Origin of the sequence: Amycolatopsis sp. VC5-11 (genome assembly GCF_037034185.1) — a bacterium.
Classification (GTDB): Bacteria; Actinomycetota; Actinomycetes; order Mycobacteriales; family Pseudonocardiaceae; genus Amycolatopsis; species Amycolatopsis nivea.
On sequence record NZ_JBAGKF010000012.1, the window covers coordinates 169,454 to 225,459 of the forward strand.

Consider the following 56,006-nt stretch of genomic DNA (forward strand, 5'->3'; position numbering starts at 1 on the left):
GAACTGGACCTCGCGGTCAAGCTGATCGACGCGATGACCGAGCCGTGGAAGCCCGACGAGTTCCGCGACACCTACCGCGAGCGGGTGGAGGAGCTGATCGAGGCCAAACGGGCGGGGAACACCGTCACGCCCGCCGCCGAGCCGGAGCAGCCGACGAAGGTGGTCGACCTCATGGAGGCGCTGGCGAAGAGCGTGCGCGGCAGCCGCAAGCAGCGCACGCCGGATCTGTCCGAGCTGTCCAAAACGGAACTGCAGAAGCTCGCGAAGGAACGCGACGTCAAGGGGCGTTCGAAGATGTCGCGGGCCGACCTGGAGGCTGCACTGAAGGCCTCCTGACCAGCGAGAGGACCGTGAGGGCGTCCCTGGTCGCGGAGTCCCCAAGCCGGAGGCTTAAGCCGCGTCGATCGAGCCCGGCTCACTGTCCACAAGAGACCCGCGACTCGCCGAAATGCCCCATGCCAGGGACTTAAGGCGACCCTGCGGGTGCATGGGGAGCGCGTCCGCCCGAGCCGAGAAGACCGGGCCGGCTGCCAGCAGACGGGCCCGTCGGGCGGAAGCGCGGTGTGCGGTCTGCGAGGGACCTCACAGACCCATAGAACCGGTCAGACGGACATTAATCGGGCATTTCGGCGGGGATGGTGTCCTGTGTGGACAGTCCGCGGGCCGAGACCGCCCGGCTTAAGTCCCTGGCATGGGAATCTGATTCCCTCGGGGTTCCCCTCACGACACTCAAACCGCGCGCCCCAGGGCCGACGTCTCAGTGCAGCGCCCGAGCCAGCTGCGGAATCCGCCCGCCGGCCAGCAGCACGTCCACCTGCCGCGGCGACAGCTGGTGGCGTGCCCGGTACTCCTCGTCCCGGGTCTGATTCCGCACCGTGAACTCCCCCGTCTCGGCCAGCCGGTGCAGGCCGGACACCGACAGCACGTCGTCGCGCTCGATCTTCTCGCTGTCCTCCGGGTCGGCGAACTCCAGCGGCAGCACCCCGAAGTTGACGAGGTTCTGCCAGTGGATCCGGGCGAACGACCGGGCCAGCACCACGCGCAAACCCAGATACCGGGCGGTGATCGCGGCGTGCTCGCGCGACGAGCCCTGGCCGTAGTTCTCCCCCGCGACCACGAAGTGCTCCGGGCTGTCGGCCGCGCGCTTCGGGTAGTCCTCGTCGATCCGGGTGAAGGTGAACTCGGCCAGCTTCGGGATGTTCGAGCGGTAGGGCAGCGCGCGGGCCCCGGCGGGCGAGATTTCGTCGGTCGACACGTCGTCCCCGGCCTTCAGCAGGACGGGGCCTTCGAGCTCGTCCGGCAGCGGGTCGAAGTCCGGCAAGCCGGCGACGTTCGGGCCCTTCACCAGTTCCTCCCGCAGCGCCTCCTCCTCCGGCAGCGGAGCGGCGAAGACGCGCGGGTCGGCTGCCGAACGGGCTGGTCCGGCGACGCGCGGGTACGCGAGGTGGTGGGCGGTGGCGTAGTCGCGCGGATCGGTCAGCACGCCGGTCAGCGCCGACACCGCCGCGGTCTCCGGCGAGCACAGCCAGACCGAGTCGTCGGCGGTGCCGGACCGGCCGGGGAAGTTCCGCGGGAAGGTGCGCAGCGAGTTCGTGCCCGGCGCGGGCGCCTGGCCCATTCCGATGCAGCCGAGGCAGCCCGCCTGGTGCACGCGGGCCCCGGCCGCGACGAGGTCGGTGAGGTGTCCGCTGCGGGCCAGTTCGACAAGGATCTGCCGCGAGGTCGGGTTGACGTCGAAGCTCACCGAATCGGCCGTCTGCCTGCCCCGGACGGTGGCCGCGGCGACCGCGAAGTCCCGGAATCCGGGGTTGGCGGAGGAACCGATCACGACCTGGCCCACCGGCGTCCCCGACACCTCGCGCACCGGCACCACGTTGCCCGGCGACGACGGCTTCGCCACCAATGGCTCCACTGTGGACAGATCGATCACGTCTTCGATGTCGTAGCAGGCGTCGCGTCCGGCGCGCAGGTCGCGGAAGTCGTGTTCGCGCCCCTCCGCCCGCAGGAACGCGCGGATCGCTTCGTCGGCCGGGAACACCGACGCGGTCGCGCCCAGCTCGGCGCCCATGTTGGCGATCACGTGCCGGTCCATCGCGCTCAGGCAGGCCAGCCCCGGGCCGTGGTACTCGATGATCCGGTGCCGTCCGCCGCTCACGCCGTGCCGCCGCAGCATCTCCAGCACGACGTCCTTCGCCGACACCCACGGCGGCAGCTCGTTCTCCAGCCGGACGCCCCAGATCTCCGGCATCCGCAGGTAGAGCGGCTCCCCGGCGATGGCCAGCGCCACTTCGAGGCCGCCGACGCCGACGGCGAGCATGCCCAGCGCGCCTGCCGCACAGGTGTGCGAATCGGACCCGGCGAGGCTCTTGCCGGGCACGCCGAACCGCTCCATGTGCGTCGGGTGCGAAACGCCGTTGCCCGGTTTGGAGAACCACAGCCCGAACCGGCGGCAGGCCGAACGCAGGTAAGCGTGGTCCTCGGCGTTCTTCTCGTCGGCCTGCAACAGGTTGTGGTCGACGTACTGGACGCTCAGCTCGGTTCGCGCGCGGTCGAGCCCGAGCGCCTCGAGCTCCTGCATCACGAGCGTGCCCGTGGCGTCCTGGGTCAGTGTCTGATCGACCCGCAGGCCGATTTCGGTCCCTGGTTCGAGCCGGCCGGCGACCAGGTGCTCGGCCAGCAGCCGCCCGGCGAGAGTCTGTTCGCGTCCCACTCGGGAGCGGGTACCCGTTTCCGGCGCGGCGAACCGCGATGTTTCCGTCCCGGCCGCGCGGGCAATCCGGGGATCAAGAACGGCGGAAGGAGACTGGGATGCCGCAGCAGGCTTGGAGTTCGAAACGGGAACGGCAGTACCAGCACATCGAGGAGTCGCAGGAAGACCGCGGCGCCAGCAAGAAGCGCGCGAAGGAGATCGCTGCCCGCACGGTGAACAAGAACCGGGCGCAGTCGGGCGAATCGGACCGCGCGAGCAGGTCCTCGGTGCGCGACAAATCGCCGCAGCAGCGCGGCGGGCACCGTTCCGGCAAACGGCTCGGCCCCGGCGGTCCGACGCGCGACCAGCTGTACAACGAGGCCAAGAAGCGCAATATCCACGGCCGGTCGACGATGACCAAGAGGGAACTGGCGAAGGCGCTCGGCCGGGACTGAATCCGCCGCGATGAACCAGTGCCCGATCGAAGATTACGCCCTGCTCGGCGACCTGCACACCGCGGCGTTGGTGTCGCGGGAAGGCGCGGTCGAGTGGCTGTGCCTGCCGCGCTTCGACTCCCCCGCGTGCTTCGCCGCGCTGCTGCACGACGAAAGCGCGGGGGTGTGGCAGCTCGGACCCGCGGACGGCGGGCCGGCCACCCGCCGAGGCTACGTCGGCGACTCCCTTGTCCTCGCCAGCGAATGGGAAACCGCCGACGGCACCGTGCGCGTGGTCGACTTCATGCCGCCGCGCGACGGAGCGGCCGACCTCGTCCGCATTGTCGAAGGCGTGCGCGGCCGGGTCCCGATGCGGACCTGCCTGCGGCCGCGGTTCGACTACGGGTCGGTGCGGCCGTGGGTCCGGCACGTCGACGGACGATTCGACGCGGTCGCGGGCCCCGACGCGATACGGCTGACCACTCCGGTCGAAGTGTCCGCCGAGGGGTTCGCCGAATTCACCGTCGCCGAGGGCGACCGCGTGCCGTTCGTGCTGACCTACCACGCCTCCTACCAGGAACGCCCCGATCCGGCTGACGCCGAGAAAGCGCTGGCGCACACCGAACGCTTCTGGGCGGACTGGATCGGCCGCTGCCGGTACGACGGCCGATGGCCCTCAGCGGTGCGCCGAGCGCTGATCACCTTGAAGGCGCTCACCTACGAACCGACCGGCGGCATTCTCGCCGCGCCGACGACCTCGCTGCCGGAACAACTCGGCGGCGAACGCAACTGGGACTACCGCTACTGCTGGCTGCGCGACGCCACCTTCACCCTGCAAGCGCTCGTCGGCACCGGCTATCCGGACGAAGCGAAAGCCTGGCGCGAATGGCTCGTCCGCGCCGCGGCCGGCGATCCGGCCGACCTCCAAGTCCTTTACGGACTCGACGGTTCCCGCCGCGTTCCGGAGTCCACATTGGACTGGCTCGACGGATACGCCGGTTCCACCCCGGTGCGGATCGGCAACGCCGCGGCGGGCCAAGTGCAGCTCGACGTGTGGGGCGAAGCGCTCGACGGCCTGCACCTCGTCCGCGAAGCCGGACTTCCGGTGATACATCCGGCATGGGATCTGCAACGCGGATTGCTCGATTTCCTCGAAGGCCATTGGGACCAGCCCGACCGGAGCCTGTGGGAGGTCCGCGGCGAACCGCAGCATTTCGTGCATTCCAAGGTGATGGCGTGGGCGGGCGTCGACCGGGCCGTCCGGACGGTGGAATGCCACGACCTCGACGGGCCGGTCGACCGCTGGCGTGCGCTGCGCGACCGCATTCACGAGGAGGTCTGCCGGAAGGGTTTCGACACCGACCGCAACACTTTCACCCAGTTCTACGGCTCGCACGGCCTGGACGCCGCGTTGCTGCTCATCCCCCGCGTCGGCTTCCTCCCCGGAAGCGACCCGAGGGTGCGCGGAACCGTCGACGCGGTGCGGAAAGAACTGTCGCGGGACGGTTTCGTCCACCGTTTCGACCCGAATGCCGATTCCAGCCCCGGCGATTTGAGCGGCGGCGAAGGCGCTTTCCTGCCGTGCAGTTTCTGGCTCGCCGACGCATTGCACGGAACCGGCCGGACCGAGGAAGCCATCGAGGTTTTCGAGCAGATGCTGGCGGTCCGCAACGACGTCGGGCTGTTGAGCGAGGAATACGACATGAGCGCCGGACGGCAGCTCGGGAACATGCCGCAGGCGTTCAGCATGGTCGGGCTCGTCAACACCGCGCGCCACCTCGACGGAGCGGAAACCACGACAAACGCGACAGGCCACGAACAGGGGCTGCGACACGACGTGTAACGCCCCCGACCTCCGGGTAGCCGGGGAGGACTCAACGCACGGGAGGACTTGTCATGACCGAGACCGTCGGCGACTACCTGCTTTCGCGGCTGCGTGACTGGGGCGTGGAACAGGTGTTCGCATACCCCGGCGACGGGATCAACGGTCTCGTCGCGTCCTTCGGCAAGGCAGACAACCAGCCGCGCTTCGTCCAGGCCCGGCACGAGGAGATGGCCGCCTTCTCCGCGGTCGGCTACGCGAAGTTCAGCGGGGCCGTCGGCGTGTGCATGGCGACGTCCGGGCCCGGCGCGATCCACCTGCTGAACGGGCTCTACGACGCGAAACTCGACCACGTCCCGGTCGTCGCGATCGTCGGGCAGACCGCGCGCACCGCGATGGGCGGCAGCTACCAGCAGGAGGTCGAACTCCAGGCGCTGTACCGGGATGTCGCGAACGAATACTGCATCGAGGTGAACGTCGCCGAGCAGCTGCCCAACGCGCTCGACCGCGCGTTCCGGGTCGCGCAGGCGTCGCGCACGCCGACCGCGCTGATCATCCCGGCGGATCTGCAGGAAGAGCCGTACGAGCCGCCGCAGCACGCGTTCAAGCAGATGCCGTCGAGCCCGCCCGGGACCGCGTGGCCGAATCCGGTGCCGCCCGAACCCGCGATCAGCGAAGCGGCCGACGTGCTCAACGCCGGAGAAAAGGTCGCGATCCTCGTCGGGCAAGGCGCGCGCAGTGCGGCCGACGAGGTGCGCCAGGTCGCCGACCTGACCGGGGCCGGCGTGGCGAAAGCGTTGCTGGGCAAGGACGTTCTCCCCGACGACCTGCCGTACGTGACCGGCGCGATCGGCCTGCTCGGCACCCGGCCGAGCTACGAGATGATGCGCGACTGCGACACGCTGCTGATCGTCGGGTCCAATTTCCCGTACAGCCAGTTCCTGCCGGAGTACGGCCAGGCCCGCGCGGTGCAGATCGACATCGACGGCCGGTTCATCGGCATGCGCTACCCCACCGAGGTCAACCTCGTGGGCGACGCCGCGGCGACCCTGCGCGCGCTGCTGCCGAAGCTGAACCGGACCGAAAACCGTTCGTGGCGCGAGAAAATCGAGAAGAACGTCGGCGACTGGTGGACCACCATGGACCAGCAGGCCGAGGTCGACGCGAAACCGGTCAACCCGATGCGGATCGTGCACGAGCTGTCGAAGCAGATCCCGGGCGACGCGATGGTCACCGCCGATTCCGGCTCGTCGACCAACTGGTACGCGCGCAATCTCCGGATCCGCGAAGGCATCCGCAGCACGCTGTCCGGCACGCTCGCGACGATGGGCCCCGGCGTGCCGTACGCGATCGGCGCGAAGTTCGCGCATCCCGACCGGCCGGCGATCGCGCTCGTCGGCGACGGCGCGATGCAGATGAACGGGATGGCCGAGCTGATCACCATCGCCCGCTACCACGGGTTGTGGACCGATCCTCGGTGCATCATCTGCGTGTTCCACAACAACGACCTCAACCAGGTCACGTGGGAGCTGCGCGCGATGGGCGGCGCGCCGAAGTTCGAGGAATCGCAGTCGCTGCCGGACGTCGACTACGCCGGGTTCGCCCGCAGTGTCGGCCTCGAAGGCGTGAACGTCGACGACCCGGGCGATCTCGCGTCGGCCTGGCGGACCGCGTTCGCCGCGGACCGGCCGACGGTGCTGGACGTGCGCTGCGACGCCGAGGTTCCGCCGATTCCGCCGCACGCGACGTTCGAGCAGATGAAATCGGTGACCGAGTCCGTGCTCAAGGGCGATCCCGAAGCGTTCCACCTGATGTTCCAGGGTGCGAAGACGAAGCTGCAGGAGTTCTTGCCCGGACGGTCGCGGTGACCGTCGCCGCCCCGCACATCGAACGCATCGACGCGCGCGCCTACCAGGTGCCCACTCCTTCGCCGGAAGCCGACGGCACGCTCTCCTGGGATTCCACCACGCTCGTCGTGGCCAGGGTGCGGGCCGGCGGCACCGACGGTCTCGGCTGGACGTACGCCGATTTCTCGTGCGTCCCGCTGATCGAAGGCAAACTAGCCTCCGCCGTCGTGGGAAAACCGGTCTTGGACCCGCCCGCGTGCTGGACCGCGATGCAGCACGCGATCCGGAACCTCGGCCGCCCCGGATTGGTCTCTTGTGCACTGTCCGCTGTGGACATCGCGATCTGGGACGCGGCCGCGCGGCTGCTCGACGTTCCGCTGAGCCGCCTGCTCGGCCGGGTGCACGACGAGGTCGACGTGTACGGCAGCGGCGGCTTCACCTCGCAGGACGACGACGAGCTGGTCGCGCAGCTGGACCACTGGGTGCGCGAGCAGCGCATTCCGCGTGTGAAGATCAAGATCGGCGAGTCCTGGGGATCCGCGGTCGCCCGCGACATCGGCCGGGTCCGGCTGGCCCGGGAGACGATCGGGGACGACGCCGCGCTGTACGTCGACGCGAACGGCGGCTATTCGGTCGGCCGGGCCCGCCGGATCGCGGATACCTTGCGGGAGTTCGGCGTGACCTGGTTCGAGGAGCCGGTGTCCAGCGACGATCTGCCCGGGCTCGCGCAGCTGCGCACGCCCGACGGACCGGACATCGCCGCCGGTGAATACGGCTACGACCTGCCGTACTTCGCCCGGATGCTGCCGTCGGTCGACTGTCTCCAGGTCGATGTGACGCGCTGCGGCGGCTACACGGAATGGCGGCGCGTCGCCGCCCTCGCCGCCGCCGCGAACCGCGAGGTTTCCGCGCACTGCGCGCCGAATCTGTCCGCGCACGCGGCCGCCGCGACCCCGAACTTCCGGCACATCGAATGGTTCGCCGACCACGACCGGATCGAACGGGAACTGTTCTACGGCGGCCTCGATCCGAGCGGCGGCCGGGTCGCCCCGTCGATGTCCACCGCCGGGCACGGGCTGCGCCTGCACGCCGACGCCGCGGCCGAGTATGCGGTCAAGGAGGGCCGATGAGCACCGCCGAACTCCCCAATCCCGTGGTCCGCGTGCCGGAACCGGCCGAAATCGACATCGAAGCCCTCGCTGCCGCGTTGCGCGAGCGGGTCGAGGGCGAGGTCCGCTTCGACGACGGCAGCCGCGCCGCCTACTCCACCGACGCGTCCAATTTCCGCCAGGTCCCCCTCGGCGTTGTCGTGCCGCGCTCCCCCGACGACGGCGTCGAAGCGCTGGCCGTCGCGAGGGAGTTCGGCGCGCCGGTGCTTTCGCGGGGCGGCGGCACGAGCCTCGCAGGCCAGTGCACGAACACCGCCGTCGTGCTCGACTGGTCGAAGTACTGCTCCGAGCTGGAATCCGTCGACGCGGAGAACCGCACCTGCGTGGTGCAGCCGGGAATCGTGCTGGACGACCTCAACCGGCAGCTCGCCGACACCGGACTCCGGTACGGTCCCGAGCCGGCCACGCACATGAATTGCACCCTCGGCGGCATGATCGGCAACAACTCCTGCGGCGCGACCGCCCAGCGCACCGGCAAGGTCGTGGACAACATCGTGCGCCTGGAAGTGCTGCTGGCGGACGGAACCCGGTTCTGGTGCGGCAAAACCAGCGACGCCGAGTACGCCGAGATCGAGCACCACGGCGACCGGCGCGCCGCGATCTACCGGCAGCTGCGCCGGCTGCGCGACGAATACGCCGACGAGATCCGCCGCCGCTTCCCGGACATCCCGCGCCGGGTGTCGGGCTACAACCTCGACTCGCTGCTGCCCGAACACGGCTTCGACATCGCCGGACTGCTTGTCGGCAGCGAATCGACGCTGGTCACGGTCCTGCGCGCGGAACTGAAACTGGTGCCGGTGCTGCCGGAGCGCGCGATGGTCGTGCTGGGCTACCCGGACATCGCGACGGCCGCCGACGCGGTGCCGGACATCCTGCCGCACGAACCGATCGCGCTCGAAGGCGTCGACCACCGGCTCCTCTACGACGAACGGTTGAAGAACCTCAACGAAAAAGCCCGCGAGGAGCTGCCCCGCGGACGGGCGTTCCTGATGGTCCAGTTCGGCGGGCAGACGCTCGAAGAGGCCGACAAACAAGCGCGCGGGCTGCTCGACTCCATCGAGGGCGCCGAGGTCGCTTTCCTCGACGACCCGGCGAAGGAAGCCGAACTCTGGCAGGTCCGCGAAGCCGGGCTAGGCGCGACCGCGCACGTCCCCGGCGAGCGGGACACCTTCGAGGGCTGGGAAGATTCCGCGGTAGCGCCGGAGAAACTCGGCGACTACCTCCGTCGGTTGGACGCGCTGTACGCGGAATTCGGCTACGCCGACGAAACCGGGCCGAGCCTGTACGGCCACTTCGGACAGGGCTGCGTGCACACGCGGATCCCGTTCGACCTCTACACCGCGTCCGGCGTCGCGACCTACCGGAAGTTCATGGAACGCGCCGCCGACCTGGTCGCGGAGTTCGGCGGCTCGTTCTCCGGCGAGCACGGCGACGGGCAGAGCCGCGGCGAACTGCTGCCGCGCATGTTCGGCAACGACCTGGTCACCGCTTTCGGCCAGCTCAAGGCGATCTTCGACCCGACCGACCGGATGAACCCGGGCAAGGTCGTCGCGCCGTACTCGCTGGACGAAAACCTGCGGCTCGGCGGCTCGTGGTCCCCCGCCGAGCCGCAGGACCTCTACTTCCGCTTCCCGCACGACGGCGGCTCGTTCTCCCAGGCCGCCAACCGGTGCGTCGGCGTCGGCCGCTGCCGTCAGTCCACTTCGGAAAGCGGCGACGTGATGTGCCCGTCCTACCAGGTCACCGGCGAGGAGGAACACTCCACGCGCGGCCGGGCGCGGCTGCTGTTCGAGATGCTCAACGGCCACCACGACGGCCCGATCTCCGACGGCTGGCGCTCCACCGAGGTCCGCGACGCGCTCGACCTGTGCCTTTCCTGCAAGGGCTGCAAATCGGACTGCCCGGCCGATGTGGACATGGCCACCTACAAGGCGGAATTCCTCGCCCACCATTACGAAGGCCGTCCGTGGAAACGGCCGCGGTCGGACTTCAGCATGGGCTGGCTGCCGCTGGTCGCCCGGCTGGTGGGGAAAACCCGCACGACGCGGCTGGTGAACCTGCTGAGCAAAACCCGCCTCGCGACGCGGGCCGCCGGGGTCGAGGACCGCGAAATCCCCCGCTTCGCCCCGAAAACGCTGCCGCGGTGGTTCGCCCGGCATCAACCCGCCGGGACCGGCGCGCGCGGCACCGTGCTGTTGTGGCCGGACACCTTCACGTCCTACTTCCACCCGCACGTCGCCGAGGCCGCCGTGCGAGTGCTGGAGGACGCGGGGTGGAGGGTGGAACTGCCGGAGCCGTCCGTGTGCTGCGGCCTGACCTGGATTTCCACCGGCCAGCTCGGCGTCGCGAAACGAGTTCTCACGCGCACCGTGCGCACGCTGGCCCCGCATCTCCGGAACGGCGGATTGGTGCTCGGCCTGGAACCCAGCTGCACCGCGGTGTTCCGCTCCGACGTGGCCGAACTGTTCCCCGGCGACCAGGACGTCCGGCGGCTGCGGGACCAGACCGTGACCCTCGCGGAATTGCTGACCCAGCACTCCCCCGGGTATCGGCCGCCGCAGATCCCGGGGCACGCACTCGCCCAAGTGCACTGTCACCAGCACGCGGTGCTGGGCTGGGACGCGGACAAGAAACTGCTGCAGGCGGCCGGAGTAGACGTCGAACGGCTGGATTCGGGCTGCTGCGGCCTCGCCGGGAACTTCGGCTTCGAGCGGGGGCATCTGGAAGTCAGCAAGGCTTGTGCGGAACGGGTGCTGCTGCCGCGAGTACGCCAGGCGGACCGCCGGACGGCGGTGCTGGCGGACGGGTTCAGCTGCCGGACTCAACTGCACGAACTGGACAGCGGCGGACGCGAAGGCATCCATCTCGCCGAACTGCTGGCCGCCGGTCTCGACTCGAAAGACCGCTGAACGTCCGTGAAGGGCTCCTTGAGGGAACTAGATTCCGGCAAGGAGCCCTTCACGGACGTTCAGCGGTCAGCCGCCGGGCACGGTTTCCCCACCCAATGCAGCCAGCACCTCGCCGCTGTAATACGAAGACAGCCGATTCGACGCGAGGAACACATACGACGGCGCGAGATCATCCGGATGCGCCGCCCGCTGCATCGGCGCTTGCAAGCCGAACTTCTCCACCTTGTCCGGCGGGAACGTCGACGGGATCAACGGCGTCCACACCGGACCCGGCGCGACGCAGTTCACCCGGATCCCCCGGTCGGCCAACGCCTGCGCCATCGCGTACGTCCACGCGTGAATCGCGCCCTTGGTCGCCGAGTAATCGATCAGGCTCTTATTGCCGCGCAAGCCGTTCACCGAACCGGTGTTGATGATGACGTCGCCATCGCCCAGATGCGGCAAGGCGGCGGCAGTCACCCGGAAATAGCTGTGCAGATTCACGTCGAACGTGTGCATCCACTGTTCTTCGGTCAGGTCCTCGGGACGGTCCACCGGCCATTGCGTCGCCGCGTTGTTGACCAGGATGTCCAGTCCGTCCAGTTCGGACAGTGTGCGCTCGACGATGTCCCGGCACTGCTTCGCCTCGGCGAGATCGCCGGGCAGCAGCAGGCATTCCCGGCCCTCCGCGCGCACCCGGTCCGCGGTGTACTCGGCGTCCTCGTGCTCGTTGAGATACGAGATCGCGATGTCCGCGCCTTCTTTCGCGAAGGCGATCGCCACCGCGCGGCCGATTCCGGAATCGCCGCCGGTGATCAGCGCGCGTTGTCCGGTCAGCAGGCCGCGGCCCTCGTAGTCGGTCATCGAATCGCGCGGCTGCGGGTCCATTTCCGCGGTGGTGCCCGGCGGGTCCTGCTGCTGCGGAGGTCGGATGCGGTCGGCCACGGGAGTCCTCCCCGGAAAGTCGGTTCTGTTCCTTTCCGGCTACCCGCTGTGCCGCCGTTCAATCGCGGGCCCGCTCCGACGCGGGAAAGGCCGCGCAACCGTCCCCCTGCGACGGTTGCGCGGCCCTTCGCCCCCTGAACCCGCTCTGCGGATGCGCGGCGGTTACCCCGGCCCGCGACAGGCAAAACGCGGGGGCGATCAGTAATCGTGCGACAGCGCCTCGACCAGCACGCCGGTGTCCGGATTGGGCATGGCGCGGGCGACGTCCGCCTGGGCGACGACGCCGATCAGGTCGTGGCCGTCGATCACCGGCAGCCGGCGCACCCGGTGCTGCGACATGGTCTGCAGGATTTCGGTGACGTCGTCGTCCGCGCCGATCGTCACCGCTTCTCCCTGCGCCAGCTCGCCCGCGTGCACCGCGCGCGGGTCCTTGCCCTCGGCGATCACCTTCACCACGATGTCGCGGTCGGTCAGCATTCCCTTCAGCCGGTTGTCCTCGCCGCACACCGGCAGCGCGCCCAGCTGTTCGCGCGCCATCGTCTGCGCGGCGTCGTTCACGGTGTCCGACTCGCGCACGCACACGGCGTTCGGTGTCATCAAATCGCGGGCGGTGGTCATGGGTTCTTCTCCTTCCTCCCGGTCACTCCCCGGCTACCCGCGTTCCCGGCGGTTACGCCTCCCGGGCAGTTTCTCCTCCGCCCGCCCGGGTAACCGGAGCGCGTGGAAGGAGCCGACATGCCAGAACCGTTCCCGTCCGACCCGGTCCGCGCGGAAGGCCCGCCGCTGGTCGCGGCAGGCCGGCCCGGCGCGCCCCGGCTGATCGTGCTCGACCCGGCGGGCGCGGCCAAACACGACGGCCTGCCCGCCACCTGGCGTCCGCTCGCCGAGGACCACGAGATCCTCTGGTACCGGATTCCGGTCGAGAGCGCGTGGCGCGAAACCGCGGAAACCCTTGCCGCTCCCGGGCACAGCGACCTCGTCACGAGCGGTCCCCTCGCTGCCGAGGCGCTGCAGCTGGCGGCCGAACATTCGGGCTCGCTGCGGTCCGTCCTGCTCGTCGACCCGGCGGCGGAAGGCGTGGTGAGCCCCGGTGACGCCGCCGTCGCCGACGAAGCCTGGCTGGTCCAGCACGACGCCGAGATCGCCGCGTTGCGCGAGTCCGGCGTCGAAGTCGAGGTGCTGGCGCACAGCCGCGACGACCCGGGCGACCAGGTGCCGAGCCCGCTGCCGCTGGGCCACGACTGGGTCGTCGACGCGCTCCGCGAAACCCTCGCACAGCTGGAATCCCGCTGATCGGTTTCGCCGTCCCCCTGCCGGGTACGCCTCGAAAAAGGAAGGGAGGAAGCCGTGCTGGAGGAAATGAACCGGACGCCCGCGCACGAGAAGTCCACCGCGGACCTCGCGGCCGATCTGACCACTTCCATCAAGCGCCTGCTCCAAGACGAATTCCGCTTGGCGATGGCCGAGCTCCAGGCGAAGGGGAAGCGCTTCGGCATCGGAGCCGGGCTGGTCGGGTTCGCCGGTGTGCTCGCGCTGCTCGGCGGCGCGACGCTGATCGCCGCGGCCGTGCTCGCCTTGGCGCTCGTGGTGCCCGGCTGGCTGTCCGCGCTGATCGTCGGAGGCGCGTTGCTGCTGGTCGCGGGGCTCGCCGCGCTGGTCGGCGGCAAGGAAGCACGCAGCGCCGGGCCGGTGGTGCCGGAGGAATCCGTCGAACGGGTCCGCGAAGACGTCGAGACGATGAAGGGGGGCGGTCATGACCGAACGCAAAGTTGAGCAGGCCCGGGCGGACCGGGACGTCACCCGCGAGGAATTGGCCGAGACGCTGGACGCGCTGAGCCACAAGCTGGACGTCCGGACGCGGGCCGCCGAGAAGGTCGACGCGACCATAGACCGGGCCGCCGAACAGGTCGAGAAGACCGTATCGGCACCGGCCGCGGAGAAGGTCCGCGCCGGCGCGCAAGCGGTCCGGAACAACCCGCTCCCGCTGTTCGCGGCGGTTTTCGGCAGCGTGTTCGTGCTTCGTTTCCTGATCCGCCGCCGGCACGCACACCGGAAGCAAGGCGACGCATGCTGACCGATCGGGAACAGCGTGCACTGAACGAAATCGAACGCGGTTTGTCCGCCACGGATCCGCGGCTCAGCGCCGAGCTGGCCCGCGGATCCGGGCGTCGGCGCCGTTCCGCGCTCGAGATCCTGGCGATCGTCACCAGCGTGGTGATGATCGCGACCGGGGCGTTCGACTCGCGGCCGGGCATGATCGTGGCCGGGGTGGTCGCGCTCGCCGCGCTCCTGGGCGGGCCGTTCGCGGTGCGGCACTGGAAAGCCGGATCCTCCCGTTGAGCCGCGTTCGCTGAGCACGACGAACGGCACCGGCTCCCCGTTGTTGGCGGACTGCCAAATGCTTTCGCCCTGCGCGCCCGCCGCCAGTCGTACCGCTACAGCGTCGGTTTCCCCGGCTTCGCTGCTTTTCCTCGCACGGCATTCTGGTTCCCTTGCGCAGCGAAGCCCATTTTGTCCCGTTTTCCCGGATGCCCGGTTCGCCGGAACCGCGGCCGCCGTTGCCCGATAGTACTTTCGGCCGATGTCCGCAGGGCGAAAACCCGCCGAAAGGCGTGGGCCATCCCGGGGTTCTTTCCCTCGTCCCGGTTTCCGCGTCCAAGATCGTCTTAGGGTTGGGCGTACTTGGTGATCTTGAAACCGGAATGAGGGGCCCATGCGAAAACGGACCAGGATTCTCGGCAGAACGCTCGCCGCGGCGGGCACCCTCGCGGCGCTGACGATGGCCACGGCCGTCCCGGCGACCGCGGCGCCGCGGGCGGCCGAGCCGACGTCGGTCGACCAGGACATCGCGCAGCTGTACCAGGACGTCGAAGACCTCTACAACGGGCTGCCCGCGAACGCGCTGCGCGGCGTCGACCCGCTGTTCGACTCGCCGGTCAAGCGGCCGGGCCAGCAGGCGCACGCCGCGCAGGGCCCGATCCCGGGCTGCACTGAGGGATCGCTGCTGACGTACGCGAACAAGCTCGCGTCTTCGCTGTCCCCGACCGAGAACAAGGCGCTCAGCGCGCTGAGCGCGATCGGCCAGCTCTACACCCAGGCCGTCGCCAGCGACAAGACCCCGCAGGTCTTCGGCACCGACGGGCAGTACACGCCGCGCGCCGGCGCGACGATCGACAAGCTGCGCGGGTTCTGGGACATCGAGAGCTGGAACATCCAGCTGGTCGCCTGGAAGGGCACCGACCTGGGCAGCCAGGACCGCACCACGCAGACGTTCAAGCTCGGCCTCGACCCGAAGCGGGCCGCGGAAGCGGGCGCGCTCGCGACCAAGGTGCTCTACGAGGTCCCGGCGCTGCAGGGCGGCCGCCACCCGCTGCTGACCCTGAACGCGTTCTCCGCCCCGGCCGACAGCCTCGGCGGCAAGCGCATCATGCTCGGCGACGGCCTGCTCGACGTGGTCAACCACCTCGGCTTCGACGACGTGTCGGTGGAAGCGGTCGTCGGCCACGAGTACGGCCACCAGGTCGACTTCGCGCACGAGAACTACCCGCGCGACGAATCCGGCGAGATGGGCCCGGACGCCTACGGCGGCTACTTCGGAGCGCACGCCAAGGGCGAGGCCTGGAACGCCCGCACGCAGCAGGAGGTCACGTACCTCGACGCCTCCATCGGCGACTGCTACCACAGCCACGGCACCCCCGACCAGCGCAAGGCCGCCGGCGCGTGGGGCGAGAAGCAGGCCGTGAGCCAGAACAACCCGAACCGGATCATCCCGTCCGCGAAGATGATCGAGAAGTTCCAGAAGGAATACCCGAAGCTGATGCCGCCCGCCACGGCGGCACTGGCCGCGGCGCACTGAGCCACGCCGGAGCGGGCCCCGTTTCTCACGGAACGGGGCCCGTTCGCGTGTTCAGGTGGCGATGGTGGCCAGCGGGTCGAAGCCGTACGTGCGGGCGTAGCCGTTCTCGGTGCCGACGAGCAGGTCGACGATCTCGAAATACCGGTCCCAGAACGGAGTTTCGCGCAGGGCGTCGATCAGGAGCTGGTAGGCGTGGTGGTCGTCGGCCTCCCAGACCCAGACGTCGGTGACGCGCGCGGAGTAGAACTCGGTGTCGTAGAACCGGGACCGGACGCCGGTGGTTTTCGCTTCGATCGCCGGGACGACCTGGGTGGCGAACGCGGCCGCCCGTTCCTTCGGGGTCAGGGCGAGCCATTCCGGCGTGGTTTTGACCAGCAGGAACGCGGTCACTGGCGGATTTTCGAGGGACATTGCGGATCCTTAGGCGTCGAAAGCGGGTTTGAGGGTCTCCGCGCACCACTGTTCGAACGTGGTCGGAGACGCGGTTTCGGCAGTGCGCGTGACACCGGCGTCGAGGCCGTTGTCCTTGGCGTACTTCATGTCCGCGATGCCGTGGACGAAAGTTTCGTTGAGCCCGTAGCCGATGAGTGTGGACCGCAGGTCGTCCAGCGACTCGCGCTCGTAGCGGACCGGACGGCCGAGCTGCTCGGTCATGATGCGGGCCAAGTCGTTGGGAGACAAGTCTTCCGGCCCCAGAACCGGGACGTCGGCGAAGCCGGTCCAAGACCGGTCTCGCAACAGCCGGACGGCGACCGCGGCGATGTCCGCGACGGCGACGAGCGGAGCCTTGCGGTCCGGGTCCAGGACGTCGCTGTAAACGCCCCTCTCCCGGATCGAATCGACTTCCTCCAGCAGATTCTCGAAGAAGGACGGGTTGGCCAGCGCCCGATACGCGACGCCGGTGCCCGCGATGAGCTCGTCCATCGCGAGCGACGCGGTCACGAGCCCCGCCCGGTCGGCGACCGCGGTGCCGCGGCCAAGCGCCGAGACCCCGACGACATGCCCGACGCCGTGTGCGACAAGCGCTTTCGCCGCCGGGCCGGCGAAGCCGCTCCAGCCTTCTGCCGGAGTCCGGGTGGAATCTGGTGGCACGACCCAGAAAACGGCGTCCGCGCCCGCGAAAGCCCGGTCGACCACCTCGGGGTCGCCGTGCGAACCGACGACGACCTCGACGCGCTCGCGCACCGCGTCCGGCAGTCGCGCGGGGTCGCGGACGATCACCCGCGAATCCTCGCCCGCGTCGAGCAGTTCGCTCAGCACGCGGCTGCCGATGTTTCCGGTAGGGGCAGTGATGACGATCATGAAAACCTCCGTGGGGTACGCCCTCGATCCTGCTGAGCGCCGCCGCGATGCCACAATGGGAACTTCGGCACGCAATCCTTGCCTGAAATGGAATTACCCTGGTGAACAGCCTGAATCCGGCGATCGACGCCAACCTGGCCGTCGCTTTGGACGCCCTGCTGACCGAGCAGAGCGTCACCCGCGCCGCCGCGCGCCTGCACACCTCGCCGGCCGCGATGAGCCGCACGCTCGCCCGGTTGCGGCGCATCCTGCAAGACCCGTTGCTGGTCCGGGCCGGGCAAGCCATGGTCCCCACGCCGCGCGCCCAATCCCTGCGCGACGAAGCCGCCGCCGTGGTGCAAAGCCTGAACGCGCTGCTCAGCCCCGGTGCCGTCGTGGATCCCGCGACACTGCGGTCAACTTTCACGATCCAAACCGCGGACCTGGTCGGCGCCGCCCTCGCTGTCGGGCTTCTGCAACTCACCCGCGAGGAAGCCCCCGGCATCTCGCTCCGCGTCCGGGCCGAAGAACTGGAAGCCGGTTCAGCCCTCCGCGACGGCCGCCTGGACCTTGAGGTCGGCTCCATCGACCACGTCGATCCCGAGACGCAGGTCGAAAAGCTGCTCACTTTGCGCATGGTCGCCGCCGTCCGCCCCGATCACCCCCTGGCTTCGGAACCGTTGACCCCGGCCCGGCTCGCCGCGGCGGACCACGTCGCCGTCAGCCGCCGCGGCCGGTTCGCCGGCCCCCTCGACGCGGCGCTGGCCGAACACAACCTCCGCCGCCGGGTCGCGATCGTCCTGCCGAGCCACCTGGCCGCGATGGCGGTCGCCGCCCGCAGCGATGTGGTGTGCCTGATCCCCGCGTCGCTCCCCGGCGAACCGCCCTCGCCGCTCACCGCCGACGCGACCGCGCTCGGCCTGCGACTTCTCGACATCCCGGTCCCGTTGCCGCCGTTGGAGATCGGCATGGCTTGGCATCCGCGGCAGTCCGCCGACGGAGCACACCGCTGGCTCCGGGCCGCGGTGCGGCGGACGCTTTGCGCGATCCCGTGAGGGTCGTGTTGTTTTGGCGGTAAGTTGCCCCGCGTGGAGTTCGCAGTCGCCGACGACGAGGTATGGCTCTCCGTTTTCGACACCCTCCCGCAATGGGAAGACGCGTCGGGCGACAGCTACGTGCGGGAACTCAAGATCCCCGTATCCGAGACCGGGGAACTCCACCTCAGCTGGGACCCAGTCGAGCGGAGCGTCCGCCTCCGGTACCGCCAGGGGCCGGACGTCGTCGTCGACGTCTTCCGCGAACAAGCGACCGTGCTGACGATCCACCAACCCGGCCCCGTCATCGCCGTCGAGTACCGCGCCGAAGACTGCCTCGGCCGGATGCGCGTGCAGCTGCAGCCAACCTTCGCCCTGGAGGACGTCTTCCTCCGCACCTGACGCCGAACGACCCCCCACGCCGCAGTTAAACCCCTTCACCTTTCCTATTGACCTTCACCAACGCTGCGCTATAGGCTTTCACTCTCGTTAAGTCTATTAACTCCCCGGAGCAGCCCCATGCGCAGCATCAACCCGAAAACCTCACGCCCCCTTCGCCGCACAGCCTTGCTCGCCGTCCCGCTGGCCGCCGTTCTCACCCCAGCCCCCGCCCAAGCCGCCGTTCCCGGCCCGGCCTCGCCGACCTGCCAGGGCCACGGTGTCGACCCGGCCGCGAAAGCCCGCCACCGCGCCGAAATCCTCATCCACGCCCCGCTGCACCGGATCTGGGACCTCCACACCGACGTGGAAGCCTGGACGTCCTGGCAGAAACCCGCCGCCCCGATGACCGTGCGCCGCCTGGATCCCGGCCCGCTGCGCAAACATTCACGATTCCAAGCGACCGTCCAGGTGCCCTCGGTTCCGCCGAGCACAGTGGTCATCAACTCCACCGTCCGCCAACTCCAGCGCGGCAACTGCCTCCGCTGGACCGGCCCGGCAGACGCCACCGGCTACCACATCGACGGCGTCCACGTCTGGACCTTCCGCCCCACCCGCGACGGCGTCCTCGTCCGCACCGAAGAAAGCCACTCGGGCCCCCAAGCCGACCCGACGTCCGACATGGGCCTCGAGACCTGGCTGAGCGACCTGAAAACCACCGCCGAAACCGGTTGCCGCGGCTGACCCGCGCCCCGGCCGCCGCTGCAGCTCGTCAGCCACCGGGTCACCCGGGGCCCGGGCACCGGCCGCGAAAGCAGCCCGCCGAACCGACGCCCGCGCCGACCACCGTCAGCGCCTCCGGGCCACCAACAGTTCCCCGCCGCCAAGAACTCCGCCGAACCAACCCGCGCCGCGTCCGAACCGACCAGCCGCCACGAGGGCCGTCCGGCGAAACCGGCACCTCGGCGCAACGGATCCCGCGGCGACGAACCCGGCTCCAAGACCTCCGCCGCACCACTCCGCCTCCGCGCGGATCCGCCCAGAGACCTCCGCCCCACCGCCAATCCACCCCGCAGCCACGCAGGTCCGCTCAAAGGTCCCCGCCGCACCAGCCCGCCTCCGCACAGGTCCACCCCAGGACCTCCGCCGCACCACCAATCCGCCCGCGGCCGCGCAGGTCCGCCCAAAGACCTCCGCCGCACCACCCCGCCTCCGCGCAAGTCCGCTGAGAGACCTCCGCCGCACCACCAATCCACCCCGCGTCCGCACAAACCCGCCCCCACGACCGCCCGCAGCTCAGACCACACCCGGACCGAAGCGACCCCGGCTCCCGCGATCACTCCGAGTCGAGCACCGACCGCAGCGTCCGCAGCAACGGCCCGGCGTCCGTCCCGAACATCTCCGTGTCCACCTGCTCCACCGCGGTCACCGCGCGACCGGCCAGATCCCGGCCCTTCTCGGTCAGCCGCACCAGTTTCGCGCGGGTGTCACCGGAGTCGACCGTCCGGGTCACCAGTCCGGCCGCCTCCAGCCGGGCGATCACCTGGGACGTCATCTTGACATCGGTCCCCGCCTGCGCGGCCAGTTCCTGTTGCCGCGGCGGTGTTCCGTGCGTTTCCAGCCACCAGCAGCACGCGAGCAGCACGAACTGCACGTGCGTGAGCCCCAGCGGTTCGAGCGTCTGCCGGATCCGCCGCTGCCACGCCAAAGTCACGTGCCACAGCAGAAAACCCGGACTGTCCCCCGGCCCCGCGAACCGCGTCATCGTGCGGACCGCTCCGCGTAGCCGAGGAGATCGCTCATGGCGACCGGAAAGTCCTCGCTGATCTGCGGTCCCAGCTCCGGCCCCGCCGAGCCTTCGATCTCCAGCCGATGCGTCACGCGCGTCCCGCCGCCGGAGAGCGGGGCGAGCGTGTGCCGGAACCGCAGCACCACGTCGCCGAAGCGGGTTTCGTCTTCGTAGACCTCGTTTTCGGCCAATTCCGTGATGCGCGAACGGAACGTGTCCTGCCCCTGCGGCGTGACCGACAGCTCGGTCCCCTTCTCGAACGGCCCGTGCAACTCGAACCGGTCACTGCGCTCGCTCAACGACGTCCCGCTGTGCAACGCCCGCAGCGCGGCCCACACCGCCTCCGGGCTCGCCGACGTCTCCGCGCTGTAGTCAGTGGTCCACATAAGCCCTCCCAGTTAGTATGCGCAGAGACTATCTGCGCGCAGACTATCTGGCAAGACCACCCGACCAGGATGGTCAGGCGAAGTATGGCCGCGTCGCACTGGGCGCGGGCGAGCAGGCGGTGATCCCGGTACGGCTACTCGAACGCATCCCAGGCGATCTCGTCACCGGCCACAGTCATGCGGCCAGCAGCCCGAGTCCCCGCACGCACAGGCGAGCATCGGGGTTGGCCGCGCCGCGGTCGAAACCAGGGCCATGGTCAGTCAACGAGCGCGGCCGCACCTCACGCAGGGCTTTCGTCCGCCTCCCGGCGTTCGGCCAGAATCTCCGTCACCCGCTCCCCGGGCAGCGCGCTCCGCAGCGCCAACGCCATCACCACCGCGGTCAGCACCAGCGACGCCACCGCACCCAGCGAAAAGTCCAGGACTCCCAGGTTCCCGGCATGCTTCGAAGCCTCCGGATACGTGCCGAGGTAGCTGATCACCGCGAGCCCGGCGAACCACACCAGCACCCACCAGCCGTGGCGGAAGTCCAGTTTCGGCGACTTCTTCGCGAACGCCTGGTTCAGCGCGAGCAGAAGATAGCCGAACGCGATCACCACGAACAGTTTCCAGTTCGTGTCCCACCCGGTCCAGTAGATGATCAGGTTGGTGGAGAACAGCGCCAGGAACGCGACCGCCCACGTAAAGCCGCGGCCGAGGCGGAACGGGCGCTCGCGGCTCGGCAGCTGGCTGCGCATCGCCAGCAGCACCAGCGGACCCGACCCGAACGACAGCACAGTGCTGTTCGTGACGAACGAAACCAGTTTGTTCCACCCGGGGAAGGGCAGGAAGAAGAAGCAGCCGATGACGAACGCCAGGATCAGGCTGACCCACGGCACGCCGGTGGAGTTCACCTTCGCGAGTCCGGACGGCGCGTTTCCGTTGCGCCCCATGGCATACGAGATGCGCGCGGTGACGCCGGTGTAGATCAGGCCGGTGTCGCCGGGCGAGATGATCGCGTCGGCGTACAGCAGGGTGGCCAGCCAGCCGATGCCGAGCACGCTCGAGATCGCGGCGAGCGGGCCGAACGTGGCCAGGACGTCGCTGCCCGCGGTGAAGTTCGAGCCGACGTGTTCCCAGCCCTGTTTGCCGATCGCGTCGGACGGGGCCGCGCCGATGAACGCGATCTGCAGCAGCACGTACAGGATTCCGGTGAGCACGACCGAACCGATGAGCGTGAGCGGCACGTTGCGTTTCGGGTTCGCCGTCTCCCCCGCCAGTTCGACGCCTTGCCGGAAGCCGAAAAACGAGAACGCGATGCCCGCGCTCGCGACCGCGGAGAAGATTCCGTGCGTCCCGTACGGGGCGAATCCGCCGTAGTCCGTGAAATGCCCGGGATGGAACGCGGTCACCAGGAAAACGACGATCACCAGCGCGATGACCGCGAGTTTCCACCACACGAGCACATTGTTGATCCGGGCGAACCAGCGCACGCCGAAGAAATTCACCAGCACGAAGAAAGCCAGCAGCAGGATCGAGATCCCGGTGCCCGCCGGGGTGAGCACAGCGTTGCGGTCGGCGTCGAGCGTTTCCAGCCAGGGCAGGTAATTCGTGGCGTACTGGACGACCGCGAGCACCTCGATCGGCGACACCGCGGCCGCCGCGATCCATGTCACCCAGCCCATGGAAAAACTCGCGAAGGAACCGAACGAATAGTGCGGGAACCGCGCGACGCCGCCCGAATGCGGGAACATGGTGCCCAATTCGGCGTACGTCATCCCGATCAGCACGAACATGACCGCGCCGATCCCCCACGACACGATCGCCGCGGGCCCGGCGAGCTGCGCGGCGTTGAGCGCGCCGAAGAGCCATCCGGACCCGATGATCGACCCCACCGCGGTGAACAGCAGCCCGATCGGGCCGAAGTGCTTCTTCAGCCGCTTGTCGTCGCCCGCGACGACCGCTGGGGACGGCTGTTCGGTCGTTCCGGCTGTGTCCATGGCGCGGCCTCCTGCCGGGTCGGCGGTCCGCTTCCACTCTCCTCCCGCGGCGGTGCGCGCAGAATAAGCGGACATAAAATTGTTACCTTGTGCACCATTCGGTGCCAGGCCGGGATCTTGCTCGGTTCGCCGTTGCCGCACAACGGTATTCGCGAGTTATGTCCGACATCACCGGTTTCCCGCGCCGGCCTACCAGGTCGCTCGCAGAATCCCGGTCACGTCCGCCGCCGAGGCCTCCCGCGGGGTGTTCGCCAGCACCCCGTCCGCCAGGGTGTCGGCCACCAGGTCCGGCAGATCCCCTTCGCCGATGCCGAATTCGCGCAGCCGGCCGGCCAGGTCGACCTCGGCGACCAGGCGTTCGACCGCCGCGATCGCCGCGTCCGCGTTGTGCGCGACCGATTTCCGGGCATCGGCGACGCCCAGCGGTTCCGCCAAGCGCGCCAGCCGCTCTTCCCGCACCGCGCGGTTGAACCGCAGGCATTCGGCGAGCACCAAGGCGAGCGCCTGGCCGTGCGGCAGGTCGAACCGGCCGCCGAGCGAGTGCCCGATGCCGTGCACCACGCCGAGTCCGGTCGTCCGCATCGCCTGGCCCGCCGTGTGCGCCGCGAGCATCAGGTTCGCCCGCGCCGCCAGATCTCCGCCGACGGAGACCGCGCGGCGCAGGTTCTCCGCGACCAAACGGACGGCTTGCAGGTCCAGACCATCCGCCCACGGGTTGGGCCGGGCGGAGAGAAAGGACTCCACGGCATGGGTCAGGCAGTCGATCCCAGCAGCCGCGGTCGCGCGCGGCGGCAGGCTCAGGGTGAGCGCCGGGTCGAGAAGTGCGTACCGGGCAAGGCAAGCCGGGCCGCCGAGGTAGCACTTGCGCTGCTGCCGGGGATCGGTGATGACGCCGAGGTCGTTGCACTCCGAACCGGTGCCGGACGTGGTCGGGATCGCCACGATCGGCAACGCGGGCACCAGGTCCGCCGAAACTTCGGTGCTCCAAGTGAGTTCGGCGGCCGGACGGTCGTTGACGGCGGCCAGCGCGATCGCCTTCGCCGCGTCCAAAGCGGACCCGCCGCCCAGCGAGACCACCGCCTGCGCCTCGGCCGCGCGCACGAAAGCGCCGCCCGCGTCGACGTCGTCGGTGGTGGGATTCGGGTGCACCTCGGAGAAAATCTCGACCGCGAGCCCGTCTTGACATACCAACTGGGCTGCCTGCTCGGGCAACGGAGTCGCGACGAGCCCGCGATCACTGACCAGCACGATCTTCCGCGCGCCGATCGCCCGGATCAATCGCGGCAGCTGGTCAACGGCACCAGCGGCGAACGTGGCAGCCGGATACGGACCGATTTCGATGGCTGAGATCTCCGGCATGCCTACCTCCCGAACCGGTTTTCGTCGATCGCGACGCCCAGCCCGGGCGCGGACGGCACGTGCAGCAGTCCGTCCGCGTCGATGTCCAGCGGGGCGGAAAGCAGGAAGTCGCGGCGTTCCGGCGTCCACACCGGCGGGTCGTAAGGGAATTCGAGGTACGGTCCCCCGCCGACGCCCGCGGTCACGTGCAGGTTCGCGACCAGGCCGAGGCCGTTGGACCAGGTGTGCGGCGTGAAGAGCCGGTTGCGCGCCAGCACCACCTCGGCGAGCGTGCGGGCGCGCAGCATTCCGGCGGCGAGCGCGACGTCCGGCTGGTAGACGTCGAGGGTGTCGGCTTCGACCAGGTCCAGCAGCTCGTTGAAGGTCCGGACCATTTCTCCCCCGGCGACGCGGACCCCGGCGTCCCGCACCGCGCGCAGGCCGGGCCGGTCGTCCAGCGGCAGCGGTTCCTCGAGCCAGAAGACGTCCACTTCGCGCAGCGCCGCGGCGAAGCGCCGGACCGCCGCCGGGTCGGGCGAAGGCCGCACGTCGCCGGGCATCCGCCACGCCTGGTTCAGGTCGGCCATCAGCGTCATCTCCGGTCCGACCGCCTCCCGGACCGCCCGCATGGTGCGGATCCCGCCCGCGAAATCGTCCGCGGCCAGCCGGATCTTCGCCGCCGGGAACCCGCTGTCGCGCACCCCGGTCATCATCTCGGCCCGCTCGTCGGCAGGCAGGATCCGCCCGGTCGACGCGTACGCCGGGATCGCGTCCGCCGCGCCGCCGAACAGCGTCGCGACCGGAACGCCGAGGACCTTCCCGATGACGTCCCACAGCGCGATCTCCAGCGGCCAGTAGCGCCCGGCGTGGAACGCGATCGTCTCCAGCGCACGCACGTGGCGGCTGATCGCCATCGGATTCTGACCGAGGAACAGCTCCGCGTACGGCTCGAAGCCCGCCATCGTGTCGCCGGAGCCGTAGCCGACCACGCCCTCGTCGGTCACGACCTTGACCACCGTCGCGTCGAAGCGCGTGCGCGGCACCGGATCCCACGCCGCGTCGAACGGCGGATCGAGCGGCAGCGTCCCGGGCAGCAGCTGGATGTCGGCGATCTTCACGCATCGGACGGTAACCGCGGATTGACGGTCGCCCAATCGTTGTTGCACAGTCCTCAACATGGCGAACCAGCGCACCTACGGTTCGGGCCTGGTCCGCGACGTCGACCTGCTCGAAGTCCTCGCACTGCCGGAAGCGCGCGACGGGCTCGGCGTGTCCCGCGTAGCCGAACTGTCCGGGCGGGACAAAGCCCAGGTCTCGCGCGCCCTCGCGACGCTCGCCGACGCCGGCCTCGTGTCGCGCGACGAGCACACCCGCGCGTACCGGCCGGGCTGGCGGCTGTTCGCCTTGGCCACGCACGCCACCGAAACGCATCTCGCGCACCTCGCCGCGCCGTTTCTGCGCACGATCGTGGCGCGGCTCAACGAAACGACGCATCTGTGCGTCCTGCGCGCCGGGCAGGTGTTCACCCTCCGGAGCGAACTCGCGTCCCACGCTTTTCGCGGACTCGGCTGGGAAGGCGTCGGCGTCGACCCGTTCACGACCTCACCCGGACGGGTGTTATTGAGCGAATGGGACGAGGAAACCCTCGGACACTGGTGGCGGACCTTCGGCGCCGCCGCCACGCACCCGCTCCCCGACCTTCCCGGCACCGCCGAGGAACCGCCGCCGCTCACGCTCGACCAACTGGCCGGGAAGCTCGCGGGGATCCGGGAACGCGGCTACGAAACGGTGGACGAGGAGTTCGAACCGGGGTTGGTCGGCGTGTCCGCCCCGGTGTACGGCTTCCGGGGCGACATCGTCGCGGCAGTCAACGTGTCCGCCCCGAAATCGCGCCTCGGCGGACGCCTGCCCGCGGCCGGCCGGTTCGCCCGCAGCGTCGCCGACCGGATCTCCGCCGTGCTCGGCGCGCCGGGATGACGGTCATTTATGCTGCGCCAAAGCGTCTCTTACCGGCAGGTGGTCGCATGTACGAAATCCCGCCCACGGCGGCCATGCAACGCTGGTCAGTCTCGGTCGACGGCGCCCACGCGATCTTCGCCTGCGCGCCGTGGCTCGAAGACCACACCGCCGACCGGGTGCTGCCGCGCCTGTGGCCGGGCCGCGGACTGGGAGTCAGCGACGCCGACACCGCCGGTTTCGCCGCCGCGATCGCCGAGACGATGAAGGCCCCGAACTACTGGACCGCCAGCCACGCCGCAGCGCGCGCCTGGCAGGACCAGCCGTGGTCCCCCGCCCGCCGCGACCACGACGACGGTTTCGTGTACTTCGCCGGACCTTGCGGAGAGCCGGGGGTTTCGGCGGGGTACCGACCGGCTTACCACCTGCCGCTGGCACTGCGGGATCTGCGGGGCTTGCGGATCCGGGTGACGGCTTACCTGCGCGGGGTGCGGGTTCCTGGCTGAGCCGTGCTTCGCCGCTGAGGCGACGTGGTGTTCTCGGGGGTGTTTGGTTCATGCATAATCCTCGCCCCCCGGGCTGCGGTCGACGGGCCCAAAGACAGGCCTCGGCCGCCGGCAGCCAGCTGACTCGTGCATAACCCCGGCCCGCCCGTAATCGCCCGCTCCGCGCACAAACCTCGCCCCGACCCACGCATGAACCCAGCCCGGCCCACGTCCGCTCAACCATGCATCGCCATGCCAGGAACTTAAGCCGCGTGCCTCGGTCTCGCTGACCGTCCACAAGAGACTCCACCGTCACCGAAACGCCCGATTCATCCTGTCTGGCCATGTCTTGAGGTCCGTGAGGGGAACCCTGAGGGAATCAGATTCCCTCGGGGTGGCCCTCACGGCTCGCAACCCCGCGCCCAGCCCGCGCCGGGCCGCCGTCTCTCTCACGCGGGCAACCCGAACTCCTGCCTCCCGATCAACCCCCGCATCACCTCGGTCGTCCCGCCTCCGATGGTCTCCAAAACCGACTGCCGCCACAGGAACTCCGTATCCGTCCCCGCGACCGCCGCTTCCACTCCGCCCAGTTCGATTCCCGCGCGGGCGATCTCCTGGGCCAGCACCGTGCCCGCCAGTTTGTGGTACGCCGCCGGGACCGCGGCTGGTTCGCCTCGGATCACCTCGCCCAGCAGGGCCAGCGCGAGCGCGTCGACCTCGGCCAAGCGGACCGACAACTCGCCTACCCGGCGCCGCACTACCGGGTCGTCGGAGACACCGGCTGAGTCCATTGCGGCCATCAGGTCGTGCAGATCCCGGCGCAAGCGCTTGGGCGGAAACTGCACATGCCGCTCCACCGCGAGCGCCGAAGCCACGACCTGCCAGCCTTCGTTCTCCGCACCGACCCGATCGCAGGCCGGGACCCGGACACCGTCGAAGCGGACCTCGTTCAGGCGTCCGCCGTCGAGGGTCGGGATCGGCGACACGGTGATCCCGGGGCTGTCCAGCGGCACGATCAGCACGCTCAGCCCCCGCGACCGGCTGTCCGCCGCACCGGTCCGGCACAGCAGCCAGATGCAGTCCGACCAGTGGGCGTTCGACGTCCAGCATTTCGCGCCGTCAACCACGTAATGGTCACCCGAGCGGCGGGCTTTGGTGCGCACCGCGGCGAGGTCAGAGCCAGCGTCGGGTTCCGAGTAGCCGAGGCAGAAGTTGAGACGGCCGCGTCGCAGGTCGGCGAGGTAGCGTTCGCGTTGCGCGTCGGTGCCGTGCGTCATCAAGGCTTTGGCCACCAAACCCGGCCCCATCGGCGGGCGCGCCACCCGCGCGTAGGCCATCTCGTCCCAGAGGATGAACTCATAGGCAGGCGAACGGCCGCCGCCGCCGAACTCGGTCGGCCAGGACAGCGACAGCCAGCCCCGGTCGCCCAGCGCGCGGTAAACCCGGCGGACCCCGTCGGCGGTGTCCTTGCCGCGGTGGAAGTAGCCGTTGGTGTCGCGGTATTCCCACAGGAATTCGAGGACCTCCGCGCGGAACGCCTCTTCCTCCGGGGTGAAGCCGAAATCCATCTCACTGCTCCCCGTCGGCGCCGGTCGTCCATCGCGGCTCGCGGCCCTCGGCGAACGCGCGCGGGCCCTCCTTCGCGTCGGGGTGCGCCCAGTGCATGCGCAGCAGCGACCAGCCGTACTCGCACGCCTGCCCGTACCCCATCTCCAGCGAGTTCCAGACCGCCTGCTTCGACAATTGCACCGCCGCCGGCGAATGCCGCGCGATCTGCTGCGCCATCTTCTCGGCATCGGCCATCAGATCGTCCGAAGTGGACAGTTCGTCGACGAGCCCGAGCTGGTACGCGCGCTGGGCGGGCATCCGGTAGTCCTTGCCCATCAGCGTCATCCGCAGCGCCGACCCGAGCGGAAGCCGTTTCGCCAGCCCGATGTTCTCCATCGCGCCGACGAGGCCGACGTTCACGTGCGTGTCCATGAACGCCGCGTGATCCGCGGCGAGCACGATGTCCGCGTCGACCACGAAGTGCAGCCCGGCTCCGGCGACCAGCCCGTTGACCGCGCTGATCACCGGTTTCCACACCCGGTTCTGCCGCGGCGACCAGAACACCTCGTCGCTCAGCGGCCCGTTCCCGGTGCTCATCCCGCCGCGCCCGGCGACCGCGTGCACGTCGGCCCCGGTGCAGAAATGCCGTTCGCCCGCCCCGATCACGATCGCCGCGCGGATCCACGGGTCGTCGCGGACCTCGGCCCACATCTCGCGGATCACCGGCATCATCGTCCCGGTCAGCGAGTTGCCCCGGTGCGGGCGGTTGAGCGTGAGACAGGCGACGTGGTCACGCTTTTCGAACAGGACCTCGGGCGCGTCGCTCATCGTTCCTGGCCTTTCCGGCGATACATCGCCGCTACGTTGTCCGCGCACCCCGGCCGCGCGGCCTGGTGCCTGATCCGCTGCGAAAGCGGCCCAATCGGTCCTTCCACGGAGTACCCGATCGCGCCGAACGTCTGGTGCGCGACTTCCGCCGCCTCGACCGCCGCCCGTCCGCCCGAAGACCGAGCGGCGGCAGCCAGCACGGTCCCGTCGGGATGCCCGTCGTCGAGCGCGAGCGCGGCCATAGTGGTGAGTTTTTCCGCTGAGGTAAGCGAAAGCCCCGCATTCACGAGCGGATGCGCGACCGCCTGGAATGTCCCGATTGGACGTCCGAATTGGACTCGGTTCCGGGCGTGCTCGACAGCGAGGTCGAGCAACCGCCGTCCGGCACCGCTCAGATATGCGGCCGAAGCGATGTCCGAAAGGGCCGTCGCCGCCTCGACGCGTTCCACCGGCTCAACCCGGGTCAACGCGACCCGGCCCCACTGCTCTCCGCCCAGCACCTCCACCGGCTCAACGGAATCAGCCTCAGCCAGCCACGCGCGAGAGCCGTCCGTTTCCACGAAAACGTCCGCCACCGGAGCCCACGGCAGCAAGGGCGGCGCGCCGACCGAGGCCACGCAACTCCCGTCCGCAACCTGGGCAGCCAGCGCAGGCGGAAGCACCTGAGCCGCGAACACCGTCGCGGCCAACGGCCCGGGCGCGGCAGCCCGGCCCAGCTCCGTGCAGGCAGCCGCGATGTCCCCCGCTCCCCCGCCTTCGCCCGGCACCGCCAGCGAGAGCACCCCGAGCGAGGCCAGCCCCCGCCAGAACTCCGCCGGGAACGCACCGGAGCGCCACACCTCGTCCGGACAGTGCGTCCGGCAGAAACTCCGGACCACCTCGGCCAGCGCCCGCTGCTCCTCGGTGGGCATCAACGCGACGCTCATACCGCCGCCCAGCGCGCCTCGGCGACGGCCCGGCTCGGCGTCCGCCAGCTGCCCAGTTCCGCGCGCACGGCTTGCAGCCGCAGCGTCCACAGGTGCAGGTCGTGTTCCTCGGTCAGCCCGATCGCGCCCATGATCTGGTGGGTTTCCCTGGTCACGCGGCCGAGCGCGGACATCGTGTGCGTCGCGGCGACCGCGGCGGCTTCGGCGGGCGCACCGGCGAACGCGGCCTCGTAGACGAGCCAGCGCGCGCCCTCCACGGCCACGTTCACCTCGGCCAGCCGGTGCTGCAGCGCCTGGAACGAGCCCAGCGAGCGGCGGAACACCTTGCGGTCCTTGGCGTAGCCGACCGCGATGTCGACGGCCCGCCGCATCATGCCCACCGCCTCTGCGGACGCGCCGACCCGCCACCAGTTCACCATCGTCGCGGCGCTTCCGGGCGCCAATTCCTCCTGGCCCGCAACGACTACGCGAGCGAGCGGATACCCATAAGCCGACGGAACCCGTTCAGCCGCACCGGGATCAAGGTCAGCGGCGAAACAGCGGTCGCCGTCGACGCGAAGCATCCGCGTCGCTTCGCCGCCGTAGCGCACCGGGCCCGGATCGCCTGTCGCGAACACTACCGGTCCGGCTGGCCGGTCGAGCCCGAGCGCGGGCAGCACCAGCAGGTGCGGCACCGCGCTGACCGCGCCGAGTTCGGCGGCGATCGCCTCCACCGCCAAGGCCGCGTCGAGCGGACCGGCGTCCTCCGCGGCGAACAGGTCGAGGAAACCGTCGCGCCGCAACGCTTCTTCGAGGTTCCCGTCGTACGCGCCGCGAGCGGCCAGCTCCCGGCTGCGTTCCGGTCCGGCGTGCCGGGCCAGCAGGGTGCCCAGCGCGTCGAGCACCGCGCGCTGGGTCGAGGTCGGTTCGAAATCCACGGCTAGTCCTTCGGCAGTTCGAGGATGAGACGGCTGATCAGGTTGAGCTGCACCTCGTAGCTGCCCGCCGCGATGCCCGCGCCGAGCGAGTTGCGGAACTGCGCGTCGCCCAATGCTCCCTCGACGAGCGCTTCGCTGCCCAGCACGTCCAGCGCGAGGTCGCCCACCGCGCGTTCGGCCTGCACCATCGCGGCCCGGGCCTGGTACGCCATCGGCGAGGGTTCCTTCGCCTTCGCCCGCTCGTCGATCACCCGGTACACCAGCACGCGCGCCGCCTCGCACGCTGCCCGCGCGCGGCCGAACTGCTCCTGGATCCCTGGGTCGGCGAGTTTCCCGGACGCGCCGACCTCGGCGGCCAGCCGGTCCAGCACCAGGGCCGCCCGCGCGTACCGGGGCGCGCCGACGCGTTCGTAGGCGAGCGTGCGCCGGACGATCTCCCATCCCTTGTTCTCCTCCCCCAGCAGGCAGTCCGCCGGAATCCGGGCGTCGGTCAGGAAGAGCTCGTTGAAGGAATGATCGCCCACGAACCCCGGGATGCGCCGGACCTGCGCCCCCGGGGTGTTCAGCGGCAGCAGGAAGACCGAGATGCCGTCGCGGCCGTCGGCGGCCGAGCCGGTGCGCGCGAGCAGGAAGCAGTAGTCGGCGACGTTGGCGTAGGACGTCCAGATCTTCTGTCCGTTGAGGACGTAGCTGTCGCCGTCGCGGACCGCCTTCGTCCGCAGCGCGGCCAGGTCCGTCCCCGCCTCGGGTTCGGAGAAGCCCTGGCACCAGAACACCTCTCCGCGCGCGATCGGCGGCAGCAGCTTGCGCCGCTGGTCCTCGGTGCCGTACTTGATGATCGCCGGCCCGACCCAGTTGACGTTCATGTACTGCGGCCCGCGCGGCTCCCCGCGCCGCCACATCTCCTCGCCGAGCACGAAATGCTGCCACGCGCCCTGCCCGCCGCCGCCGTACTCGCGCGGCCAGTGCGGCGTGAGCCAGCCCTTGTCCGCGAGCTTGCCGACGAACCCGCGCGAAAAATCGCTGTAGACCGCGCTGCCGAGGCCGGTCTCGGACCGGTCCCATCCGGCCAGCTCGCGGTCGAGGAAGTCCCCCAGCTCGCGCCGGAACGCGACGTCGGCCTGATCCCACGCGAATTCCATCAGCGTCCCTCCGGCCCGCGCCGGCACTCGTCCAGTCGGTGCACGTCGCCGACTCCTCTCGTTCGATGAATAAAGGATACTCAATTAGCCTCGCTACGCAAGCATCCGCCTGGCCGCGCACCCTCAATGCTCCGCAAAACTGCCGGTAACAGCGCCGGTAACGGAATAGCATCCGGACCGCGCACCTCTTGCACTCCCGCTCCTGATCAGTATCCTCAACTCGGTCGCCCACCGCCCCCATTCCCGGAGGTCCCGATGGTCTCGCCCGAACCCCGGCCGCCCGCCCCCGGCAGCGCCGGGTCCCCCGAACTGCGCAAGGTGACGATGTCCAGCCTGCTGGGCACCGTGATCGAGTACTACGACTTCCTCATCTACAGCTCGATCGCCGCGCTCGTGTTCGGGCCGCTGTTCTTCCCGTCGCTGAACTCCTCGACGTCCACCATCGCCGCGTTCGGCACGCTCGCCGCCGGGTACGTCGCGCGTCCGCTCGGCGGGCTCGTCTTCGGCCACTTCGGCGACCGGCTCGGCCGCAAGTCGATGCTGATGGTGACCATGACGCTGATGGGCGCGGCCAGTTTCCTGATCGGCGTGCTGCCGACCTACAGCACGATCGGCATCGCCGCGCCGCTGCTGCTCGTCTTCCTCCGCGTAGTGCAGGGCATCGCGGTCGGCGGCGAATGGGGCGGGGCCGCGCTGATGGTCGTCGAACACGCGAGCGCGCGCCGGCGCGGCCTGTGGGCGGGCATCATGCAACTCGGATCGCCGCTGGGCTCGTTCCTGGCCACGCTCGTGTTCGCGCTGGTCAGCCTGCTGCCGAAGGACGCGCTGTTCTCGTGGGGCTGGCGGCTGCCGTTCCTGATGAGCGCGCTGCTGCTGATCATCGGCCTGTACGTGCGGCTGCGGGTGTCGGAAAGCCCGGTCTTCCGCGAGCAGGCGGCCAAGTCCGCCGACCGGAAGCCCGCTCTCCCGGTGCTTCAGGTGCTGCGCCGCCCGCGTGCGCTGATCCTCGCCTGCGCGGCCGGCATCGGGCCGTTCGCGCTCACCGCGCTGGTCAGCTCGCACAGCATCGCCTACGCCAAAACCCTCGGCTACGACGTGTCCGACGTGGCTCGCGCGCTCCTGTTCGTCGCGGGCGTCGGCATCATCTGCATCCCGACGTTCTCCGCGTGGTCGGACCGCGTCGGGCGGCGGGTGGTGAGCCTGATCGGCGCCGTCGGCACGATTCTCTACGCGATTCCCTTGTACGCCTTGGTCAACAGCGGTTCGGTGCTGCTGCTGACGCTCGGGCTGATGGGCGCGCAGGTGCTGCAGAACCTGATGTACGCGCCGCTCGCGCCGATGCTGTCGGAGATGTTCGGCACCGGCGTGCGCTACACCGGGGTTTCGCTGGGATATCAGCTGGCGAGCCTGCTCGGAGCCGGGTTCACGCCGCTGCTCGCGAGCAGCCTGGTCGCCGGGTTCGGCGGGTCGAGCCTGCCGCTGAGCGCCATCGCGGGCGTCGGGGCGGTGATCACCATCGTGGCGATCTGGCGGATCTCGGAGACCCGCGGCAGCGACCTCACCGGCTCGCCCGAGGCCGTCTCCCCCGAACCGGCCGCTCGATGGTCCTGAGCATCAGCGAAGCCGCGGTGGCCCTCCGCACCGGGAGGACCACCGCGGTGGCGTTGGCCGAGTCCGCGTTCGCCGCCGCCGACGAGCACGACGCCGCGCTGGGCATCTACCTCTCGCGGTTCGATGGACCCGCGCTGGCCGCTGCGGAACGGGCGGATGCCGAGTTGGCGGCCGGTGTCGACCGCGGGCCGCTGCACGGGATTCCCTTGGCGGTCAAGGATCTCCTCGCCACCGACGAGGGCGGGACCACCGCGCAGAGCCAGGTCCTCGATCGCGTTTGGGATTTCCGCGGCGACGGTCCGGCGGTCGGCCGGCTGCGCGCGGCCGGCGCCGTGCTCACCGGGAAGACGACCACGATGGAGTTCGGAATCGGCGCGCCGGACCGGACGAAACCGTTCCCGCTGCCGCGCAATCCGTGGCGTCCCACGCATTACACCGGCGGCTCCAGCTCCGGCAGCGCGAGCGCGGTCGCCGCGGGTCTGGTCCTCGGCAGCCTCGGCACCGACAGCGCGGGCAGCATCCGGTACCCCGCCGCGTTGTGCGGGGTCACCGGGCTCAAACCGACGTACGGCCGGGTGCCGAAGAACGGCTGCGTCCCGCTCGCGCCCGGTTTCGACCACATCGGTCCGCTCGCCCGCAGCGCCGAGGACTGCGCGCTCCTGCTGACCGTGCTCGCCGGGCCCGATCCTGGCGATCCGTCCTCTGTGGACCACCCGGTTGAGGATTACCGCAGCGGGTTGACCGAGTCCCTGTCCGGGTTGCGGATCGGGGTGGTGCCGCACGCCGAAGACCGGGTTTTCGAGCAGGCAGTGGCTGTTCTCCGCGACGCGGGCGCACGCACGAGACCGGTCGAGCTGCCGTACTACCAGGAACTGAAGACGGTGACCAAGTTCGGTCTCGCGGCGGAGGCTTTCGCTTGGCACCGAACGAATCTCCAGCGCCGGTGGCCGGATTACGGCGCTTCCACCCGGATGGCGCTCGCGAGAGGCGCGCTGGTTTCCGCCGGTGATTACGTGCAGCTGCAGCGCGTCCGGCGGGCCGGGCAGCGGCAGCTCGCCCGGCTGTTCGCCGAGGTCGATCTCGTGGTGACGCCGACCGCCACCTGCGGCGCGCCCGAGATCGAGCGGCTCAGCACGTCCGGGATGGCCGACACCGCGCTCACGTCCTACTGGAACGCGGCGGGCAATCCCGCGCTGTCCGTCCCGATGGGGTTCACCGGCGACGGGCTGCCGCTCGGCCTGCAGATCGCCGGGCGGCCGTTCGCCGAGGCCACGGTGCTCGCCGCCGGATACGCGTACCAGCAACAGACGAGCTGGCACCTCCGGACGCCGTGGGAGAAGGTCCGATGACCGTCGTCGAGGCCCTGCTCGCCGCGGCCGGACTCGCCCCGGCGCCGGAGGAGATCGCGCGGCTGGAGGCCGACTACCCGGGGTGGGCGGCGGAGTTGCGCGCACTGGACGAGGCACGATACGAGGAGCCCGCCCCGGTCTTCCGGGCGGAGCCGTGAAGGAGGAACGACCGTGGGCAACGACCTGACGCTGCCGAACTGGCTGCGGACAATCGGCGAACAACCGCACGGCGAGCACCGGCGAGCGCTGGCCGACGAGCACGGCGAGCTGACCTTCGCCGAACTGGTCGCCGCCATGGACGCGACCGCCGCCGCGCTGCTCGAGTCCGGGGCCGAGCCGGGCGACCGGATCGTCACCGCGATGGAACCGTCGGTCCCGCACACTGTCGCGATCCTCGGCGCGCTGGCGGCCGGGATGGTGGCCGCGCCGCTGAACATCCGGCTGACCGCGCCGGAAGCTCGCGCGTACCTGAGCGCGCTCGAACCCGCGATGTTGCTCGCCGACCCCACGTACGCGCCGCTCGCGCGGGAGACCGGCTACCGCGTCATCGAACTCCCCGCGGCGAACCAGCCCGCGCCGATCGCCGAACGCCTGGCCCCGCTGTATCGCCCCGGCAGCGACCGCACCACACCGGACGAGGACGAGTTCGCGATCATCTTCGGCACCGGCGGCACCACCGGCAGTCCGAAGGGCGCGGTGCACACCCATCGCAGCCTGTGGTTGTGGCTGAACACCTGCGCACACGGCAACCCGCGGGTCCCGTCGGATGTCGAGTTGTTCTTCTCGCCGTTCTTCCACATCACGCTCGGCACGAACCTGCTGACGCCGCTGTTCGCCGGCGGCGAGGTCTGGATCCACCGGCGGTTCGACCCCGCGGCCGCGCTCGCCGCGATCGACCAGGGCGCGAGCCGGCTCATGGGCGCGCCGACGATGTTCGCCGCCCTGCGCGCCCGCCCCGAGTACGCGACGACGCGGCGCGAGAACATCACCGCGATCCGGTTCGGCTCCGCGCCGTCCACCGGCGATTTCGTGCAGGACCTGCTGCGCGACTTCCCGAACGCCCGCATCCGGGCCGGTTTCGGCGCGACCGAATTCGGGTCGGTGATGGGATTCGACCACGACGACCTGCTGGCGGGCCGGTTCGCCGGGGTCGGCAGGCCGCTGCCGGGCGCGACCGTGCGCATCCTGGACGCCGACGGTCGCGAGGCCGCCCCGGGGGTCGTCGGCGATCTGGTCGTGTCGTGTCCCTGGCAGACCCACGGCTACTACGGCCTCGATGCCGAGACAGCCCTGACATACCAGGCGGACGGTGTCCACATCGGAGACCTCGCGTCGCGGAGCGAGGACGGCTGGGTGACGATCGCGGGCCGCCGCAAGGAAATGATCATCAGCGGTGGGGAGAACGTCTATCCGCGCGAGGTGGAGGAGGTCGTGCTCCGGCATCCGGACGTCGCCGACGCGATCGTGTACGGGATGCCGGACGAGCACTGGGGAGAACGGGTGGAGGCGAGCGTCGTCGCGGTGGCGGGCCGGACTGTGGAACCGGCCGCGCTGCGGGAGTATTGCCGCGCGGAACTGGCGGGCTACAAGATCCCGAAGACGGTCCGGTTGATCGCCGCGGTGCCGCTGACCGCGAACAACAAACCGGACCGCCGCCGGGCTCGTGCCGACGCTCTCGGACAGCGCTGAGCTACTAGCCGACCAAGTCCACATCGGACACCTCAGCCCCGTCGCGCAGCCGCACGAACGCGACCGGCACCTCACCCCACCTCGGATCCGCCTTCGCGACCACCGCCGCCTCAGCGACCGCCTCGTGATCCAGCAGCGCGTTCTCGACCACGATCGACGCGACGTTCTCCCCCGTCCGGATGCCGCACCCGCAAGGCTCCCGGACAGCGCTGAGCTACTCCGCCAGCTTGCGCAACTCCGCCTTGCGGATCTTCCCGGTCGACGTCTTCGGCAACTCCGCGAACCGGATATCCCTCGGCACCTTGAAACCCGCCAACCGCTCCCGCAACCAGCCGATCAAGTCCACATCGGACACCTCAGCACCGTCACGCAACCGCACGAACGCGACCGGCACCTCGCCCCATTTCGGATCCGCCTTCGCGACCACCGCCGCCTCAGCGACCGCCTCGTGGTCCAGCAGCGCATTCTCGACCTCGATCGACGCGATGTTCTCCCCGCCGCTGATGATCACGTCCTTGAGCCGGTCCCGGACCTCGACATACCCGTCCGGATGCCGCACCGCCACGTCGCCGGTGTGCAGCCAGCCGCCGGCGAACGCCGCTTCGGTCGCCTCCGGATTGTCGAGGTACTCCGCCATGACCGTGTTCGAGCGGATCACCAACTCGCCCAGAGTCTTCCCGTCCGCGGGAACGTCCTCGAACTCCGGAGTCACCACGCGCGCCGACTCGACATTGAGTGTCCGAACCCCTTGCCGCGCCATCATTTTCGCCCGCTCCGCCGGTACGAGGTCCTGCCATTCCGGCCGCGGGACGCACATCAGCGAAGGCCCGTACGTCTCGGTCATCCCGTACAGGTGCGTCACCTCGATCCCGATGCCCGCCAGCGCCGCGATCGCGGCAGGCGACGGCGGCGCTCCCCCGACCGCGAACTGCACCCGCTGGGCAAACCGCGCGCCGCCGCTCGCCTGCACCAGCATGTCGAGCACGACCGGAGCACCGCTGAGATGCGTCACCCCTTCCTGCTCGATCAGCTCGAACGCCCGCACCGCGTCCACCTTCCGCAGCGTGACGTGCCGCGCTCCCGCCGCGGTAACCGCCCAGGTGAAGCACCAGCCGTTGCAGTGGAACATCGGCAGCGTCCACAGATAGCGCGAACTTGCTTGCAGGCCAGTGGAAACAACCTGGCCGAGCGCGTTGAGATACGCGCCGCGATGCGTGTAGACCACGCCTTTCGGACCAGCCGTGGTGCCGGAGGTGAAGTTGATCGCCAGCGGCTGCCGTTCGTCGCTGGGCAGGCGCAACGGCACCGGATCCGCGGTCCGCAGCCAATCCTCGTAACCGTCCCCGATCACCAGGACTTCCCGCAGCTCCGGCGTTCGCTCGGGAACCTGGGCGACCAGCGACTGGTCGACGATGAGCACCTTCGCGCCGGAAAGCCGCAGCAGCTGCGCGTATTCGTCCTTGGAGAGACGCGTATTCAGTGCGACCAAAGCACATCCGGCTCCAGGCACGCCGTAATGCGCCTCCAGCAGCGGCACGCCGTTGGGCGCCAGCACCGCGACCCGGTCGCCTTCGCCGAGCCCCAGTTCGCGGAGACGTCCGGCCAGCCGCTCCGCCCGGTCCGCGAGCCGCGCCCACGACATCCGTTCCCCGGCGTCGGTGACCACGCCGATCCCGTCGCCGTCGAGGTCGACGGTGCGCCGCAGGAAACTCAGCGGGCTGAGCGGCACGTCATTCGCGAATTCCATCCCGGTTCCCTTCACACGACAGCGATCGGGCGCAGCGGCGAACCGGTCCCGCCCCGCAGCGTCAGCGGCAGCGCGACGAAGAGGAACGTGACGACGCCGTCCGCCGCCAGGTCCTCGCAGTTCACCCACTCCATGATGTGCACTCCGTGCCGCTGCAGCAAAAGCACGTGCACCGGCAGCGGATTCCCCGGCACCGGCGACGGCCGGACCTCGAACGACATCGTGTCCGCGCCGACGTACCGCACGCCCTTCGACACCAGCCACTCCGCCCCGTCCACGCCGACGCCGCTGCCGCCGCTGCGCTCGGCGATCCGCGCGGTGTCCGGCCAGAACTTCATCTGCCCGGTCCGCACGAGCACGATGTCCGACCCGGTGATCGTGACGCCGCCCGCTTCGGCCGTCTGCCGGAGATGGTCCTCGCCGACGGCGAAATGCGGTGGCAGGACGTCTAGTCCGAGCACCTTCGGGATGTCCAGCAGCACCCCGCGGCCGATGATTGGCCCGAGTTCGGACGCGTCGCCGCGCAGCGCGCCGTAGTCGCCGAGCGCGCTGTTCGCCGAGGTGCCGCCGTGCCATTCGTCCTCGCTGCCGCACGTGACGTGGCACAGCGCGTCGATGTGTGTTCCGGTGTGGAGGCTGCCGGAGACCAGTTCGGACACGTAGCCGAATTCGACGTCGTTCGTGCCGGGCGAGTCGAACGGGAACCGGCCTTCGGCGCGCTGGCCCTGTGGGGAGTTGTACGTGACGACTTCCAGCTGCGGGTTGCCCGCGAAGGTCGGCATGTGCCGCCACCAGCCGGTCGACAGGTCGTACACGGAGCCGGTCGCGGGCAGGCCGAGGCTGCGCACGAGGTCGGCGTCGGGCGGGGTGCTGCGGGAGCTCATGAGCACTTCCTCGGGTTCGGAGGGAACGGGGTCAGACGGTGACGGACAGCCCGGCGTCCACCGGGACGACCGCGCCGGTGATCCCGGCGGCGAGCGGCGAAGCCAGGAACAGCACCGCCGCGGCGACCTCGGCGGGCTGCACGGCCCGTCCGCGCGGCGTGCGGCCCACCATGCGCCTGCCCGTCTCCGAGGGCAAGAACTCCTTCATCCGCGGCGTTTCCACCAGGCCGGGCGCGATCGCGTTCACCCGCACGCCGAACGGCGCTTCGGCGGCGAGGTACCGGGTGTAGCCGAGCACGCCCGCTTTCGCCGCGGAATACCAGCTCACGCCGCCGCCGATCACCGTGCCCGCGATGGACGCGACGTTCACGACGGCTTCCGCCCGCTCCCGCACCCGGTCCAGCCACGACGTCGTGACCAGCTCGACGAGCCCGAGCACGCCGACCACCCCGTCCGCGAACGGCCGCGACCGCTGGCTCGACGGACCGGCGTTGTTCACCAGCATGCCCGGCGTGCGCCAGGCCAGCGTGCGGTCGAGCGCGGCCTGCACCGAGGCCGGGTCGGCGGCGTCGGCCTCGACGGGCAGCACTTCCCCGCCGGATTCCTCGGCAAGACGGGCCACCGCCGCCGGGTCGAGATCCCACGCGGCCACGGCCACCCCCAGCTCGGCCGCCCCGAGCGCGACCGCGCGGCCGATCCCGCTGCCCGCGCCGGTGACCAGGACACAGCTTCCGGTTTCAAAACCCATCGTGGTCAGCATCAATACAGTATACTCTTTTATCGAACCTGATACCAGAACTTGTAGTATTGATCAGTCCAGCGACGTTCGGTACCGCGCCGACTGGCCAAAAAGAGTGTACTCTGAGCGACAGGTCAGGCTTCGGGGCGCAGCAACGCGGCGATGGCCTGCAGGTGCCTGCGCATCCGGTGCTGGCCCAGCGGCGCGTCCCCGGCGACGAGGGCCGCCACGATCGCTTCGTGCGCCTCGTGCGATTCGCGGGCGGCGTCGCGGTGTTCGCCGCCGGCGGATTCCGCGTCCCATTCCCGCTGCACGATGTCCTGGTCGAGTTGCGCGAGGACTTCCACGAACAATGTGATCGCCGGATTTCCGGCGAGTTCGGCGATAACGCGGTGCAGATTGCGCGCGTGCCCGCGGGTGAATCCCTGTTCGATGAGTTCGCGTTCGGATTCGAGCGCTTCTTTCAGCCGCACGATTCCCGATTCCGTGAGGTTTTCCGCGGCCAGCGCGATGCCCGCGACCTCGAGCGCGGTCCGCGCCTCCATCAGCTGCTGCCTGCTCACCTCGGCGTGGCGCAGGTACACCCGCGCCGCGTTGCGCACGACGCCCGGATCCGGTTCCGTCACCACGAGTCCGCCGCCGGGACCGCGCCGCATCGCCGCCATCTGCTGGTGCTCGACCAGCCGCACCGCCTCGCGGAAGACCGCCCGGCTGACCCCGTACCGCTCGATCAGCTCCGTTTCCGAGCCCAGCACCGATCCGACGCGCCAGCCGCCGTCGATGATGTCTTTTTCGATCTGCTCGGACACCTTTTCCGCCAGCCGCCGATTGCCGCCCTTTTCCCCGGCCGGCGTGGCGTTCTGCTTGCTGGTCATCGGTCGACCCCTGTCGGTGCGCGGGCGGCGGATCGGTAATCACGTGGGCCGCGCCAGTCTATACCACTCCGGATTTCCGGCGGGGACACCGCATTTCCGGTATCGCTCAGCGGAGATACGGCTTCAGCATCGCCCCGGTCAGCCTGCGCGCGGTCGCCGCCGCGTGCGCGGAATCGCCTTCGACGAGGCCGAGCAGCGGGTCCAGCCCCTCGACGTGCGGAGCCAGCGCCAGATGCGGCAAGACCAGCAGCAGCAACGACAACACGATCTCGACGTCGGTGTCCGCCCGCAGCTGCCCCGCCGCCACCGCCCGCTCGACCAGCGGCCGCAGCACCGCCAGATAGTGGCGGTTGACCGCCTCGCGCACCGGCGTGCGAGCGACCGGATCGGGCTCGAGATTGGCCGCCGCGGTCATCGCGCGCTCGAGCGGATGGTCGTAGAAGTACCGCACCCACGCCTCGAGCAGCCGGTCGAGCGCGCCGGCGAAATCCTTGTCCCACGGGAGCTTCTCGATCTCGGCCTCCATGGCCGCGCGGATCCGCACGCTCGCCAACTCGGCGAGGTGGACGTACATGTCGGCCTTGTCGGTGAAGTACTGGAACAGGCTGCCCTTCGACACCTCGGCCTCGCGGCAGATCGTGTTGAGGCTGCCGGCGCTGAACCCGCGCGCCGCGAACTCCGCCTCGGCCGCCGCCAGCACCGCCGCCCGCCGCTTCTCCGGCAGCCGCTCCCACGTTCCCGTCGGCACCGCCGACCTCCTCTTCTTGACTCTCCCCGTGCTGCGATCGTACTCTATGACCACTGGTCATATGACCACCGGTCACAAGGAGGAGAACGCATGTCCGCGAACAGCTTCCGGGTCTGCGTCGTCGGCGCGGGCTCGTCCGGGATCGCCGCGGTCAAGGTGCTCGCCGAACGCGGCATCGACGTGGACTGCTACGAACTGTCCGACCGGGTCGGCGGCAACTGGGTGTGGGGCAACCGCAACGGGGTCTCCGCCGCCTACCGGTCCCTGCACATCAACACCTCGCGGCAGCGGATGGAGTACAGCGACTTCCCGATGCCCCGGAACCTGCCCGACTTCGCCCGGCACGACCAGATCGCCGACTACTTCGCGGCGTATGTGAAGCATTTCGGATTCGGCGACCGCATCCGGTTCGGCACCGGGGTCACCCACGTCGAGCCTCGGCCGGACGGCAGCTTCGCGGTCACACTGTCCACAGGAGACATCGAGCGCTACGACGCCGTGCTCGTCGCCAACGGCCACCATTGGGATCCGCGCCTGCCGGAGCCGATGTTCCCCGGCGCCGAAGGGTTCCGCGGCGAGATCATGCATTCGCATTCCTACACCGAGGAAGCGCAACTGGCCGGACGGCGCATCGTGGTGGTCGGCATGGGCAATTCCGCGATGGACATCGCCGTCGACGCCTCGTACCACGCCGCGGAAACGCACCTGTCCGCGCGGCGCGGGGTGCACGTGATCCCGAAATACGTGTGGGGCAGGCCGTACGACCAGATCGCCGGGAAGGAATGGCTGCCCTCGGCACTGCGCTGGCCGCTCGCGCGCCGGTTGATGGCCGCCGCGACCGGGCCGATGACGCGGTACGGCCTGCCGGAGCCGGACCACAAGTTCGCGCAGGCGCATCCGACGATGTCCAGCCGCGTCCTCGACCGGCTCGCGCACGGGGCGATCACGCCGGCGCCGAACATCGAACGATTCGACGGCGGCGACGTCGTGTTCGCCGACGGCCGCCGGGTCGCCGCGGACCTGGTGGTGTTCTGCACCGGGTACAAGATCAGTTTCCCGTTCTTCGACCGGGACTTCCTCGATCCCTCCGGCGACAACGAAATTCGGCTGTACCGGCGGGTTTTCCACCCCGGCGTGCCCGGCTTGTATTTCGTTGGGCTGGTGCAGCCGCTCGGCGCGATCATGCCGATCGCGGAACGGCAGGCACTGCTGATCGCCGACCATCTGCAAGGCCGCTACCGCCTGCCCGGCGCGGCCGAGATGGCGCGCGAAATCGACACGCACCGCCGACGGATCGCGCGGCGTTACGTCGCGTCCAAACGGCACACCATCCAGGTTGACTACGACGACTACATGCGCGACCTTCGGCTCGAACGCCGACGCGGGGCACGCCGTCCGGCCGGCCGCACCCCCGTTGACCGTCCGGTCGCCAGCGCTCGAGAGGAGATCCTCGCGTGAACGTGTCCTTCCCGGTCGGCGGCGACCAGTGCGCCGCCACGCTTTCCCTGCCAGCAAACGAAAACCCGCCGATCATCGTGATGGCGCACGGCCTCGGCGCAGTCCGCGAAATGGGTCTCGCCGCCTACGCCGAACGCTTCACCGCCGCCGGATACGCGTGTCTGGTGTTCGACTACCGGCATTTCGGCGACAGCGAAGGCACTCCGCGGCACCTGCTGTCCCCGCGAAAACAACTTGCCGACTGGACTGCAGCGATCGCCTACGCGCGCACGCTCCCCCAGGTCGACGGCGACCGGGTCATCGCCTGGGGCACCTCGTTCGGCGGCGGTCACGTGCTCAGCACCGCCGCGAACCGCCCGGCCGGGCTCGTCGCCGCGATCGCGCAATGCCCGTTCACCGACGGCATCGCGTCCGCACTCGCCATGCATCCGGCCAGTTCGGTCAAGGCGACCGTCGTCGCGGCCCGGGACGTGGCCGGGCACTGGCTCGGACGGCCGCCGCGGCTGATCGCCACCGCCGGCCCGGAACGAGGCACCGCGCTGATGACTGCGCCGGACGCCGAGCCGGGGTATCTTGCGCTGGTGCCGCCGGGCAGCGATTTCCGCAACGAGGTCGCGGCGCGGGCGGTGTTCGACATCCTGCGGTACCGGCCGGGCCGCGGCGTCGGCCGGATCGAGGTGCCCACGTTGTTCGCGGTGTGCGAGAAGGATTCCGTCGCCCCGTCCGGGCCGACGCTGCGGTACGCCGCCCGTGCGCCGCGCGGCGAGGTACAGACTTATCCGGACGGGCATTTCGCCGTCTACCAAGGCGAACCGTTCGAGCGGGTGGTCGCGGACCAGGTCGATTTCCTCCGTCGGCACGTCCCGGTGACAGCATGACCGGGCGGATCGTGGTGTTCGGGGCGACCGGCTACACCGGCGGCCTGGTGCTGGAGTCACTGATACGGCGCGGAGTGCGGCCAGTTCTAGCCGGACGGAATCGTGCTGCGTTGGATGCACTGGCCGCGGACCACGGCGACTTGGAGATCGCGGTCGCGGACGTCAGCGACCCGGCGAGCCTCCGCTCGCTGGCCGGGCCCGGCGACGTGCTGATCGCGACCGTCGGCCCGTTCGACCGGATCGGACACGCGGCCGCACAAGCCGCCGCCGATGCCGGAGCGCACTACCTGGACTCGACCGGCGAGGTCGGTTTCGTCCGCGACGTGCGTGCCCGACACCATGAGCGAGCAGTCGAAATCGGTGCGGCAATGGTCCCGGCCTTCGGTTACGACTACGTCCCCGGCATCCTCGCGGGTGCCCTTGCCGCGCAAGAGGCGGGCGATGACGTGCGTTCGCTGGAGATCGGCTACTTCGCGACCGGGCCGCTCTACCGAGGCTTGAGCCAAGGCACCCGGACGACCATGCGGGACGGGATGACGCTGCCCTCGCTGCGCTGGCGGGGTCGTCGGCTGGTCGAGGAACGCACCGGCAGCCGGGTGCGCGCGTTCCCGGTCCGCGGCCGGTCCAAGTCGGCCTTCCTGGTTTCCGGGACCGAAGTGCTGTTCCTGCCGGGGAATTTCCCGTCGCTCGACGAGGTGACTGTCTACAATGGATGGTTCCCCGCGTTGAGCCGGGCGATGCCGGTGGTGTCCGCACTGGCCTCGGTGGCCGGTCCGGTGCTGCGGGCGATGAGCGGGCCGATGGTGGGCCCGCCCGGCGGACCGGACGCGACCGCACGCGCGAAAACCGGCGCGGAGGTGGTCGCAGTCGCCGATTCCCGGGTCGAGGTGCGGCTTGAAGGACCGAATGCGTACACGCTCACCGGGGATCTGCTGGCCTGGGCGGCGATCCGGTTGAGCACCGACGGCCCGGCGACGCCCGGTGTGGTGGGCCCGGTGGACGCGTTCGGGCTGGAACCGCTCCGGGACGGATGCGCGGAACTGGGGCTGGTGCGGCAATAGCCGTGAAGGGCTCCTTGACGGAATCGGATTCCGTCAAGGAGCCCTTCACGGACCACCCCACACCCCCGGGGGCTATTCCGAGCGGAGCGTGTCCAGCCTCGTCACCTGGCGCAGCAGCGGCAGCGTCAACGCCGTCACCAGCAGCACCGCGGCGACCGCGGCTCCGGCCAGTCCGGCCAGGACCCCGCCGTCCACCATCATCGGCATTTTCGCCAGCCGCAGGATCGGCGCGGTCAGGCCGAGCCCGGCTCCGACGGCCAGCACCACCCCGACGACCACCGGAACCGCGGTCTGCCACAGGGATCCCCTGGCCAGCACCCCGATCGGCACGCCCGCCGCGGACAGCGCCGCGAGCGGGCGGCGGCGTTCGCTGATCTGCTCGATCGACAGCATCAGCAGGCTCATCGCCGCCACCGCCAGCACGAACAGCGACGCGGTCAGCAGCACCGCGCGGAAACTCGCGACCATCCGCTCGTCGCGGCCGGCGTAGTCGGACATGAAGTCCGTCTTGCCGACTTCGGCCTTCCACGCCAGCGGGCGCACCGCGGTCGCGACCTGGTCGATCAGGGCGTCGACGCCGCCGGCACCCGCCACGAACAGTTCCGTCCGCTCGACCGGCAGCTGGACGTCGCCGAACGCGCCGGGCGTGACCAGCAGCTCGCTGGCCGACGCCTTCGCGGTGTTGCTCGCGGGCACCACCCGGACATTGGCCGGGACTGTCCACATCGGACCCTCGACCTTGTTGCCGTTGCGGTAGCCGGTCAGCCGGTACTCCCCCTTGGGCACGGGCTGGGCCGACGAACCGGTCACGTAGAAAGCGTCCCCGTCGGCGCAGTCTCCGATGTTCGCCTGTGTTTTCAGCGCGACGCAGTCCCCGACAGTGCCGTAGACCTGGTTCTCGCCGGATCCCTGCAGCTGCAGGGAGCGGGCGCTGTGCACGCCGGTCACCCCGGGCGCCCCGGACAGCCGCTGCCGGACCTCCGCCTCGTGCGCGCTCGTCGTGTCCACCCGCACCGGAGCGGCCGCGACGCCGGCCGGCGTCTCGTACGACCGCGAGTTGCGGCTGGTCATCGACGTGAGCACGCCCTGGATCAGGATCGTCCCGGCGAGCACGACGACGAGCCCGGACACCACCCGGCTGGCGGTGCCGCTGTCGAGCTGCAGCCTGCGCACCGCGAGCTGCCACGACGGCGGGCCGCCCTGCAGCCGTTCCACGATCCGCTCCACCAGCCACGGCAGCAGCGCCGCGACGCCGACGAGCAGGAACACGCTGCCCACCGCGAGCGCCATCGCCGCGGCCTGGTCCCCCGACCCCGGCGAGACGACGAGCGTCCCGAGCAGGAACACCACGCCGATCCCGGTGATCGTCCAACGCCACCACATCCGGCGTCGCACCGGTTTGCCCTGCCGGACCACGCCGAGCGGTTCGACGATCGTCCGGCGCAGGCCGAACAGCGCCGAGCCGACCGCGAGACCGGGCACCAGCAGCACGATCACCAGCAAGGACACCCACGACGGCGTGAAGTCGTCCGGGAAGACGCGGAGGCCGAACGGGAGCCAGTCCCCGATGAACGGCCGCAGCGCGTAGAACAGCGCCCCGCCCGCCACGAGCCCGATCACCGCGCCGACCAGCGATTCCGCCGCCGCGACCCGTTTGATCTGCCGGGCGTCCACCCCGATCAGCCGCAGCGCGGCGAGCCGCCGTTCGCGTTGCGCCGCGCCCATCCGCGACGCGGTGGTCACGAAGATCAGCAACGGCAGCAGCAGCACCGCGGCGATCGGCGCGATGACCATCCACATCACCAACGGCAGGGTGAACCCTTCCGGAGGCTTGCCGTAGGAGTAGACGCTGGTGGCGTTTTCCCCTTCGGCCTTGATCTCCGCGGCGGTCGACCCGTAGTACGCCGTCAGGTCGGCCGCGTCGCTGACGCCCGGTTCCCCGATCTGGCCGGCCACGTTCCCCGGCAGCCGCGCCTTGATCGACGCGCCCTCGACCGAGTTCAGCTTCTCCGCCAGCGCGGGCGACACGATCACCTCGCCCGGCGCGGGCAGCCGGGAAAGCCCCGGCGGCACCGGCGAGTTCTCCCCGGTCGCCGCGACCGCGGTCAGCTGGAGGAAGTCCTCGCCGACCGACGGGTACCAGCGGTAGGTCGCCAGCGGCGCGATCCCCTCGCGCGGCGTCGTGTCCTGCTTGATCGCCGCCGCCCGGTCCGCCCGCGCGTTCACCAGGTGGCTCACCGAGGCGGCGGGCAGGAGCACGGCGACCGCGAGCGCGATGCCGAACGCGGTCATCGCGAGCCGCAGGAGCGCCGAGCCGGACATCCGGCCGCCCCCGACGGCCAGCCGGAGTCCCAGCAGCAGATCCCGCATCATGCGACCAGCTCCCGGTCGACCGTGCGCCCGTCCCGGACCACGATCTCGCGGTCGGAGTAAGCCGCGACCCGCGGTTCGTGGGTCACCAGCACCACCGCGGCGTGCGTTTCCCGCGCCGCCTGGGTGAGCATCTGCATGACCTTCTCGCCGTTGAGCGAGTCGAGCGCGCCGGTCGGCTCGTCGGCGAACACGACCTTCGGCCCGGTCACCAGCGCCCGCGCCACCGCGACCCGCTGCGCCTGCCCGCCGGACACGTCGCCCGGACGCCGCTTCGCCAGGTTGTCGACCTCGAGCCGGGCCAGCCATTCCTTCGCCTTGGCCTCGGCGGGCCCCCGCTTCGCCCCGGTCAGCCGCAGCGGAAGCGCGACGTTCTCCAGGCAGGTCAACTCGGGCACGAGCTGGCCGAACTGGAACACGAAGCCGAATTCGGTGCGCCGCAACGCACTCCGGCCCTTGTCGTCCATCGCGACGAGGTCCTGGCCGCCGTAGTGGATGCTCCCCGCGTCCGGCCGGACGATCCCGGCGAGACAGTGCAGCAGCGTCGATTTCCCCGAACCCGACGCGCCCATGATCGCGAGCACTTCCCCCGCCGCGACGGCCAGCGCCGCCCCGTCGAGCGCCCGCGTCTGGCCGAACGATTTGTGCAGCCCGCTGCCCGCGAGCAGTGCGGTTCCCGGCCTGGTCATCAGCGCACCGCTTTCTCGAGTTCGCCGAGCCGGGCCGCGGTGAGCTCGAGCCACCGCAGATCCGCCTCGAGGTGGAAGAGCGCGTGGTCGCAGATCAGCTGATCGGCGAGGTCGCCCTCGTACTTGCGTTTCGTGAGCGAGCGCATCACCTTGAGGTGCTCGCTGCGCTGGACGTCGAGCACGTCGGTGGCGTCGCGCCCGGACAGCAGCGCCAGGACCACCTTCGTGTACAGCGTGTTCTGCAGGTACGGCTCCGGGCTTTCCGGAGTGCTCAGCCACTGCTCGACGTCGGTGATCCCGGCGTCGGTGATCGTGTAGCGCTTCCGTTCCGGCCCGTCGCCGCTCTCGACCCCCGCGACCTCGACCATGCCGTTGCGCAGCAAGCGCGACAGCGTCGAGTAGACCTGGCCGTACGCGAGCGGGCGGTCCTGCCCGAACTGCTCGTCGTACGCCCGTTTCAGGTCGTACCCGTGTCTCGGCCCCGACTCGAGCAACCCGAGCAAGGTATGTGAAACCGACATTCCCCTGTTCCTCCCTTGACCCCGGAATCCCGGGGGTGAAGATCACTATACAACACCGGTATACGCACCGTGTATACCACCGCAGAATAGTGCGTCTTCGCAGTTCAGGGCTCGCTGCCGCCGGACGACACGGCGACACGGCGGGCGGCGGGCGGCGGGCGGCGGGCGGCGGGCGGCGGGCGGCGGGCGGCGGGCGGCGGGCGGCGGGCGGAGCTTGCCGCGGCTGGCCAGGGTCGTGAGGGTTATGCCGGTTAGAGCGGACACCGGGCTGGCTACGGTGGCGAGCGCCCCAATGTGGCATTGGGTGCATCTGACGCACCCAATGCCACATTGGGGCGCAAGACCGCACAACCCGAAGCCCCAGAGCACCACGACCTCGTGAGGCGGGCGGGCAACGGCCGGTCGGCCGGTCGGCCGACCTCGTGAGGGGCGATCGCGGGGAAAACCGCGATCGTCGCCCGGCGAGCGCTACTTCCGCTCGCCGAGGTCCGCCCGGAGCCGGGTCAGCAGGTCCGCGGCCGTCTTCGCGCGGTCCGGCTCCCGGCCCGCGATGGTGTGCGCGAGGATGTCGGTGACGATCGAGGCGGTCAGGGTCTCGCCGGTGAACTTCGTCGGGGAATCCGGCGCCGGCAGCACGACGCGGACCCGGGATTCGAGGTCCGCGGACAGCTGGCTCGTCACGAGCACTACCGGCGCGCCGACCTCCTCCGCGTAGCGCAGGATCAGCTCGACGTCGCGGTTCTGCCGGGCCGGGACGTACACCAGCACCGCGTCGTCGGCGCTCAGCGGGAGCATCGCGTCCGCGAGCCGGAAGCCGGTGTCGTCGCAGTGCCGCGTGACCAGCCCGCGGCGGGCGAGCCGGAACGCGGCGTACTCGGCGCAGACCGACGACAGCCCGAGCCCCCAGGTGAACACCATCCTGGCGGCGAGCAGCAGCCGCGCCGCCTCCTCGACCGCTTCCGGCGCGAGCTGGCGCTGCATTTCCTGCAGCCGCTCGGCGCTGTCGGCCATCACCCGGTCGATCTGGCGCGAACCGGTCGACCCGAGGTTCTCCATCGCCGCGCTCAGCCGGACGGTCGGCTCGGTGCGCGCGGTGAACGTCTGGCCGAGGTGGCGTTTCAGCTCCGGCAGCCCCGAATAGCCGAGCGCTTTCGCGGTGCGGACCACGGTCGCGTCGCTGGTCCCGGCCGCCGCGCCGAGGTCGCCCGCCGACGAGAACAGCACCTCGTTCGGATTGGCCAGCATGAACCGGGCGACCTGGCGTTCCGCCGGCTTGAGGTCGTCGAGCCGGGCGCGGACGTGGTCGTCGAAGTGGTCGCCGCCGAGATAGGTAGTGGACATGACACCCTTGACTGGACGTAGTGGCTACTACAAGATGCCGGAGGGTTCTCCGTTGTGTAGTGAACCCTACCCGCCGGCTCGACGAGGAGCACTCATGAGCACAGATCAGCCCCTGGTACGGCTGCGCGGCGTCGGCAAGTCGTTCGGATCGGCCCGGGTGCTGACCGGGATCGACCTCGACGTCCGGCGCGGCGAGGTCGTCGTGGTCATCGGCCCGTCCGGGTCCGGGAAATCGACGCTGTGCCGCTGCGTCAACCGGCTGGAGACCGCGGACGAGGGCTCGATCGAGATCGACGGCCGCCCGCTGCCCGCCGAGGGCGCGGACCTCGCCCGGCTGCGCGCGGACGTCGGCATGGTGTTCCAGTCCTTCAATCTCTTCGCGCACAAAACCGTGCGGGACAACGTGATGCTCGGCCCGGTCCGCGTGCGCGGGCTCAGCCGCGACGACGCGCGGAAACGGGCCGACGAGCTGTTGGAACGGGTGGGCGTCGGCGCGCACGGGGACAAGTACCCCGCACAGCTGTCCGGCGGTCAGCAGCAGCGGGTCGCGATCGCCCGCGCGCTGGCGATGGAGCCGCGCGTGCTGCTGTTCGACGAACCGACCAGCGCGCTCGACCCGGAGATGATCCACGAGGTGCTCGACGTGATGACCGCGCTCGCCGCCGACGGCATGACGATGATCGTGGTGACCCACGAGATGGGTTTCGCCCGCAAGGCCGCCGACCGCGTCGTCTTCATGGCCGACGGCCGGATCGCCGAATCCGCCACGCCGGACGTCTTCTTCGGCTCGCCGCAGACCGAACGCGCCCGCGATTTCCTCGCCCGCGTGCTCAGCCACTGAGCCTGGAGGCCTCCGTGTCCGCTCCCCTCACCCGCCGAGCCGCGCTGCTCGCCGCCGGCACCGTCCCCTTGCTCGCCTCGTGCAGCGGCGGAACCACACGCACAGCAGGCAATCCCGCCTACGCCACGCTCGACCAGGCCGACGCCGTCGCGCGCGGACCGGTCGGCGTCGACCTGCCGGAAACGCCGACGCTGCGCCGGATCCGCGACCAAGGCGTCCTGCGGCAGTCCGCTTCGGTGACCACCCCCGGATTCGGCATGATGAACCCGGCGACCGGCAAGATCACCGGCTTCGACATCGGAATCGCCCAGCTGCTGGCCAAATACCTGCTCGGCACGCCCGAGGTGGACAGCATCACCGGCGGCGCCGACACGCGCGAAGCGATCCTGCAGAACCGATCCGTCGACGTCGCCGTCTGTACTTACACGATCAGCAAAAGCCGGGCGCGGCTCGTCTCGTTCGCCGGGCCGTACTACCTGGCGCGCTCCGGCATCGTCACTGCCGCGGACGGTCCGCAGGTCACGGCCGTGCGCGAGCTGGCCGGGAAAGACGTCGCTGTACAGCCCGGCGCGGCGCAGGAAGCGCTGCGGAAAGCGTGTCCGCAGGCGCGTGCGGTGGTGTTCGAGGAATCGAGCCAGTGCGCCGCCGCGGTCCGGCAGGGCCGGGTCCAAGCGTGGTCGGCGAACACCGCGATCCTGCTGGGCAAAGCGGCGGTCGACGCACGGCTGCGGATGACACCCGCGACGTACGGAAGCAGCCCGTTCGGCATCGGGCTGCCGAAGGACGATCCGGCGTTCAAGGAGATCGTCGTCGGATTCCTGCGGCGCATCGCCGCCGACGGGAGCTGGCGGCGGCTGTGGGAGCAGACCGTCGGCCCGCTCGTGTCCGGTCCCGCCCCCGAGCCGCCCGTGCCCGGCTCCGTCCCCGGCTCCTGAAGGGAGATCACCCGTGCTTTCCGGTCACGCCGGGGAAATCCTCGGCGGTTTCACCACCACTTTGCTGCTCACCGCGTGCGCCTTCCCGCTCGCGCTCGTCCTCGGCTGCGTCGTCGCGATCTGCCGGATCAGCCCGGTCCGGCCGCTGCGCGCCGCCGGACGGCTGTATGTCGACCTCGTCCGCAATTCGCCGTTGCTGCTGATCGCCGTGCTGCTCATCTTCGGACTGCCCGACGCCGGTGTGCTGATTCCGTTGTTCTGGTGCCTCGTGCTCGCGCTGGGCGTCTACTTCGGCGCGTACGTCTGCGAAACCGTCCGTTCGGGCATCCGCGCGGTGGATCGCGGGCAGGTCGAGGCGGCCAGGGCGATCGGGCTGCCGTTCCGCCGGGTCGTGCTCGATGTCCTGCTGCCGCAAGCGTTCCGCGCGATGGTGCAGCCGCTGGGCACGATCCTGATCAACGTCGCGCTGGGGTCGGCGCTCGGCGCGGCCGTCGGCGTGGACGAACTGACCCTCGAAACCCGCTCCTTCAACCTCGAGACCGCCGAACCGATCCTGGCCTTCGCCGTCGCGGCCTGCGGTTATCTCGTGATCAACCTGGCGGTCAGCGGGGTCGTGCGGCTCGTCGAGCGAAAGGTCCGGGTGCTCCGGTGAACGACGACATCCTCTTCGACGCACTCGGCCCGAAGGCCAAGGCGCGGCTGCGCACCGTGTCCATCCTTTGTGGACTCGTCCTGCTCGGGCTGCTGACCCTCGTCCTCGTCAAGCTCGGCGCCTCCGGCCAGCTCGACCCGGCCCGCTGGGCGATCCTCGTCGACGGCGCGATGCTGCGGTTCCTGGTGCAGGGCTTGGCGATGACGCTGCTGGTCGGCCTGGTGTCCACGGTGCTGTCGGTCGCGGTCGGCGTGCTGCTCGCGCTCGGCAGGCTGAGCCGGAAGCGGTGGCTGAGCTGGCCGTCCGCCGCGGTCATCGAGTTCTTCCGCGCGATGCCGCTGCTGCTGATCCTGTTCTTCTTCATGTTCGGGCTGCCGATCCTCGGCGTCCGGGTGCCGATCTTCTGGCAGCTGGTGCTGGCGATCGTCGCGCACGCCGGGGCGATCTTCGCCGAGATCGTGCGGGCCGGGATCCTCGCCGTGGGCCGCGGCCAGAGCGAGGCCGGGCACGCGATCGGCCTGCGGCACTGGGAGGTCATGACGTTCGTCGTGCTCCCGCAGGCGGCCCGCGCGCTCGCGCCCGCGCTGATCAGCCAGACCGTGCGGGTGATCAAGGAATCCAGCCTCGGCTACGTCGTCGGCATCGCCGAACTGCTCAACAACGGCAAGGTGCTCGGCGAGTTCAGCGGCGACTTCATCCAGGCCTACGTCGGGGCCGGGCTGCTCTACATCGTCGTCAACATCGCCCTCTCGCGCGTCGCCGAACGGCTCGCGAACCGCAAGAAAACACTCGTCCAGGAGCCTTCGTGACCTTCCCCTCCGCCGCCCCGTCCGACGCGGGCCTCGACGCCCAGCGCGTGCGCGGCTTCCTGCACCGGCTGACCGCCGACGGGATCTCGCTCGACAGCCTGCTCGTCTACCGCTCGGGCAAGCTGGCCTTCGAACACTACTGGTGGCCCTACCGCAGCGACCGTCCACACACGACACACTCGGCGACGAAGTCCTTTGTCGGCACCGCAATCGGCCTAGCCCTGGACGAAGGCTTGCTGCGCCTGGACGACCGTCTGGCTACGTTCTTCCCGGAACTCGTCCCGCCCGACGCGTCGGAGCACCTGCGCGCCATCACCGTCGAAGACCTGCTGACCATGCGAACCGGCCACCGCGTCGGCCTGTCCGGCAAAACCTGGCGGCTGCTGAAAACCAGCTGGGTGCGGGAATACCTGCGCACCCCCGTGGATCTGCCGCCGGGCAAGACGTTCACCTACTCCAGCGCGACGTCGCACATGCTGTCCGCCATCGTGCACCGGGCATCGGGCCTCTCTGTTTACGACTACCTGCAGCCACGACTGTTCGAGCCGCTCGGTTTCGCCGGACACACCTGGGACACCGACCCGGAAGGCATCTGCTCCGGCGGGAACGGCTTGAGCCTGCGCAGCGTCGACTTCCTGAAATGGGGCGTCCTGCACCTGCACGACGGCCTCTGGCAAGGCGACCGGATCCTGCCCGCCGGATGGGTGCGCGAGGCCACCGCGTGGCACGTGCAGAACGCCGACGCCGGAAGCTGGAACGGCACCGAATTCGTCCCGTCCGCCTCCGCCGGAGACGAACGCCCGGAGGGTTACGGATACCAACTGTGGCTCGACGCCGACGGCGGATACCGGGCGTCCGGAATGTTCGGCCAGGACGTCTTCGTACTCCCCCAATACGACGCCGTTGTCGCCACGACAGGCAGCATCACGCACGGCAAGCACCGCCTGTTGTCCGGTCTGGTGCATGACCTGCTGGTGCCCGCCTTTACCGGCACTCCTTCCCCGGCGGCTGATGCTTCGTTGGCTGCCGAACTCGCTGTTGCTGCTCCCGCACTTTCGCCGACCACCGTCGAGCTGGACGGCCAGCGGTACGAGTGCGAGTCCAATGAGGACGGACTGTCCGCTATCTCGTTCACTGTGGACGGTGATGACCTTGTGGTGACCTTGGAGGACGATCGCGGTCGCCACTCCGTCCGTTGTGGACTGTCCACGTGGGTCGAGTCGGATACCGGAGTGACCACATGGCAGCTGCACCACTCGTATCAGGCCGAATCGACGCGTGTCCTCGCCGCCGCGCAGTGGAGTTCCCCGGGGATGCTGGTGCTGGAGTGGTACTTCGTGGAATCGCCGTTCCACGACACGATCACCATCGAGTTCGGTGACGGCCAACTGCGGTGGCATCGTCGGACCAATGTGAACAGCGGGCCGACGGAGCGTCCGGTGGTTACCGCCAAGCTCGTCTGACGGCGTACGATCCCGCGGATGAGCCGGGTGGCCGGGATCGCCGAGCTCGTGCGGACGCGCGGGCGACGGATGGTGAGCGCCGCCGACGACGTGGACGAGGTCGTCGGCGCGTGCAGCACCGCCCTGCGTCCGCACGCGTTGCTGGTGCGCGATCGCCGGCTGTCCGCGCGGCTCGATCACCTCGCCGCCGGCTCGGTTTCGGTGAACCGGCTGCGGTACGGCGCGGCTGTGCGCATCTCGGAACTGGCTCCCGAACAGGACGAATTCCTGCTTTCGCTGCCGGTGAGCGGCCGGGCGCGGTTCGCTTACGGCACCACGAGCGCGGTGCTGCGGCCGGGGTCGGCGTCGGTGGTGAATCCGTACCGCTCGTTCCGGCTCGACTTCGACGACGCGTTCGACCAGGTCGTGCTGCGCCTCGACCGGCCGCTGGTCGAGCGGACCGCCGCACTGCTCGCCGGGACGCCCGGCACGGTCGCGGTGCAGTTCGACCTCCGGGCGGACACCGTCTCCCCCGGCGTGCTGGCGCTGGTCGAAGCGGCGATCCACCTTTCCGCCGAGGGCGCGCGGCCCGGGCATCTCGAGGCGCTGCTGGCCGAGGCCCTGTTGCTCGGCCACCCGAACACCCTCAGCGAAACCCTTGCCGCCGAGACGAAAGCTCCCTCGTCGGCGCGGGTCCGGCGCGCGATGGACTACCTGCTGGCGCACCTGCCGGAGTCGTTTTCGATGGCCGAAGTGGCCCGGCATTGCGGGGTGTCCCTACGCAGCCTGCAGATCGGCTTCCGCCGCGAAACCGGCCGGACCCTCAGCGAATGGCTCCGCGAACAGCGTCTCGACCGCGCCCGCGCGCTGCTGGCCGCGGCGGATCCCGCCGGTGCCACGGTGACCGCGACCGCGCTCGCTTGCGGCTTCGTGCATCTCGGCGATTTCGCCGCCCAGTTCAAACGCCGGTTCGGCGAATCGCCGTCCGCCGTGTTGCGCGAAACCGACGACGGCAGTTCGCGCAGGCGATAGTCCTGGCACGGCGGGCCGCGCAGACTCTGCGCAACGCAAATCCGCGCTGCCAGAGGAGAACGCCGTCATGCCACTATCCACTGAGGACAAGCTTGCGATCGTCGAGCTCTCGAACGCCCAGATGCGCGCCCTCGACAACCACGACGTCGACGGGTGGGTCGATGCCTGGATCCCGGACGGGCAGTTCGTTTCCACCTACGGCACCTTCACCGGCCGCGCCGAGCGGGTCGAGTTCATCAAGGGCCACATCGCGGCGGGCAAGGAGGACGGTGCCCGCCACCTGCTGACGAACTACGTCGTGACCGGCGAAGCCGACCGCGCGACCGTCACCTGCCTGGTCGCCAAACTGCAGGTCGAAGCACCGCCGTTCGTCATCGCGACCGGCGTCTACCAGGACGTCGTGGTCCGCACCGCCGACGGCTGGCGTTTCGAATCCCGCCGCCTCGACATCGACCGCGGCGTCTTCGCCCGGGCCGAGGCAGCCGCGCGATGACCGGCTTGGCTGTCGAACGGTGGGGAGAATCCGGCCCGCCGATCGTGATGGTGCACGGCAGCCTGAATTCGGCCGCTGCCGCGTTCAGCGAGCAAAAGGTGCTTGCCGACCGGTTCCGGATCATCGCGCCGTACCGCCGGGGATACCGGCCCAGCCCGCCGACCGACCGGATCGACCCGGACCGCGACGCCGCCGACGTCGCCGA

56 protein-coding genes (2 of these 56 running past the window's edge) are annotated in these 56,006 nt (G+C 70.1%); 31 read left to right on the forward strand and 25 right to left on the reverse strand.

The window, feature by feature from the left end; translation table 11 throughout:
- Positions 1–336 carry the final stretch of a non-homologous end joining protein Ku gene (gene ku / locus WA670_RS30390; RefSeq protein WP_336159654.1) on the forward strand. 564 nt of this gene lie to the left of the window's left edge, so the window shows 336 of its 900 coding nt (coding positions 565–900); its start codon lies off the left edge, out of view; it ends in the stop codon at positions 334–336.
- A gap of 421 nt (positions 337–757) precedes the next feature.
- Here ku and WA670_RS30395 read toward each other — a convergent pair whose 3' ends face one another.
- Positions 758–2,710 carry an aconitate hydratase gene (locus tag WA670_RS30395; RefSeq protein WP_336159595.1) on the reverse strand — a complete coding sequence of 651 codons (1,953 nt, stop codon included), beginning with the start codon at positions 2,708–2,710 and terminating at the stop codon, positions 758–760.
- Positions 2,711–2,808: 98 nt separating this feature from the next.
- Here WA670_RS30395 and WA670_RS30400 point away from each other — a divergent pair, with 98 nt between their 5' ends.
- The 5 genes from WA670_RS30400 to WA670_RS30420 are packed head-to-tail and all read left to right on the forward strand — an operon-like array spanning position 2,809 to position 10,870.
- Positions 2,809–3,144: a plasmid stabilization protein gene (locus tag WA670_RS30400; protein WP_134734350.1), complete on the forward strand. Its 336-nt coding sequence runs from the start codon at positions 2,809–2,811 to the stop codon at positions 3,142–3,144.
- 10 nt (positions 3,145–3,154) lie between these two features.
- Positions 3,155–4,966 carry a glycoside hydrolase family 15 protein gene (locus tag WA670_RS30405; RefSeq protein ID WP_336159596.1) on the forward strand — a complete coding sequence of 604 codons (1,812 nt, stop codon included), beginning with the start codon at positions 3,155–3,157 and terminating at the stop codon, positions 4,964–4,966.
- 53 nt (positions 4,967–5,019) lie between these two features.
- Complete coding sequence (locus tag WA670_RS30410; protein WP_037813280.1) at positions 5,020–6,813, forward strand: thiamine pyrophosphate-requiring protein; 1,794 nt, start codon at positions 5,020–5,022, stop codon at positions 6,811–6,813.
- Positions 6,810–7,922 carry an enolase C-terminal domain-like protein gene (locus tag WA670_RS30415; RefSeq protein WP_336159597.1) on the forward strand — a complete coding sequence of 371 codons (1,113 nt, stop codon included), beginning with the start codon at positions 6,810–6,812 and terminating at the stop codon, positions 7,920–7,922. The genes WA670_RS30410 and WA670_RS30415 overlap by 4 nt, the downstream gene beginning before the upstream one ends.
- Positions 7,919–10,870: an FAD-binding and (Fe-S)-binding domain-containing protein gene (locus WA670_RS30420; RefSeq protein WP_336159598.1), complete on the forward strand. Its 2,952-nt coding sequence runs from the start codon at positions 7,919–7,921 to the stop codon at positions 10,868–10,870. Before WA670_RS30415 ends, WA670_RS30420 begins: the two co-directional genes overlap by 4 nt.
- A gap of 66 nt (positions 10,871–10,936) precedes the next feature.
- On the opposite strand, the gene WA670_RS30425 is transcribed toward WA670_RS30420, so the two are convergent.
- Both WA670_RS30425 and WA670_RS30430 read right to left on the reverse strand, forming a co-directional pair.
- Positions 10,937–11,794 (reverse strand): SDR family oxidoreductase, encoded by an 858-nt coding sequence (locus WA670_RS30425; RefSeq protein WP_037813286.1) that lies wholly within the window; start codon positions 11,792–11,794, stop codon positions 10,937–10,939.
- A gap of 198 nt (positions 11,795–11,992) precedes the next feature.
- A complete protein-coding gene (locus tag WA670_RS30430; protein ID WP_037813288.1) occupies positions 11,993–12,412 on the reverse strand; it encodes a CBS domain-containing protein in 420 nt (139 codons plus the stop codon).
- 117 nt (positions 12,413–12,529) lie between these two features.
- Here WA670_RS30430 and WA670_RS30435 point away from each other — a divergent pair, with 117 nt between their 5' ends.
- From WA670_RS30435 to WA670_RS30455, 5 genes are all read left to right on the forward strand, one after another.
- Positions 12,530–13,087, forward strand: a complete 558-nt coding sequence (locus WA670_RS30435) for a hypothetical protein (protein WP_037813291.1) — start codon at positions 12,530–12,532, stop codon at positions 13,085–13,087.
- Positions 13,088–13,141: 54 nt separating this feature from the next.
- Positions 13,142–13,567, forward strand: coding sequence for a phage holin family protein (locus tag WA670_RS30440; protein WP_037813293.1), 426 nt, complete (start codon positions 13,142–13,144; stop codon positions 13,565–13,567).
- A complete protein-coding gene (locus WA670_RS30445; protein ID WP_238607007.1) occupies positions 13,548–13,868 on the forward strand; it encodes a DUF3618 domain-containing protein in 321 nt (106 codons plus the stop codon). Before WA670_RS30440 ends, WA670_RS30445 begins: the two co-directional genes overlap by 20 nt.
- A complete protein-coding gene (locus WA670_RS30450) occupies positions 13,862–14,134 on the forward strand; it encodes a DUF3040 domain-containing protein (protein WP_037813297.1) in 273 nt (90 codons plus the stop codon). Before WA670_RS30445 ends, WA670_RS30450 begins: the two co-directional genes overlap by 7 nt.
- Positions 14,135–14,507: 373 nt before the next feature.
- Entirely contained in the window at positions 14,508–15,650 is a 1,143-nt protein-coding gene (locus WA670_RS30455) for a M48 family metalloprotease (RefSeq protein ID WP_238607008.1), read from the forward strand.
- A gap of 51 nt (positions 15,651–15,701) precedes the next feature.
- Here the strand turns inward: WA670_RS30455 and WA670_RS30460 are convergent, their stop codons facing one another.
- Both WA670_RS30460 and WA670_RS30465 read right to left on the reverse strand, forming a co-directional pair.
- A complete protein-coding gene (locus WA670_RS30460; protein WP_238607009.1) occupies positions 15,702–16,061 on the reverse strand; it encodes a darcynin family protein in 360 nt (119 codons plus the stop codon).
- A 9-nt stretch (positions 16,062–16,070) separates the two neighbouring features.
- The gene (locus WA670_RS30465; protein WP_336159599.1) at positions 16,071–16,952 is read right to left on the reverse strand and encodes an NAD(P)H-binding protein; all 882 of its coding nucleotides are present in this window, start codon (positions 16,950–16,952) and stop codon (positions 16,071–16,073) included.
- Positions 16,953–17,053: 101 nt separating this feature from the next.
- On the opposite strand from WA670_RS30465, the gene WA670_RS30470 reads away from it, so the two are divergent.
- The 3 genes from WA670_RS30470 to WA670_RS30480 all read left to right on the forward strand — a co-directional run bounded on the left by WA670_RS30470 (position 17,054) and on the right by WA670_RS30480 (position 19,087).
- Positions 17,054–17,986: a LysR family transcriptional regulator gene (locus WA670_RS30470; protein WP_336159600.1), complete on the forward strand. Its 933-nt coding sequence runs from the start codon at positions 17,054–17,056 to the stop codon at positions 17,984–17,986.
- Positions 17,987–18,019: 33 nt separating this feature from the next.
- Complete coding sequence (locus WA670_RS30475; protein WP_078870475.1) at positions 18,020–18,367, forward strand: hypothetical protein; 348 nt, start codon at positions 18,020–18,022, stop codon at positions 18,365–18,367.
- Between the two features lie 117 nt (positions 18,368–18,484).
- Complete coding sequence (locus WA670_RS30480; RefSeq protein ID WP_336159601.1) at positions 18,485–19,087, forward strand: SRPBCC family protein; 603 nt, start codon at positions 18,485–18,487, stop codon at positions 19,085–19,087.
- A 592-nt stretch (positions 19,088–19,679) separates the two neighbouring features.
- On the opposite strand, the gene WA670_RS30485 is transcribed toward WA670_RS30480, so the two are convergent.
- From WA670_RS30485 to WA670_RS30505, 5 genes are all read right to left on the reverse strand, one after another.
- Positions 19,680–20,108: a MarR family winged helix-turn-helix transcriptional regulator gene (locus tag WA670_RS30485; protein WP_134662394.1), complete on the reverse strand. Its 429-nt coding sequence runs from the start codon at positions 20,106–20,108 to the stop codon at positions 19,680–19,682.
- On the reverse strand, positions 20,105–20,518 hold the full coding sequence (locus WA670_RS30490) for an SRPBCC family protein (protein ID WP_037813313.1): 414 nt from the start codon (positions 20,516–20,518) through the stop codon (positions 20,105–20,107). The genes WA670_RS30485 and WA670_RS30490 overlap by 4 nt, the downstream gene beginning before the upstream one ends.
- 281 nt (positions 20,519–20,799) lie before the next feature.
- Complete coding sequence (locus WA670_RS30495) at positions 20,800–22,497, reverse strand: APC family permease (protein WP_037813314.1); 1,698 nt, start codon at positions 22,495–22,497, stop codon at positions 20,800–20,802.
- Between the two features lie 189 nt (positions 22,498–22,686).
- Positions 22,687–23,856 carry an iron-containing alcohol dehydrogenase family protein gene (locus WA670_RS30500; protein ID WP_336159602.1) on the reverse strand — a complete coding sequence of 390 codons (1,170 nt, stop codon included), beginning with the start codon at positions 23,854–23,856 and terminating at the stop codon, positions 22,687–22,689.
- Positions 23,857–23,858: 2 nt separating this feature from the next.
- A complete protein-coding gene (locus WA670_RS30505; protein ID WP_037813315.1) occupies positions 23,859–24,953 on the reverse strand; it encodes a mandelate racemase/muconate lactonizing enzyme family protein in 1,095 nt (364 codons plus the stop codon).
- Between the two features lie 58 nt (positions 24,954–25,011).
- Between WA670_RS30505 and WA670_RS30510 the strand changes: the two genes are divergently transcribed.
- Both WA670_RS30510 and WA670_RS30515 read left to right on the forward strand, forming a co-directional pair.
- Complete coding sequence (locus WA670_RS30510) at positions 25,012–25,812, forward strand: IclR family transcriptional regulator (protein ID WP_037813317.1); 801 nt, start codon at positions 25,012–25,014, stop codon at positions 25,810–25,812.
- A gap of 47 nt (positions 25,813–25,859) precedes the next feature.
- Entirely contained in the window at positions 25,860–26,297 is a 438-nt protein-coding gene (locus WA670_RS30515) for a hypothetical protein (protein WP_037813319.1), read from the forward strand.
- A 428-nt stretch (positions 26,298–26,725) separates the two neighbouring features.
- Here WA670_RS30515 and WA670_RS30520 read toward each other — a convergent pair whose 3' ends face one another.
- From WA670_RS30520 to WA670_RS30540, 5 genes are read right to left on the reverse strand one after another with little or no spacing between them, the layout of a single operon-like run.
- The gene (locus tag WA670_RS30520; protein ID WP_336159603.1) at positions 26,726–27,844 is read right to left on the reverse strand and encodes an acyl-CoA dehydrogenase family protein; all 1,119 of its coding nucleotides are present in this window, start codon (positions 27,842–27,844) and stop codon (positions 26,726–26,728) included.
- A 1-nt stretch (position 27,845) separates the two neighbouring features.
- The gene (locus WA670_RS30525) at positions 27,846–28,652 is read right to left on the reverse strand and encodes an enoyl-CoA hydratase/isomerase family protein (RefSeq protein WP_134662400.1); all 807 of its coding nucleotides are present in this window, start codon (positions 28,650–28,652) and stop codon (positions 27,846–27,848) included.
- Positions 28,649–29,563, reverse strand: coding sequence for an acyl-CoA dehydrogenase family protein (locus WA670_RS30530; protein ID WP_336159604.1), 915 nt, complete (start codon positions 29,561–29,563; stop codon positions 28,649–28,651). The genes WA670_RS30525 and WA670_RS30530 overlap by 4 nt, the downstream gene beginning before the upstream one ends.
- 11 nt (positions 29,564–29,574) lie before the next feature.
- Entirely contained in the window at positions 29,575–30,495 is a 921-nt protein-coding gene (locus tag WA670_RS30535) for an acyl-CoA dehydrogenase family protein (protein ID WP_336159605.1), read from the reverse strand.
- A gap of 2 nt (positions 30,496–30,497) precedes the next feature.
- Positions 30,498–31,637 carry an acyl-CoA dehydrogenase family protein gene (locus tag WA670_RS30540; RefSeq protein ID WP_336159606.1) on the reverse strand — a complete coding sequence of 380 codons (1,140 nt, stop codon included), beginning with the start codon at positions 31,635–31,637 and terminating at the stop codon, positions 30,498–30,500.
- A 255-nt stretch (positions 31,638–31,892) separates the two neighbouring features.
- Between WA670_RS30540 and WA670_RS30545 the strand changes: the two genes are divergently transcribed.
- Genes WA670_RS30545 through WA670_RS30560 form a run of 4 tightly spaced genes read left to right on the forward strand, consistent with a single transcriptional unit; the run spans position 31,893 to position 36,286 of the window.
- Positions 31,893–33,248 carry an MFS transporter gene (locus tag WA670_RS30545; RefSeq protein ID WP_336159607.1) on the forward strand — a complete coding sequence of 452 codons (1,356 nt, stop codon included), beginning with the start codon at positions 31,893–31,895 and terminating at the stop codon, positions 33,246–33,248.
- Positions 33,239–34,597: an amidase gene (locus WA670_RS30550; protein WP_336159608.1), complete on the forward strand. Its 1,359-nt coding sequence runs from the start codon at positions 33,239–33,241 to the stop codon at positions 34,595–34,597. The genes WA670_RS30545 and WA670_RS30550 overlap by 10 nt, the downstream gene beginning before the upstream one ends.
- Positions 34,594–34,755 carry a hypothetical protein gene (locus WA670_RS30555; RefSeq protein ID WP_238607023.1) on the forward strand — a complete coding sequence of 54 codons (162 nt, stop codon included), beginning with the start codon at positions 34,594–34,596 and terminating at the stop codon, positions 34,753–34,755. Before WA670_RS30550 ends, WA670_RS30555 begins: the two co-directional genes overlap by 4 nt.
- A 13-nt stretch (positions 34,756–34,768) precedes the next feature.
- The gene (locus WA670_RS30560) at positions 34,769–36,286 is read left to right on the forward strand and encodes a class I adenylate-forming enzyme family protein (protein ID WP_336159609.1); all 1,518 of its coding nucleotides are present in this window, start codon (positions 34,769–34,771) and stop codon (positions 36,284–36,286) included.
- Positions 36,287–36,290: 4 nt separating this feature from the next.
- Here the strand turns inward: WA670_RS30560 and WA670_RS30565 are convergent, their stop codons facing one another.
- From WA670_RS30565 to WA670_RS30590, 6 genes are all read right to left on the reverse strand, one after another.
- The gene (locus WA670_RS30565) at positions 36,291–36,437 is read right to left on the reverse strand and encodes an AMP-binding enzyme (RefSeq protein WP_336159610.1); all 147 of its coding nucleotides are present in this window, start codon (positions 36,435–36,437) and stop codon (positions 36,291–36,293) included.
- Between the two features lie 63 nt (positions 36,438–36,500).
- Positions 36,501–38,033, reverse strand: coding sequence for an AMP-binding protein (locus tag WA670_RS30570; RefSeq protein WP_336159611.1), 1,533 nt, complete (start codon positions 38,031–38,033; stop codon positions 36,501–36,503).
- 11 nt (positions 38,034–38,044) lie between these two features.
- Entirely contained in the window at positions 38,045–38,917 is an 873-nt protein-coding gene (locus tag WA670_RS30575; RefSeq protein ID WP_336159612.1) for a cyclase family protein, read from the reverse strand.
- Positions 38,918–38,948: 31 nt separating this feature from the next.
- Positions 38,949–39,677 (reverse strand): SDR family NAD(P)-dependent oxidoreductase, encoded by a 729-nt coding sequence (locus tag WA670_RS30580; RefSeq protein ID WP_336159613.1) that lies wholly within the window; start codon positions 39,675–39,677, stop codon positions 38,949–38,951.
- Positions 39,678–39,790: 113 nt separating this feature from the next.
- Positions 39,791–40,531: a FadR/GntR family transcriptional regulator gene (locus WA670_RS30585; protein WP_134662410.1), complete on the reverse strand. Its 741-nt coding sequence runs from the start codon at positions 40,529–40,531 to the stop codon at positions 39,791–39,793.
- A 106-nt stretch (positions 40,532–40,637) separates the two neighbouring features.
- Positions 40,638–41,279, reverse strand: a complete 642-nt coding sequence (locus tag WA670_RS30590; RefSeq protein ID WP_336159614.1) for a TetR/AcrR family transcriptional regulator — start codon at positions 41,277–41,279, stop codon at positions 40,638–40,640.
- A 90-nt stretch (positions 41,280–41,369) separates the two neighbouring features.
- Between WA670_RS30590 and WA670_RS30595 the strand changes: the two genes are divergently transcribed.
- From WA670_RS30595 to WA670_RS30605, 3 genes are read left to right on the forward strand one after another with little or no spacing between them, the layout of a single operon-like run.
- Complete coding sequence (locus WA670_RS30595) at positions 41,370–42,737, forward strand: flavin-containing monooxygenase (protein ID WP_336159615.1); 1,368 nt, start codon at positions 41,370–41,372, stop codon at positions 42,735–42,737.
- The gene (locus WA670_RS30600; RefSeq protein WP_336159616.1) at positions 42,734–43,615 is read left to right on the forward strand and encodes an alpha/beta hydrolase; all 882 of its coding nucleotides are present in this window, start codon (positions 42,734–42,736) and stop codon (positions 43,613–43,615) included. The genes WA670_RS30595 and WA670_RS30600 overlap by 4 nt, the downstream gene beginning before the upstream one ends.
- Complete coding sequence (locus WA670_RS30605; protein ID WP_336159617.1) at positions 43,612–44,676, forward strand: saccharopine dehydrogenase family protein; 1,065 nt, start codon at positions 43,612–43,614, stop codon at positions 44,674–44,676. Before WA670_RS30600 ends, WA670_RS30605 begins: the two co-directional genes overlap by 4 nt.
- 72 nt (positions 44,677–44,748) lie before the next feature.
- On the opposite strand, the gene WA670_RS30610 is transcribed toward WA670_RS30605, so the two are convergent.
- The 4 genes from WA670_RS30610 to WA670_RS30625 all read right to left on the reverse strand — a co-directional run bounded on the left by WA670_RS30610 (position 44,749) and on the right by WA670_RS30625 (position 49,597).
- Positions 44,749–47,049, reverse strand: a complete 2,301-nt coding sequence (locus WA670_RS30610) for an FtsX-like permease family protein (protein ID WP_336159618.1) — start codon at positions 47,047–47,049, stop codon at positions 44,749–44,751.
- Entirely contained in the window at positions 47,046–47,735 is a 690-nt protein-coding gene (locus WA670_RS30615; protein WP_336159619.1) for an ABC transporter ATP-binding protein, read from the reverse strand. Before WA670_RS30615 ends, WA670_RS30610 begins: the two co-directional genes overlap by 4 nt.
- The gene (locus WA670_RS30620) at positions 47,735–48,256 is read right to left on the reverse strand and encodes a PadR family transcriptional regulator (RefSeq protein ID WP_037813352.1); all 522 of its coding nucleotides are present in this window, start codon (positions 48,254–48,256) and stop codon (positions 47,735–47,737) included. Before WA670_RS30620 ends, WA670_RS30615 begins: the two co-directional genes overlap by 1 nt.
- A 468-nt stretch (positions 48,257–48,724) precedes the next feature.
- Positions 48,725–49,597 carry a MurR/RpiR family transcriptional regulator gene (locus WA670_RS30625; protein ID WP_051172918.1) on the reverse strand — a complete coding sequence of 291 codons (873 nt, stop codon included), beginning with the start codon at positions 49,595–49,597 and terminating at the stop codon, positions 48,725–48,727.
- 94 nt (positions 49,598–49,691) lie between these two features.
- On the opposite strand from WA670_RS30625, the gene WA670_RS30630 reads away from it, so the two are divergent.
- The 8 genes from WA670_RS30630 to WA670_RS30665 all read left to right on the forward strand — a co-directional run.
- Complete coding sequence (locus WA670_RS30630; RefSeq protein WP_134662418.1) at positions 49,692–50,438, forward strand: amino acid ABC transporter ATP-binding protein; 747 nt, start codon at positions 49,692–49,694, stop codon at positions 50,436–50,438.
- A gap of 14 nt (positions 50,439–50,452) precedes the next feature.
- Positions 50,453–51,373 (forward strand): transporter substrate-binding domain-containing protein, encoded by a 921-nt coding sequence (locus tag WA670_RS30635; protein WP_051172920.1) that lies wholly within the window; start codon positions 50,453–50,455, stop codon positions 51,371–51,373.
- A 13-nt stretch (positions 51,374–51,386) separates the two neighbouring features.
- Positions 51,387–52,025: an amino acid ABC transporter permease gene (locus tag WA670_RS30640; RefSeq protein WP_051729800.1), complete on the forward strand. Its 639-nt coding sequence runs from the start codon at positions 51,387–51,389 to the stop codon at positions 52,023–52,025.
- Positions 52,022–52,834 carry an amino acid ABC transporter permease gene (locus tag WA670_RS30645; protein WP_336159620.1) on the forward strand — a complete coding sequence of 271 codons (813 nt, stop codon included), beginning with the start codon at positions 52,022–52,024 and terminating at the stop codon, positions 52,832–52,834. The genes WA670_RS30640 and WA670_RS30645 overlap by 4 nt, the downstream gene beginning before the upstream one ends.
- The gene (locus WA670_RS30650; protein ID WP_336159621.1) at positions 52,831–54,297 is read left to right on the forward strand and encodes a serine hydrolase domain-containing protein; all 1,467 of its coding nucleotides are present in this window, start codon (positions 52,831–52,833) and stop codon (positions 54,295–54,297) included. The genes WA670_RS30645 and WA670_RS30650 overlap by 4 nt, the downstream gene beginning before the upstream one ends.
- An 18-nt stretch (positions 54,298–54,315) precedes the next feature.
- Complete coding sequence (locus tag WA670_RS30655; RefSeq protein WP_275295284.1) at positions 54,316–55,308, forward strand: AraC family transcriptional regulator; 993 nt, start codon at positions 54,316–54,318, stop codon at positions 55,306–55,308.
- A gap of 67 nt (positions 55,309–55,375) precedes the next feature.
- Complete coding sequence (locus WA670_RS30660; RefSeq protein ID WP_037820151.1) at positions 55,376–55,801, forward strand: nuclear transport factor 2 family protein; 426 nt, start codon at positions 55,376–55,378, stop codon at positions 55,799–55,801.
- Positions 55,798–56,006, forward strand: the 5' end (the start) of a protein-coding gene (locus WA670_RS30665) for an alpha/beta fold hydrolase (protein ID WP_336159622.1). The gene runs 529 nt beyond the window's last position; 209 of the gene's 738 nt are visible here — the first part of the coding sequence; the start codon lies at positions 55,798–55,800; its stop codon lies beyond the right edge, outside the window. Before WA670_RS30660 ends, WA670_RS30665 begins: the two co-directional genes overlap by 4 nt.

What these genes read in the sequence shown, in the direction of transcription:
- WA670_RS30490 (WP_037813313.1), bottom strand. Translation starts at nt 20,518, where the DNA reads ATGTGGACCACTGACTACAGCGCGGAGACGTCGGCGAGCCCGGAGGCG.
- WA670_RS30540 (WP_336159606.1), bottom strand. Translation starts at nt 31,637, where the DNA reads ATGGAATTCGCGTGGGATCAGGCCGACGTCGCGTTCCGGCGCGAGCTG.
- WA670_RS30605 (WP_336159617.1), top strand. Translation starts at nt 43,612, where the DNA reads ATGACCGGGCGGATCGTGGTGTTCGGGGCGACCGGCTACACCGGCGGC.
- WA670_RS30450 (WP_037813297.1), top strand. Translation starts at nt 13,862, where the DNA reads ATGCTGACCGATCGGGAACAGCGTGCACTGAACGAAATCGAACGCGGT.
- WA670_RS30585 (WP_134662410.1), bottom strand. Translation starts at nt 40,531, where the DNA reads ATGACCAGCAAGCAGAACGCCACGCCGGCCGGGGAAAAGGGCGGCAAT.
- WA670_RS30545 (WP_336159607.1), top strand. Translation starts at nt 31,893, where the DNA reads ATGGTCTCGCCCGAACCCCGGCCGCCCGCCCCCGGCAGCGCCGGGTCC.
- WA670_RS30595 (WP_336159615.1), top strand. Translation starts at nt 41,370, where the DNA reads ATGTCCGCGAACAGCTTCCGGGTCTGCGTCGTCGGCGCGGGCTCGTCC.
- WA670_RS30555 (WP_238607023.1), top strand. Translation starts at nt 34,594, where the DNA reads ATGACCGTCGTCGAGGCCCTGCTCGCCGCGGCCGGACTCGCCCCGGCG.
- WA670_RS30580 (WP_336159613.1), bottom strand. Translation starts at nt 39,677, where the DNA reads ATGCTGACCACGATGGGTTTTGAAACCGGAAGCTGTGTCCTGGTCACC.
- WA670_RS30430 (WP_037813288.1), bottom strand. Translation starts at nt 12,412, where the DNA reads ATGACCACCGCCCGCGATTTGATGACACCGAACGCCGTGTGCGTGCGC.
- WA670_RS30480 (WP_336159601.1), top strand. Translation starts at nt 18,485, where the DNA reads ATGCGCAGCATCAACCCGAAAACCTCACGCCCCCTTCGCCGCACAGCC.
- WA670_RS30520 (WP_336159603.1), bottom strand. Translation starts at nt 27,844, where the DNA reads ATGGATTTCGGCTTCACCCCGGAGGAAGAGGCGTTCCGCGCGGAGGTC.
- WA670_RS30515 (WP_037813319.1), top strand. Translation starts at nt 25,860, where the DNA reads ATGTACGAAATCCCGCCCACGGCGGCCATGCAACGCTGGTCAGTCTCG.
- WA670_RS30495 (WP_037813314.1), bottom strand. Translation starts at nt 22,497, where the DNA reads ATGGACACAGCCGGAACGACCGAACAGCCGTCCCCAGCGGTCGTCGCG.
- WA670_RS30660 (WP_037820151.1), top strand. Translation starts at nt 55,376, where the DNA reads ATGCCACTATCCACTGAGGACAAGCTTGCGATCGTCGAGCTCTCGAAC.
- WA670_RS30610 (WP_336159618.1), bottom strand. Translation starts at nt 47,049, where the DNA reads ATGATGCGGGATCTGCTGCTGGGACTCCGGCTGGCCGTCGGGGGCGGC.
- WA670_RS30530 (WP_336159604.1), bottom strand. Translation starts at nt 29,563, where the DNA reads ATGCCCACCGAGGAGCAGCGGGCGCTGGCCGAGGTGGTCCGGAGTTTC.
- WA670_RS30550 (WP_336159608.1), top strand. Translation starts at nt 33,239, where the DNA reads ATGGTCCTGAGCATCAGCGAAGCCGCGGTGGCCCTCCGCACCGGGAGG.
- WA670_RS30500 (WP_336159602.1), bottom strand. Translation starts at nt 23,856, where the DNA reads ATGCCGGAGATCTCAGCCATCGAAATCGGTCCGTATCCGGCTGCCACG.
- WA670_RS30465 (WP_336159599.1), bottom strand. Translation starts at nt 16,952, where the DNA reads ATGATCGTCATCACTGCCCCTACCGGAAACATCGGCAGCCGCGTGCTG.
- WA670_RS30400 (WP_134734350.1), top strand. Translation starts at nt 2,809, where the DNA reads ATGCCGCAGCAGGCTTGGAGTTCGAAACGGGAACGGCAGTACCAGCAC.
- WA670_RS30575 (WP_336159612.1), bottom strand. Translation starts at nt 38,917, where the DNA reads ATGAGCTCCCGCAGCACCCCGCCCGACGCCGACCTCGTGCGCAGCCTC.
- WA670_RS30620 (WP_037813352.1), bottom strand. Translation starts at nt 48,256, where the DNA reads ATGTCGGTTTCACATACCTTGCTCGGGTTGCTCGAGTCGGGGCCGAGA.
- WA670_RS30570 (WP_336159611.1), bottom strand. Translation starts at nt 38,033, where the DNA reads ATGGAATTCGCGAATGACGTGCCGCTCAGCCCGCTGAGTTTCCTGCGG.
- WA670_RS30525 (WP_134662400.1), bottom strand. Translation starts at nt 28,652, where the DNA reads ATGAGCGACGCGCCCGAGGTCCTGTTCGAAAAGCGTGACCACGTCGCC.
- WA670_RS30655 (WP_275295284.1), top strand. Translation starts at nt 54,316, where the DNA reads ATGAGCCGGGTGGCCGGGATCGCCGAGCTCGTGCGGACGCGCGGGCGA.
- WA670_RS30615 (WP_336159619.1), bottom strand. Translation starts at nt 47,735, where the DNA reads ATGACCAGGCCGGGAACCGCACTGCTCGCGGGCAGCGGGCTGCACAAA.
- WA670_RS30420 (WP_336159598.1), top strand. Translation starts at nt 7,919, where the DNA reads ATGAGCACCGCCGAACTCCCCAATCCCGTGGTCCGCGTGCCGGAACCG.
- WA670_RS30405 (WP_336159596.1), top strand. Translation starts at nt 3,155, where the DNA reads ATGAACCAGTGCCCGATCGAAGATTACGCCCTGCTCGGCGACCTGCAC.
- WA670_RS30445 (WP_238607007.1), top strand. Translation starts at nt 13,548, where the DNA reads ATGACCGAACGCAAAGTTGAGCAGGCCCGGGCGGACCGGGACGTCACC.
- WA670_RS30485 (WP_134662394.1), bottom strand. Translation starts at nt 20,108, where the DNA reads ATGACGCGGTTCGCGGGGCCGGGGGACAGTCCGGGTTTTCTGCTGTGG.
- WA670_RS30455 (WP_238607008.1), top strand. Translation starts at nt 14,508, where the DNA reads ATGCGAAAACGGACCAGGATTCTCGGCAGAACGCTCGCCGCGGCGGGC.
- WA670_RS30630 (WP_134662418.1), top strand. Translation starts at nt 49,692, where the DNA reads ATGAGCACAGATCAGCCCCTGGTACGGCTGCGCGGCGTCGGCAAGTCG.
- WA670_RS30510 (WP_037813317.1), top strand. Translation starts at nt 25,012, where the DNA reads ATGGCGAACCAGCGCACCTACGGTTCGGGCCTGGTCCGCGACGTCGAC.
- WA670_RS30625 (WP_051172918.1), bottom strand. Translation starts at nt 49,597, where the DNA reads ATGTCCACTACCTATCTCGGCGGCGACCACTTCGACGACCACGTCCGC.
- WA670_RS30460 (WP_238607009.1), bottom strand. Translation starts at nt 16,061, where the DNA reads ATGTCCCTCGAAAATCCGCCAGTGACCGCGTTCCTGCTGGTCAAAACC.
- WA670_RS30410 (WP_037813280.1), top strand. Translation starts at nt 5,020, where the DNA reads ATGACCGAGACCGTCGGCGACTACCTGCTTTCGCGGCTGCGTGACTGG.
- WA670_RS30435 (WP_037813291.1), top strand. Translation starts at nt 12,530, where the DNA reads ATGCCAGAACCGTTCCCGTCCGACCCGGTCCGCGCGGAAGGCCCGCCG.